Here is a 56,278-nt window from a genome sequence, read left to right on the forward strand (position 1 = left end):
CGGCCTGGGCGGCGGGCGGCACGGCCGCCGCCGGGATGCTCGAAGCAGTCGCTGAAGCGAACATGATCAGGTACTCCATCCGCGGGGTAGCTGGGCCACCCCGCCGGCTTATTGTTGTGATGGAACGGGCGAGCTTTTTTGAACCCGTTTTTTAAAGCGGGCCTATTTGAACTGGGCGACGTTTTCCGGGGTGATCAGGCGATAAGGCACCCACACCGCCTGTTCCACCGGCTCGTGCCTGGCCATCTTCACCGCGGTGTCGATCGAGCCGTCGGCCTGGCCCTTGGCATCCTGGAACACCGAGACCGCCAGGTCGCCCTTCTGCACCGCGCGCAGGCCATCGGGCGTGCCGTCGACCCCGGCGATCAGCACACTGCCCTTCTCCACCCCGGCCTGTTTCAGCGCCATGGCGGCGCCGATGGCCATTTCATCGTTGTTGGCCACCACCGCGTCGAACTTGCGGCCCTGGGTCAGCCAGTCGTTGACCAGGGTCATGGCCTTGTCCCGCAGCCAGATCCCGGTCTGTTCCTGCTCGACCTTGATCCCCGGATATTTAGCCAGCACTTCCTTGACGCCCTTGGTGCGGTTGGTGGTGGAGTTGTTCGCCAGGTCGCCCAGCAGGATCACCACCTCGCCCTTGCCGCCCATCTTGTCGGCCAGGTACTGCATCTGCATCTGTCCGGCCTCCAGGTCGTTGGAGGCCACGGTGACCACGCCCTTGGGCAGGTTCAGGTCGTCCGGACGGCGGTTGACGTAGACCAGGGGAATCCCGGCCTTGACCGCCGCCTCGGTGATCTTGCGGGTCGCCGCGGTGTCCACCGGGTTGACCACGATGGCGTCGACCTTCTGGCTGATAAAGCTTTCCACCTGGCTCAGCTGCTTGACCACGTCGGCCCGGGCGTCCTCGAACTGCAGGGTGACGCCGTCCGGCAGGGACTTGGCTTTCTGGTCCATGGATTCGCGCAGGTAGGTCAGCCAGGTGTCGTCGAACTGCGACATGCTCACGCCGATCTTCAGGTCGGCGAACGCCGAGCCGCTACCCAGCAACAGGGACAGGGCGAGCGTGGCAAAACGGGTCTTGGTCTTCATGAAAGGTCTTTCTCCACATTCTTGTAGGTTTTATGGATAAGGCGCAGAAACCACTCAGTGAGGCAGACGCACGATCGGCGCGCCGGGCATGCAGCACACCAGCGCGCCCTTGCGTTCGACGCAAAGCAGGCGGACCAGGGACTGGACGATGGCGGCAGGCCGGGATGTTTGGCGAGACAGCGGACGGCGGCGCAAGAATGCGCGACGAAGCAGATGCAAAGCGGAACTGAAGGTTTTCATCGACGGTACCTGTTGTTTTTGTTGGCGGGTTCCACTCGGCTCAAGGCGGGCTTGAGGTCGGTGCGAGAACCCTGCTAGTCGGCAACCTGGAAACGACTTTATTGGAAAATAATTTCTATATCAACTCATTTTAGAATTTTATTCCAAATTCATTCTGCAGCCGGAAATCGGCCATTTCCACCACCTGGCGCTGGCGCCAGCTCAGGCGCGCGGCGTCCAGTACGCGGGTGGTGGCCAGGGCCTCGGCCGGCGTCACCGGCAGCGGCCCCTGCCCTTGCAGCGCCGCCTGCCAGCGTTTATAGAACTGCAACCAGTCGCCCCGCTCGGAGGCTATCCGCTCGCGAATCTCGCCCTGCTCGAACCAGCCCCAGCGCCGGTGTTCCTCGACGCCCCAGCGCTCGCCCTCGGTCTGCGGCGACAGACCGGCGACCAGCGCCTGCTCCTGGCCGTCCAGGCCCTCGACCGTATAACTGCCGGCCGAACCGCTGACCCGGAACCGCGGCCCCTGGCAGTTCTGCAGACAACTACCGGACAAATGGGAAACCACGCCATTGGCATGGCTCAGGGCGAGGAAAAAACCGTAGTCGCAGGTCGGCGCCTGGGCGGCGTACTGCAACTCGGCGTAGACCCGGGTCACCGGGCCGAACAGCTGCAAGGCCTGGTCCACCAGATGGCTGCCGAGGTCGCGCAGGAACCCGCCGCCGCTGGCATTGCCCACGGCCTGCGGCACATAGCGCTCGACCCGCGACTCGAAGCGGCTGACGCTGCCCAGGGTGCCGCTGTCGATCAGCTTGCGCAGGGTGAGAAAGTCCGAGTCCCAGCGCCGGTTCATGTACAGGCTCAGCGGCACCCGGCGGGTTGCAGCGGCGTCGATCAGCGCCCGCGCCTGTTCCACGTCGCTGGCGAAGGGCTTGTCGCTGACCACCGGGACACCGCGCTCGATGGTTTCCAGCACCAGCGCCGCGCGGCCCTCCAACGGGGTGGAAATCACCAGCCCGTCGACCCCGGCCGCGACCAGTTGCTCGATGCTGTCGAAGGCCCGCACCCCGGGATGCTCCGCCGCCAGCAGTTGCCGGCGCTCGGCCGAGCGGGTGACCACCCCGACAAAAGTCGCGCCGGGCAGGCTGGCAATCAGCGGTGCGTGAAAATGTCGGCCGCCATGGCCGTAACCCACCAAACCAATGCGCATCGCAAAGCCCTCCTTATATAGAACCGTTGTACTGCTGTAGCCGCTGGCGCAGCCTGCGATCGACCACGCGGTAACGGTAATCAACTCGCCCTTGTAGGAGCGAAGCTTGCTCGCGATGGAGGTCAACGATGACGCGTATTTCCTGACGAAACGCAGCATCTTCAGGTTCATCGCGAGCAATCGAGCGTCGACCGGCTGCTCCTACAAACGGCGGTACGTAGAAATGCCGGCCGCTCCCCATTCGATCCGCATGATCCGACCACAGGGGTCGCTTCAGCGGCACAGTTCGCCGCTGACCCGCTCCAGCATCATCCGGTTGGACTCGTCCGGGCGGTCTTCCCAGGCGAACACCGAGACCGTGGCGATGCCGTCGAACTGGATCTCGCGCAAGGTATCGAAGAACGCCGTCCAGTCCACTTCGCCCTGGCCGATGTCCAGGTGCTGGTGCACGGTGGCGGTGACGCCCGGCGGGTTGACGATATAGCGCAGGCTCGAAGACGCCTTGTGGTTGTAGGTGTCGGCGATGATCAGGTGGCTGAGCTTGCTGCCCGCATACTTGAGCATCGAGGCGATATCGCCCTTGCCGTCGTCGTAGAAGAAGGTATGCGGCGCCGCGTACAGGTAGTTGATCCAGTCCCGGTCCAAGCCGCGGATGATGTCCACCGACTCGTTGTTGCGCTCGCAGAAATCATAGGGATGGGCCTGGATATCCAGCTTGATGCCCTCGCGCTCGAACTCCGGAATCAACTCGTCCATGGAGCGCATGAACTGGTTCTCGCACACCAGCGGGTTGTCCGACTGGCCGGTGAATTCGGTGTTGACCAGCTCGCAGTCCAGTTCCACGGCGATCTGGATCGCCCGCTTCCAGTTGCGCACCGCCGCCACGCGCAAGCCTTCGTCGGCGGCGGCCCAGTGGTACATCGGCAGCAGCGACGAGAGCTGCACGCCGCTGTCGCCCAGGGCCTTGCGAAACGCCTTGATCCGCGCCCGGTCGACCCGGGGCGCCTTGTAGAACGGCAAAAAATCCTCGCGGGGCGACAGCTCGATGTACTCATAGCCCAGCTCGGCGGCCTTGTCGGTCATCTGGCCCAGCGGCAGGTGGCGGTACATGTAGGGGTCCAGTGCAATGCGCATTTTAGTGTCCTCCCCGAATCTCAAGTGGTGGCCTGTAGCCGCTGCCGCAGGCTGCGATAAGGCCGAAGGCCTTCAGCGATCTTCAGGCCTTGCGCGCCCTTCGGTCGCGATCGCAGCCTTCGGCAGCGGCTACAAAGTTGCTGCCTACCCTGTAGGAGCGAAGCTTGCTCGCGATGGACGTTAACGATGACGCGTATTTTCTGGATAAACGCGGCGCTCTCAGGTTCATCGCGGGCAATCGAGCGTCGACCGGCTGCTCCTACAAAATCAGCATTCAGCCGTAGAACGCCGGGCGCGGCGGTTGCGCGACCTTGACGATCTGCCCGCTGTTCTGCGCCTCGATGCAGGCATCGGCGGCCACCGCCGCGGCATAACCGTCCCAGGCCGAAGGACCGCCCACCTGCCCGGCCCGCACGCCGTCGATAAAGGCCTGCAGCTCGACGTCATAAGCGGCGATAAAGCGGTCCTTCCAGTCCATCAGGATCGCGTTGGACAGCTTGGCCTCGCTGCGCAACTGCACCTGGGACGGCTCCGGCAATTTGGCGATGCCGGTCTCGCCCACCACTTCGCACTGGATGTCATAGCCGTACTGGCAGTTGACGAAGACCTCGACGTCGATGCGCGTGCCCTTGGCGGTTTCCAGCAGCACCACCTGCGGGTCGCGCAGGTGCGCCAACGCCTTGCTCGACTTGCGCGGGAACACCACCTGCACCGACACGTAGTCGTCGGCCAGCAGCCAGCGCAGCACGTCCAGCTCATGGATCAGGGTGTCGGTGATCGCCATGTCGGTCTTGTAGTTCTCGCCGACCCGCGGGTTGCGGTGGGCGCAATGCAGCATCAGCGGCTCGCCGATCTGGCCGCTGTCGATCACCGCCTTCAGCGCGCGGTAGCCGGTATCGTAGGGGCGCATGAAGCCCACCTGCACCAGGCGCTTGCCGTGGGCCATCTCGGCCTCGACGATCTTGCGGCAGCCGGCGGCGGTCACTGCCAGCGGCTTCTCGCAGAACACCGGCTTGCCGGCGGCGATGGCCGCCAGCACGAACTCTTCATGGCTCGGCCCCCAGGAGGTGACCAGCACCGCCTCGACCTCCGGCGCCTTGATCAGCGCGTGGCCATCGGGATACACCTCGGCGGCGATCTTCAGTTCGGCCACCACCTTCGCCGCCTGCTCCAGGTTGATATCGGTGACCGCCACCACCTGGCTGCCCAGCAGGGTCTGGCTGCAACGACGGATATGGTCCTGGCCGATGGCCCCGGTACCGATGACGCCCAGTTTCAAAGACATGGTGCTACTCCTGTTGTTGTTCGTTCGAGAGCAATCAGTACTGCCGGGCCTTGGCCAGGCGTTCGTTGAGTTGTCTGGCCACCGCGTCGGTACGGGCGCTGGTGGACACCTGCGCCACCCCGACCCGCCACCAGGACAGGTACTTGTGGATCATGGTCTTGGGCAGGACCTTGATATCGATCAGGGTCGACACGCTCTGGGTCCGCGCATCGGCCAGGGCCGCCTGCAGCTCTTGCACGGTCCTCACCTTGTAGGTCTTGCAGCCATAGGCCGCCGCGCTCATGGCGAAATCCACCGGCACGAAGGCGCCGTCGAGCTTGCCGGTTTCGGGGTTGCGGAAGCGGAACTCGGTGCCGAAGCTGTCCATGCCGTGTTCCATCTGCAGGTTGTTGATGCAGCCGAAGGTCATGTTGTCCAGCAGCACCACGTTGATCTTGCGCCGCTCCTGGATCGAGGTGGCCAGCTCCGAATGCAGCATCAGGTAGGAGCCGTCGCCCACCAGGGCGTAGACCTCGCGCTGGGGCTCGGCGAGCTTGACCCCCAGGGCCGCGTTGACCTCGTAGCCCATGCAGGAATAACCGTACTCGACGTGATAGGTGTTGACCCCCTTGCTGCGCCAGCTGCGTTGCAGGTCGCCGGGCAGGCTGCCGGCGGCGGCGACGATCACCGCGTCGTCGGCCAGGGTCTGGTTGAGCACCCCCAGCACCCGACTCTGGGTCAGGCAGGAGCCGGTCAGCTCGATGAATTCGCGCAGCACCGCCGGGTCCATATGGTCGTTAATCTCCGGGACAAAGCCGTCGGCGTGGTATTCGACCTGGTAGACCCGGTCCACCTCCGCGTCCAGCTGCGCCCGCGCCTGGCTGATCTGGTCGCCCCAGGCAGCCTGGTAATCGCTGCGCGCCAGGGCCGCGGCCAACCCGTCCAGGCCTTCCCGGGCATCCGCCAGCAGCTGCACGCCGTCGAGCTTCAAGGCATCGCAAGGGCTGATATTCAGGTTGAGAAACTGCGCATCAGCGCGGAACAGCGACTTCGAGGCGGTGGTGAAATCGCTGTAGCGGGTGCCGATGCCGATGATCAAGTCCGCCTCTTTCGCCAGCAGGTTGGCCGCCAGGCAACCGGTCTCGCCGATGCCGCCGAGGTTCAGCGGATGGCTGGAAACCACCGCGCTCTTGCCGGCCTGGGTCTCGGCGAAGGGAATGCCGAAGCTTTCGGCGAAGGCCAGCAGTGCCTCGTTGGCCCCGGAATACTTGACCCCGCCGCCGCAGATGATCAGCGGCTTGCGCTTGCCGGTAAAACCCGCCACGGCATCCTCGAGCATGGCCGCGGTGGCCGGCCGGCGTTCGATGCGGTGCACGCGTTTTTGCAGGAAGTAATCCGGGTAATCGTAGGCCTCGGCCTGCACATCCTGGGGCAAGGCCAGGGTCACCGCGCCGGTTTCCGCCGGGTCGGTGAGCACGCGCATGGCGTGGATCGCCGCGGTCATCAGTTGCTCGGGGCGGTTGATGCGGTCCCAGTATTTACTCACGGCCTTGAAGGCATCGTTGGTGCTGATGCTCAGGTCGTGGAACTGCTCGATTTGTTGCAGTACCGGGTCGGGCTGGCGGCTGGCGTAGACATCGCCGGGCAGCAGCAACAAGGGAATGCGGTTGGCGGTGGCGGTCGCCGCGGCGGTCAGCATGTTCGCCGCGCCCGGGCCCACCGACGAGGTGCAGGCGTAGATCTTGCGCCGCAGGTGCTGCTTGGCGAAGCCGATGGCCGCATGAGCCATGCCCTGCTCGTTGCGGCCCTGATGCACCAGCAGCTCGCCGCTGTCCTGCTCCAGGGCCTGGCCCAGGCCGAGCACGTTGCCGTGGCCGAAGATGGTGAAGATCCCGGCGACGAACTTGCTCTGCACCCCATCGATCTCGACGTACTGGTTGTCGAGGAATTTCACCAGGGCCTGGGCCATGGTCAGTCGTGTCGTAGTCATGTCTGCACCTTGTTGAAGACGGTGAAGGTTGCTGCCTGTAGCCGCTGCCGCAGGCTGCGATCGCGACCGAAGGGCGCGCAAGGCCTCGAGATCGCTGAAGGCCTTCGGCCTTATCGCAGCCTGCGGCAGCGGCTACAGGGAACGGTGTCAGGCCAGGGCGTGCTTGAGGTGGTCGATGCTCGCGCCGATCGCCCGCTGGATATCCGCCAGCCCATGCACGCTGTCGGCGAAGGGTTCGAACGACAGGTGGCCGCTGTAGCCACGCTCGAGCAGGGTCTCGATCTGCGCCGCGTTGCCGAGGATGTCGCCCTCGCCCACCAGCACCCGGTGGCCGTCGCGGATGCTCGCCAGCGGCGCCTCGCGGTCCTCGACCCCGGAGATATGCACCAGCCCGGTGAGCTCGGGGAAGAACTCCTGCTCCCCGGCCAGATGATGGTGAAAGGTGTCGTGCACCAGGCGGAACACATCCAGCCCGCCGATGGCGCGGATCGCCTCCACCGCCGTGCGCTTGCGCCGCAGGGAGCATTCCTCGAAGCCCAGGGGTTCGATAAAACCGAGAATCCCGTGCTCGCGCAGGATCGGCGCCAGCTCAGTCAAGGCAGTGCGCAAACCGGCGCTGCGCTCGGCCTCGTTGCGGGTATCGGCGCGGTCGTTCAGCGGGCACATCACCAGGCCGCGGGCGCCGCAGTCGCGGGCATAGGCGGCGAGCTTCAGGGCCTGGGCGCGACGCTCGTCGTTCCACACATCGAAGGGGTACAGCGCATTGATCGACAGCACCTGGATGCCGTGGGCCGCGCACAACTGGCGCACCTGTTGCGGCGGCGTGCCGTCTTCAATCTCCACGCCCGCAAGGTCATTGCGGATCTCGATGGCATCGGCTTTCAGGGTCACCGCCAGCTCGATGAACGCCGGCAGGCTCAAACGTGGGGCAACCATACGATTCAGGGCGAAACGCAGGGGCTGGCTCATTATTCTTGTTCTCCAGAGCAACGGGTTGAAGGGTTTTACTTGGCGGTCGGCATGCTGAACTCGGGGCCCTTGGCGATGCTGTCCGGCCAGCGCTGCATCACACTCTTGTAGCGGCTGTAGAAACGCAGGCCTTCCTCGCCGTAGGCGTGGTGATCACCGAACAGCGAGCGCTTCCAGCCACCGAAGGAATGCCAGGCCATGGGCACCGGAATCGGCACGTTGATGCCGACCATGCCAACCTTGATGTTGCGGGCGAAGGCCCGGGCCACGCCGCCGTCACTGGTGAAGCAGGACACGCCGTTGCCGAACTCATGGGCGTTGATCAGCGCCACCGCGCTGGCGAAATCCGCCACCCGGACGATGCCCAGCACCGGGCCGAAGATTTCTTCCTGGTAGATGCTCATCTCCGTGGTCACGCCATCGAACAGGGTGGCGCCGACAAAAAAGCCCTGCTCCGCGCCCGGCACCTTGAAGCCGCGGCCGTCCACCAGCAGTTGCGCGCCCTGGGCCACGCCCTGGTCGATGAAACCTTCGACCTTGGCCTTGTGCTCGGCGGTCACCAGCGGCCCCATGTCGCTGTCGCCCTGCATGCCGTTGCCGATCTTCAACTGGTCGATGCGCGGCCGCAGTTTCTCGATCAACCGATCGCCGACCTCGCCCACCGCCACGGCGATGGAGATCGCCATGCAGCGCTCGCCGGCCGAGCCGTAGGCCGCGCCGATCAGCGCGTCGGCGGCCTGGTCGAGGTCGGCATCGGGCATCACGATCATATGGTTCTTCGCCCCGCCCAGGGCTTGCACGCGCTTGCCGCGGGAGGTGGCCTGCTGGTGGATGTACTCGGCGATCGGTGTCGAGCCGACAAAGGAAATCGCTTCGATGTCCGGGTGCTGCAACAGCCCGTCCACCGCCGCCTTGTCACCCTGGACCACGTTGAACACGCCATCGGGCAGCCCGGCTTGCGTCAGCAGGCGGGCCATCAGCAGGCTGGCGGACGGGTCGCGCTCGGACGGCTTGAGGATGAAGCAGTTACCGCTGACCAGGGCCAGCGGGATCATCCACAGCGGCACCATCACCGGGAAATTGAACGGGGTGACCCCGGCGCACACGCCCAGGGGCTGGCGCAGGTTCCAGTTGTCGATGCCGCCGCCGATGTTGTCGCTGAAGTCGGTTTTCAGCAGGCTCGGCGCGCCACAGGCGAACTCGACGATCTCGATGCCGCGGGTCACTTCGCCGCGGGCGTCGGACAGCACCTTGCCGTGCTCGCGGGTGATGATCTCTGCCAGCTCGTTATGGTGCCGGTCCAGCAGTTCCTTGAACTTGAACATCACCCGCGAACGGCGCAGCGCCGACTGCTCGGACCAGGCCGGGAAGGCCTTCATCGCCGAAGCAACGGCGTCGTCCACCGTCTTCTGGCTGGCCAGGGCGACCCGGGCCTGCACGCGGCCGGTGGCCGGGTTAAACACATTGGCGAAACGCTCGCCGCTGCCTTGCACCTGACCGTCGATGTAATGGCCGATTACCGGGGCGTCACTCATTGTTCTTGTTCTCCATTCGAAGGTTGGAAATCAGAGATCCAGCAGCCAGCTGTGCTGCGGATCGTTATGGAACTGCCAGACCCGCTTGGGCCCGGCCATGACGTTCAGGTAATAGGACTCGTAGCCATAGGGCACGCTGACCGGGTGGTAACCCTTGGGCACCACCACCAAGTCGCCGTGTTCCACGGCCATGGCCTCGTCGATGCTGCGGTCGTCGGTGTAGACCCGCTGGAACACAAAGCCCTGGGGCGGATTGACCTGGTGGTAATAGGTCTCTTCGAGAAAGCTCTGGTGCGGCAGGTCGTCGGTGTCGTGCTTGTGCGGCGGGTAGCTGGAGGAATGCCCGGACGGCGTACGCACCTCCACCACCAGCAACGAATGGGCTGGCTCGCTGTCCGGCAGGATGTCGCACACATAGCGGGTGTTGGCGCCCTTGCCGCGCACGCTGCGCTTCATGCTTTCGGGACGGATCAGCCGGGGGCCGAGGCCGTTTGCGGCGGAGCTTTTTGCAGTGCAGCCGGGCGCGGCGCAGACGGCGATCTGCACATCGCTCAGGGCCGTGACCTGGGCCTGGCTGCCGGGTGGCAGGTAGACGGCGAAGGGCGATTTGTCCTCGAACACCGATTGCCGGTCGCCGAGGTTGTCCCAGCCGAACGCGCCCTGCCCCGGCGCTTCGCCTTGAATGCCGATGCGTCCACTGAGCAGCACCAGGCACAGCTCTTTATCACCGGCACTGAGGGGCAGGCTTTCACCGAGGCTCAGGCGGTAGGCGGCAAAACCGACGTACTGCAATCGGCCCTCAGTCAACTGGACCATGGTCCGGCCCTTGGCCGCGCTTTTTACCAGCAGGCTCATGGGGCAGTCCTCTCATCGAGCAACGCGCGCAGGGTGTCGTAGCCCTTCTTCGCGTAGATGTAACTCGGTGCCACCGCCGGGTCCTGCTCGGCCTCCACCACCAGCCAGCCCTGGTAATCGGCGGCCAACAGCTCGTCCAGCAGCGCGGCGAAATCGATGTCGCCATCCCCCGGCACGGTGAAGGTGCCGTTGATGATGCAGTCGGGGAAACTCCACAGGTTGTTGCGCGCCAGCTGCACCACCGGCTTGCGCACGTCCTTGAAGTGCACATGGCAGACACGACCGATGTGCTTGCGCAGCACTTCCAGCGGTTCGCCGCCGCCCATGTAGCAGTGGCCCGAATCGAACAGCAGGCCGACTTCGCTGCCGGTCAGGCTCATCAACTTATCGATGTCCGCCGGCGATTCGACGTAGGCGCCCATATGGTGGTGGTACGCCAGGCGCACGCCCTGGGACAGGGTGAAACGCGCAAGCTCAGTGAGTTTGTCGGCGTATTCCTGCCAGGCCTGCTCGCTGTGAAAACGCGGACGCTCCACCAGGGCAATGCGCTGGCCCTGGATCGAGTCGGCGACCTCGCCGTAGACCAGCACCCTGGCACCGTTCTGCGCCAGCAGCTGGACATGGCTGGCGATGGCGTCGATCTCCTCGGCCACCGAGCGCCGCGCCAGGCGGCTGGAATACCAGCCCGAGACCAGCGCCAGGTCGTACGGGCGCAGCACATCGCCGACGCCCTTGGCATCCTTGGGGAACTTGCCGTTGAGCTCGAAACCTTCGTAGCCGATTGCCTTGCCCTCGCTCAGCGCCGTGCTCAAAGGCGTTTCGCCGCCGAGGGACGGCAGGTCGTCGTTGCTCCAGGAAATCGGGTTGATGCCAATTCGGATTGCGGGCATGGCTGCACCTTTTATTGTTTTCTAAAGCGTTCTGAAAAATTCCCGGCCTCGTACCCACTGCTGCAGCCGCTGTAGCCGCTGTAGCCCTGTAGCCGCTGCCGAGCTTTAGCGAGGCTGCGATCGGCTTGGGCGGCACTCCGACGCAGCAGACGCGCTCTTGAAATCGCTGGAAGGTCCTGCGGACCTTATCGCAGCCTCGCTAAAGCTCGGCAGCGGCTACAGGTGTTGCGTCAGGGCTCTTGCGGTCAGGCTCTATGTTCAGGCGCGGGCGGCGCGCCAGGCGTCGATCAGCTCGACGAAGGTCGCCTGCACCCGGCGGATCAGGGTCTCGTCGTCGATCTCGCTGGCCAGCCAGGCCCGGCTCGGCTCGTGGAAAATCGTGCGGCCCACGGCGAACCCGCGGCAGGTGCGGCTATTGCCGGCCTGGCGGAAGCCCTCGGCCAGGGCCGCCGCCGGGGCGTTGAGACCCAGCAGCACCACGCCACGGCAATAGGGGTCGCGCTCCTCGATCAGCTCATCGAGCTGCTTCCACTGCTCGGCGCTTTGCGCCTCGATCTTCCACCAGGCCGGAAAGATGCCCAGGTTGTACAGGCGCTTGAGGGCGCGGTAGAGCACATCCGGGTGGGTCGAGGGGTGGTCCTTGGGCGGAATGATTTCCAGCAGCAGCTCATGGCCGCTGACCTGGGACGCCTGGTACAGGCCCTTGATCTGCGCTTCCTGCTCCAGGCGCAGCAGCGGCTCGTCGTCCGGGTGGTACTGCACCAGGCACTTGATGATCTGCTCCTGGGGCCAGGCAATCAGGTTGCTGCCGATCGAACGCCCGTGTTCGAAGGCCAGCGGCCGCGAGCCCTGGACCTCCACCGGCCGCGCCACCCACCAGCCACGGCCGGTGGCGGCGTTCAGCGAATCCTGGCCGAAACGCTGGTCGGCCAGCAGGCCGACATCGGCCTCGACGCCCTGCGCGCGCAAGTCGGCCTCGACCCGCTCCACGGCCTGGATAAACAGCTGCTTGAGCTGACTGATGGACTTGAGCTCGCGCCCGCCCTTCTGCGCCAGTTCCACCAACTGCCCACGATGATCGAAGGCAAAGATGAACAGCTGCTTCCAGGCCTTGCGCGGCACGCTGACCTGATGCAGGCGCTGCAGGGTGCTGTCCTGGTCCGGCCGGGTGATGGGTACCGGGCTGCTGAACAGGTAATCCAGTTCGGCGCGGGTCGGCATCGCCGGCGCGCAGGCATGGCGCGACACGACTAAACCGCCGCAGGCATTGGCCAGCTGGCAGCAGCGCTCGTCGCTGGCGTCCTCCAGCCAGCCGCTGAGGAAGCCGGACATAAAGGCATCACCCGCCCCCAGCACGTTGAGCACTTCGACCCGCACCCCGGGGTAAATGGCGCCGTCTTCCAGGCGCGCGGGGATCGCCCCGTGGATCACCGTGCAGCCCTGGGGGCCGAGCTTGACCACCAGGGTCGCGGCGGTCAGCGAACGCACTGCGCGCAAGGCGCTGAGCAACTCGTCGCTGCCGCCGGCGATGAGGAATTCTTCTTCGGTGCCGACGATCAGGTCGAAGCGCGGCAGGATCTTCTGCACATGGGCGCTGACGTTCTGGTCGGCGACAAACCGGGTCTCGCCATCAGCCTTGCCCGCCAGGCCCCAGAGCACCGGGCGGTAGTCGATGTCGAGCACGCGCTGGACCTTGTGTCGCTCGGCGTACTCCAGGGCCTGGAGGCTGGCCTGGTACACGCCGTCGGTGGAGAAATGGGTGCCGGTGATCAGCAAGGCTTTGCTGGAGGCGATAAAGGCTTCATTGATGTCTTCGGCGCGCAGGGCCATGTCGGCGCAGTTCTCGCGGTAGAACACCAGGGGGAAGGTCTCGCGGTCCTTGAGACCGAGCAGGACCAGGGCGGTCAGGCGCTGCGGATCGACCTTGATCGCGCTGACGTCGCAGCCTTCGCGGGCCAGGGACTCCACCAGAAAACGCCCCATATGATCGTCGCCGACCCGGCTCAGCATCGCCGAGCGCAAGCCCAGGCGCGCGGTGCCGAAGGCGATGTTGGCGGACGAGCCGCCGAGGTATTTGGCGAAGCTTGAGACATCTTCCAGCCGGGCCCCGACCTGCTGCGCATAAAGGTCGACGCCCAGGCGTCCGAGGCAAATCAGATCCAATTGACGCCCATTGGCAAAACGAGTCTGGCCCATGCTGGCTCCTGTTATTTTTATCAGCCTGCGCGTGGCACCGAGGAAGGCGCCGAACGCTCTTGGTGGATGCAGACTAAAACGTTCATCGGCGCCAATCAATATTTTTTCTATAAAATTTTTACGTGGAATATTTTTTCCAATAAACTTTTTCAAGGCCGGTCCAGGCAGCGTGCATCGTTTCAGCAGACGGCCTGTGGGCCCGCGCCTCAAGATTTTCCCTGCGCCGACCCTGTAGACTGCGCACAGCCCACCTATTGTCAGGGAATGGATCAACCCGCCCGTTCCCATCAAGTACAAGCCAGTAAGCACAGAAGGATTGCCTATGTCCCGCACCGATCAGCCGGCCACGACCGAGAGCCCGCAAGACAGCGACCTCGCCAGCCCCCCGATCAATGCCGAACGCCTGTTGCAGCTGATCACCCAGGAATACGAAAGCCTGCCGCGCCAGCTCAAGCGCATCGCCAGCTACATGAGCCAGCAGAGCGACCGGATCATGGTCGACCGCATCAGCGACATCGCCCGCGAATGCGAGGTGCACCCTTCGGCCATCGTGCGCTTCTCCCAGCGCTTCGGCTTCAGCGGCTTCAGCGAGATGCAGGCGCTGTTTCGCGAGGCCTACACCCACAAGACCACCCCGGTACAGAACTACCAGCAGCGCATCCGCAGCATGATCGCCAACAAGTCGCAGAAGGCCAGCGGCGGCGACCTGGCGCGCGAGTGCATCAATGCCACCCTGTCGGGCATCGAGCGCCTGGGCCTGGAGCTGGATGACGCAGCCTTCGACAAGGCCGTGGACCTGGTGGTCAACGCCGACAACATCTACGTGGTCGGGGTGCGCCGCTCCTTCGCCGTGGCCGACTACCTGGTGTACAACCTGCAGCACACCAACAAGCGCATCCACCTGGTGTCGGGCCTGGGCGGCAGCTACCGCGAGCAGATGCGCAGCATCCGCCCCAACGACCTGGTGATCGCCATCAGCTTCACCCCGTATGCCAAGGAAACCCAGCACTGCCTGCGCATCGCCCAGCACCATCAGGCCAAGACCCTGATCATCACCGACAGCAACCTGTCGCCCCTGGCCAAGCGCGCCAATAGCGTGCTGCTGGTCAACGAAGGCAGCTCCTTCGCCTTCCGCTCCCTGAGCGCCACCCTGTGCCTGTGCCAGGCGCTGTTCATCGCCGTGGCCTACCGCCTGGAACTGAAGGTCGACGAGATTCACGAACAGGCGGGGTTCGAGGACTGAGCCTCACCCCGCCGAGTGCGTATGCGCCTGCAACGCCCCCGGCACGCCGGTGCGCAGCAGGCCGCCCTCCTCGACCCAGGCCAGGGTCTGCCGGTGGGCCCGTTGCAGCAGTTGTTCGGTCTGGCTGAAGTCGAACACCGAAATGCCCAGCGGACACAACGGCGCGACCACATGGATCGCCGCCTGTGGCGAATAGAGCTCAATGTCCCGCACCAGCTGGCGCATGCTCATCAGGTTCAGGGTGTGCAAGGCCAGGGCGATCAAGCCGCTCGGCGGTCGCGGGCAGGCGCAACCGAATCCGGTCGGCACCACGATGACCCGGGTCGCGCCCAGCGACACCGCCGCGGCGATCGGGGTGTTACTGGCGACGCCGCCGTCGACCAGCAGCTTGTCGCCGATCTGCACCCACGGAAACACCAGCGGAATCGCGGCACTGGCCAGCAGGGCCTGCTCGACGCTGCCACTGGATAGCAGCTCCTCGGCCCCGGTGAGCAGGTTGGTGGTGACGATATGCAGGGGCAGTTCGGTGTCTTCGATGCGGGTGACCGGCAGCACCCGGCGCACCAGGTTCGCCAGCGCCGACGAGGGCAACAGGCAGCCGCGACGCTTGAGCACGAATGACAGCGCGTCAATCACGGAAAACGGAAACACGTCGGCCTTGCGCAAGCCACGCCAGAAATCGGCCAGTTCGGCGACGCCGCGGGCATTGGGCCTGGCGGCAAAGTAGGCGCCGTTGAGGGCGCCGACCGACGCCCCGACCACCAGGTCGAACACCACGTGTTTTTCGATCAGCGCCCGCAGCATCCCCACCTGGACAGCCCCGAGGCTGCCACCACCGGCAAGGACAAGGGCGGTTCGGGTGGGATGCATAGCGCTTCTCCTGCCAACACTCAGCCTTCCTACACAATAGCGCTGCCACACTCCGCTACGAGGCCGTCTGGCGGCTCCCGTGCCATCGCATGCTTTTCATCTGAAAGACCGGCACCGGCTACATCGCTCACCTACGCTGGGTAACGGATGCTCCACAGCACACTCGTGCTTGCGCTGCTCAATCAAGTGCTGGTCATGGGCATCAGGACACGTCCCTCGTAGTGCCAGGGAAGTTTGAGGTTAAACGTTCAAACTCACGCAAGGAGCGCATCATGGTCGATAAAGCATACGCAATTCTTCTTCATTCCGAAGACGAGGATAATGGCTACCTCTACTTCCCCATTAAACGCGCCAATCTCGTGTATGGCGGCATGCCGCAGTTTTTCGGCGGAACCAAGAATGCGGGAGAAACCGATCACGACACTATCGCCCGAGAGATGAAAGAGGAAAGCGACGGTAAAATCACCTTGGGCAGCGGTGGGTTGACGTCAATCTACAAGTCCAGGGTTGGCAACAATAACTACAGCTTTTATGTAGCCGAGAACTACCAGGGCAAGAATTTCCTGGGCAGCCTGACCAACAGCGAGATGAGCAGTATCCAGCAGTTCTTCGTGCAAGTCGGGCTGCAGGACGATGTTGAGGACCTGCTGAAATCACTCAAGATTGTTCCGACTGCAGAGTTTACCGAGTCCGAAACCTATGAGGCCTTCAATCGGGCAATCGCCTGGAGCGAACAATAAACAAGCGGTTTGAAATGCACGGCGGTTTATTGAGCCGGCCAAACCGAAACAGTCGAACGGGCTCACTACTGTTTCGGGCACTTGAACCCGCAGTGCAATATCAGGCTGCGGGTTTTCAACCGTTATCAACGGTATATAGACAGAAGTACTTGGCGGGACTTGTACAACTCCGACGCTTATAACCGGCCTCATATTTTCAGATCGCTCGCGAACGTTGCGCCGACAGCCACCCGAGAACGTTCACCCTCGTCTTATTGCACCTGGAATAGCCGTCATCGGTGATTGACAGCAATCACCAGCCCCCGATAGCCAGCCCCGGACATTTGCCGCTAAATTAGCCGCTGCCCTCCCCCTGTCTCGTTGTTCCGCACAAGGAAATGCTCAATGAAACTGATCGGTATGCTCGATTCACCCTATGTTCGCCGTGTCGCCATTACCCTCAAGCGCCTGGATATCCCGTTCGAGCATGAGGCGTTGTCGGTGTTTCGCACCTTCGAGCAGTTCCAGCGCATCAACCCGGTGGTCAAGGCGCCGACCCTGATCTGCGACGACGGTACGGTGCTGATGGATTCGTGCCTGATCATCGACTACCTGGAAGCCCTGGCCGGCCGCAGCCTGTTGCCGGCGGCGCCCCAGGCGCGGGCCCATGACCTGCGGTTGATCGGCCTGGCGCTGGCGGCATGCGAGAAGTCGGTGCAGATCTACTACGAGTACCAGCTGCGCCCCGCGGAAAAACAGCACGAACCGTGGCTGGAGCGGGTTCGCGGGCAGCTGGCGGCGGCCTATGGCGAGCTGGAGAGAGAATTGGAGAAACGCCCGCTGGCCACCGACGGCAACATCGATCAGGCCGGCATCAGCCTGGCCGTGGCCTGGAGTTTTACCCAGCTGGTGGTGGCCGAGCACCTGGATGCTGCGCGGTTCCCAAGGGTCAAGGCGTTTGCGGAGTATGCGCAAGGGTTGGAGTTGTTTGTCAGTACACCGATGGTTTGAAGCCACGCGCGGTGTTTCAGCGACACCGCGTTATCGTTCACCTCCATCGCGGGCAAGCCTCGCTCCTACAGAAGAAGAACGTGTGCATCTGTAGGAGCGAGCGGGCGGCGATCCGACTTGCCCGCGAAAAGGCTCAAGGGCGACGCGGTGCCTCAGCAGCACCGCGTCAACCCCGCCTCAGGCCAGCGCCACCTGCAACGGCGCCACCGCCTGCAGACCGAAACGCTCGGCGAGGAACGGCGTGATATCCAGCGGCAACGCCTCCTCATTCACCAACCGATCCAGCAGCACCCCGGTGATCGCCGAGGTCAGGATGCCCGTGCGGAAGTGCCCGCAGGCATTGAGGTAACCCTCCACCCCGCACATCGGCCCGAGGATCGGCAGCTCATCCGGCGAGCCCGGGCGCAAGCCGGCCCAGCAACGCTTGAGGTTGACCTGTTCGAGCTGCGGCACACAGCGCACCGCGCCCTGCACCAGGCCCTGGATTTCCCGGTAGGTGGTGCTGATGTCGAAGCCTTTGTCCTCGGTGGTGCTGCCGATCAGGATCTCGCCGTTGTCCTTCTGCGCCATGTAGCAATCGCTGGTGGTCAGGCAACCGTTGAGCAGTTGCGGCATGCGCTCGGTGAGCAGGATCTGGCCCTTGACCGGCTTCACCGGAATGCTCGCGCCAGTAGCTTGCAGGCTCAGTTCGGCGGCCCAGGCGCCGGCGGCGTTGATCAGGGTGTCGCAATGGAACAGCCCCGCCTCCGCCGTCTGCACCCCGCTGATCCGGCTGCCCTGGTGCAGCACGCCGGTGACGTTGGTGTTGAAGTACATGTCCACGCCGTTCTGCCGCGCGCCTTCGGTGTAGGCGTCGGCCAGGCGGAACGGGTTGACCTGGTGGTCGCAGAGAAATTCCAGGGCCCCCTGGGCGTCATGGCTGACGTTCGGCTCCGCCTCGCGCAGCGCCGCCTGGTCGAGCCAGCGCACCTGATGGGCCAGGTGCGGGATGCAGGCCACGATGTGCTCGGCGTAGAGCCGGTCCTCGTCGTCGTAGATCACGAACTTCAGCCCGGTACGCTCGAACTTGAAGTCCATGCCATGGCGCTCGCGCAGCTCCTGGTGCAGCTGCGGGTACAGGCCGTTGGATTGCAGGGCGAAGTCGAAGAACGACTGCGGCAGGATATGCGGCGTGCTGGAGTCCACCAGCACCGCCGAACCCTGGGCCTGGCGCTTGTTACGGGCCGACATCATGCGAAAGAAGATCACCCCGCAGCCCAGCCCCACCGACTCGCCGATGGCCCACAGGCCGCCGGCCGAGGCACGGGTGGCATTGCCCGGGCGCTTGGCGTCGATCAACGCCACCCGCAGGTTCTTGCGCTTGGACAACTGGTACGCGCAGGAAGCGCCGATCACACCGCCGCCGGCGATGACCACGTCGTAGAACTTACTCATGATTCAAAGCGTCCTTGCTCGGTTGAGGGAAAGCGGAAAAGGGAATCGGGTCCAGGGGGAAACGCGGGCGCAGCCAGCCCACATCCTGGCGCCCGGTGGCCTGGCGCAAACGGTCGCTGCAATAACCCACGCACATGCGGCCCTGGCAGTCGCCCATGCTCACCCGGGTGCGCATCTTCAGGCTGGCCATGTCCTGCACGCCCTGCTCGAGGGCGCGGTCGATATCGCCACGGGTCGCGTGTTCGCAGCGGCAGATCAGGGTGTCGGCGGCCGGCAGTTCGATCTGCCCGGTGCCGCGTTCGGTGTAGCGGTCCACCGCCGCGCGGAAACGCGTGATGGAAGCCAGTTTGTTCTGGTACTTCTGGCGCCGCTCCAGGGCCGCCTCGTTGCTCAGCACATCGCGCTGCATCAGGATCGACAGCGCGGCGATGCGCCCGGTGAGCATCGCCGCCTCACCGCCGCGGATCCCGCCCATGTCGCCGGCCAAGTGAATGTGCGGCTCGCTGCTTTGCTGCCAGACATTGGCCGTGGCCCGCAGGTAGCCGTCGTGGCTGAAACCATGGTTGAGGCCCATCTGCTGGCTGAGCTGGGTACGCGGGATAAAACCGTAGCCCACCGCCAGGGTCTGCGCGGCGACCTGTTGCTGGCGGCTCAGGTCCGGTTCCCAGCGCGCCGAGTACGGCGCCACGCTGACGCTTTCCAGGCCGTCCGAGCCCTGGGCCTCGACCACGCCCCAGCCGTAATGCACAGGAATGCGGTGCAGCTTGAGGTAGGCGAGCATGCTCAGGCCATCGAGGAACAGTTGCGGCTTGTTCAGCAGCGCCAGGCTTTCCTTGGCGATCCGGCCAAAGGCGCAGGCCTCGTAGACCGCCGCCACCTTCGCGCCACTGGCGTGCAGCTGGCAGGCCACCAGCGGCAGCAGCGGCCCGGTGCCGGCGATCACCACCGGCCCGCGCGGTTTGACCACGCCACTCTTGATCTGCAACTGCAAGCCGCCCAGCAGCATCACCCCGGGCAAGGTCCAGCCGGGAAACGGCACGCTGCGCTCATGACAACCGGCGGCCAGCAGTAGCTGCGGATAGGCCACTTCCTGCAACTGCTCGTCGGCATCCAGCAGGATCAGGCTGCCCTTGCCTTCGGCCCCCACCACCCGGTGGTTGAGGCGCACGTCGATCATCTGTTCGCAATCGGAGAAAGCGCCGTGCAGTTTCGCCAGGGCTTCGCAATAACGCGGCCCCAGGTAGTCCAGCTGCACGCCGTCGCGCAGCGGCCCGCGGTAGACCACACCGCCCAGGCGCGAAGCTTCATCGATCAGGGTACTGCGCACCCCGTGCTCGGCCAGTTCGATGGCCGCGGCCATACCCGCCGGGCCGCCGCCGACGATCAGTGGATTCAGGCTCATAGCACCTCCTCCGCCGCGACGATACGGTTGACCTCGGTCTGCACCTGCATGCCCGGCCGCACCTGGGTCTGGCAGGCCCGGCGCTTGTGTCGGCCGTCGATCTGCACCAGGCAGCAATGGCACACGCCCATGCCGCAATAGGCGCCGGCCAGCTGGCCGTGGTCGTTGCGCGCCACCTGACGCAGCCCGAGGGACTGGATGACGCTGAGTACGGTTTCACCAATCGCCGCCGTCACCGGCTGGCCATTGAGGCTGATGGTCATATCCGCCTGTTGCAGCGGCTGGATATCGAAAGTTCGTTCGGTATGGCGCATCAGTAAATTCGTCCTTGAGTGAAGAGGAATGCCAGCGTCCTGCTGTGCATCACCCTGAACCTGGACTTCGACCCGGCTCAGGGTTGCGCGACGCCAGCTCCTCGGAGCTGAACACCAGGCCAATCTAGTAGGTTTGTCGAACAAGAACATTGATCTGGGCCAAGCAAAGCACAAGGCCCTGGAATGCGCCTCCCGCCGCCCTGCCCTAACTGGAAAACACGTAGCGACCCTTGACCTTGCGCGGCCCGATGAAAGCGAAATCCGGAAAGATCAGGCTGCGCACGTACATCGCGAAAAACACCACCCCCAAGGTCATGGCCGCGCCGATCAGGGTACCCAACGGGTCCTCGGCATAACCTTCGAACAATCGGGGGAATTGTGACAGGGTCAGAAGGGCATAGAGGCTGTAGGCGTTCACCGAAGGTTTATGGAAGCCCCAGGCGAACAGCAGCGGCACCACCCCGCCCAACAGTCCGAATACCCATGCAGCCTTCGGACCTATGACCGAGCCGAGGAAGAACCCGGCCACCGCGCCGACCACCGCCTGCAACAGCATCACCGCCAGCAGGATCTGGATCTTGCGCCGGTGCCGGGCATAGAGCTTGGGGTCGGAATAGCCGGCGATCCAGAACGCCAGCAGCCGCTCCTTGATACCGCTGCCGGCAAACGCGGCAAAGGTTTCGCCCCTGGAGCGCCCGGCCTCGAGGCTGGCGATGACCTGGCGTTTGGCTTGCTGTTTGTCCATCCGTGTTGCCCCCGATAGTGGCCCCCGGCGGCGCCGTGCCGGCAACGCTAGTAGAGGCGCCCGGGCCTGTCCAATAGGCATCTGCGGGCGTTATTTACGCTTGTAGCTCTTGTTGCCGCTCGGGGTCAGGCAATAGACCCCGCCCCGTGGCCCGGTGCAGAAACTGCCGCTGCCGCAGGGGCAACCGTCGCCGCCGCGCAACAGGGTTTGTGGACGCGCCGCCTGCCCCGAGTCGCCGTAGCGCGCGGCGCAGTTTTGCTTGGAACCGCTGATGGAGCCGTCGTTGCATAAAAACAACTCGCCGTCGCAACCGGCGATCCCGCCCTTCTTGCCCGAGCAGGGTTGATTGGCGGCGAACGCCGGGGCCGCCGCCAGCAGCAACAAGCCGACGCCCAGGGCTTTGAAGTCGAGGTAATGAGGTAGGTACATTGCGCAGCATCCATGCCAGCCGGTAATAGCTGGATGATATCAACGATTGCCGCACCCGGCCCGCCTGCTACCCTGCGTTCGCCAGGGCACTGGCGCGAAGATGAAAGATTTTTTAGAAAGCCCGCGGCGATTTCTTGGCAAAATGCAGGCCTGCGTCATGAAATCCCCAATCAGGTAAGCCCTTATGACCCGCATTCTGACCATCGAAGACGATGCCGTAACCGCCCGCGAAATCGTGGCGGAACTGAGCAGCCACGGGCTGGACGTGGATTGGGTCGACAACGGTCGCGAAGGCCTGGTGCGCGCCGTCAGCGGCGACTACGACCTGATCACCCTCGACCGCATGCTGCCCGAACTGGACGGCCTGGCGATCGTCACCACCCTGCGTACCATCGGCGTGTCGACGCCGATCCTGATGATCAGCGCCCTGTCCGACGTCGACGAGCGCGTGCGCGGCCTGCGTGCCGGTGGCGACGACTACCTGACCAAACCCTTCGCTTCCGACGAGATGGCGGCCCGGGTCGAGGTGCTGCTGCGGCGCAAGAGCACGGTGCAGGAATTCGAAACCAGCCTGCGGGTGGCCGACCTGGAGCTGAACCTGATCAGCCGCGAAGCGACCCGCGCCGACCAGCTGCTGAGCCTGTTGCCCACCGAATACAAGCTGCTGGAATTTTTGATGCGCAACACCGGCCAGATCCTCTCGCGGATGATGATTTTCGAGGAAGTCTGGGGTTATCACTTCGACCCGGGCACCAACCTGATCGACGTGCATATCGGCCGTCTGCGTAAAAAAATCGATCCGCCAGGCATGACCCCGCTGATCCGCACCGTGCGAGGCTCGGGTTATGTCATTGCTGAACCCCTCTAAGGGCTGGCGCTCCTCCAGCAGCCGCCTGCTGGCGCTCTACAGCTCGCTGTTCGTGGCCTGGAGCTGCATCCTCATGGGCGTCATGTACTACGAGGTGTCCGGCTACCTGGAAAGCCTCGCCAAGCACTCGCTGATGCAGCGCCAGCACCTGTTCGCGCGCTTCCAGGGCGAGCAGCTGGAAGAAGCCCTGACCACCAGCATGACCTTCGACATGCGCGCCATCGACGCCTACGGCCTGTTCGACGAGCGGCGTCACTACCTCAGCGGGCCGATCCGCGAGATCCCCGACGACCTGCCGCTGGACGGGCAGATCCACGAGCTCAAGAGCTGCATCGACTCCGACGACCCCAGCCTGCCCCGCGACAGTTGCGACGCGGTGGCCACCTACACCCGCGACGGCCGCTGGCTGATCCTGGTGCGCGACAACGGCTCGCTGTTCGCGGTGACGCGGATCATCCTCCACGCGCTGCTGTGGGGCGTGTCGCTGACCATCATCCCCGGCGCCGCCGGCTGGCATCTGCTCCGGCGCCGGCCGCTGCGGCGCATTCGCGGCATCCAGGCCAGCGCCGAGGCGATCGTCGCCGGCGACATGACCCACCGCCTGCCGCTGTCCAACCGCCGCGACGAGCTGGACATGCTGGCGGCCATCGTCAACGCCATGCTCGACCGCATCGAGCGGCTGATGAACGAGGTCAAGGGCGTGTGCGACAACATCGCCCACGACCTGCGCACCCCGCTGACCCGTCTGCGCGCGCAGCTGTACCGCATGCAGCAACAGGCGGTCGAGGGCACGCCGGAAGCCTTGCAGCTGGACCAGGTGCTGGCCGAGGCCGACCGGCTGATGGCGCGTTTTCGCGGCCTGCTGCGGATTTCCGAAATCGAGGATCACCAGCGCCGCTCGGGGTTTGTCGAGCTCGACCCGCTGCCGTTGCTGCGCGAGCTGTATGACTTTTACCTGCCGCTGGCCGAGGAAGGCCAGTTGACCCTGACCCTGGATGTGCCGGACAGGCTGCCGAGCCTGACCGGCGACCGCGCCCTGCTGTTCGAGGCCCTGGCCAATCTGTTGAGCAACTCGATCAAGTTCACCCCGCCGGGCGGCGAGGTGATTCTGCGTGGTATGGAGGATGGCGGCTGCACGCGCCTGGAAGTCCTCGACTCCGGCCCCGGCATTCCCGAGGCCGAACGCAAGGCGGTGTTCCAGCGCTTCTACCGGGTCGACGACAGCAACTCCCACGGCGGCTTTGGCCTGGGCCTGTCCATCGTCGCCGCCATCGTCAGCCTGCACGGCTTCAAGCTCGACGTCGGCAGCAGCGACAGCGGCGGCGCGCGCCTGAGCCTCGATTGCCGGCCGAGCTTGATCGCCAAGGACTGATACAGAGAAACACGTTCTTCTTCTGTAGGAGCGAGGCTTGCCCGCGAAAAATCCTCATGACAACGCGGTGTTTCAGACAACCCGCGTTATCGTTCACCACCATCGCGGGCAAGCCTCGCTCCTACAGAGGCGGCTCCCCGGTCAGGACAGGTGCACCAGGCTGATGGAGTTGCTGCGCAGCTCGTACAGCAGCTCCTCGATCATCGCCAGCACGTCCGCCTCTGTCGCGAGCGTGCGCGGGTCGATGCCGGTGACCACCAGGTCGACCCGGCCGCTTTCAGGCTCGAAGACCCGCAGGGTCAGTGTGGAATCGGAGCCGGTGCTGAAGGCACAGGCCAGGGGCGCGAACCCCTGTTCGATGTAGCGGCGCAACTGCGCCTGGGAAATCACCCAGGCCTCCTTCAGTGGCGACGCCACAACAGGCCGGCCAGCAGGCCGATCCCGGCGAGGATGGCGACACTGGCCAAGGGTTTGTTGCGGACAAAAGTGGAGACGCTATCCAGCGCATCGCCATAGGTTTCCTGCAACTGCCCGGCGGCCTGGCGGGCGGCGCCTTCCAGGCGCATCTGCTGGTCGTCCAGCAGTTCGCCTACTGCACCCTGGGCCTTGCCGGCCGCCGTGCCCATCGCACCTTTGATCTGTTCGCTACGCATCGTGCATTCCTTCAGCTGATGATTTTCGTGAGCGGCCCGTGTCCGCCACGGCACCGCACATCACCCAGCCTAAGAAACCCCGTGACGCCGCAGAAGCGTCATTTGTACTGGTGACACTGGTGCATTTGCACCGGTCAGCGCTGCACCTTTCAGCGCTGCGCCTTGCCGCGACGGTCGCCGCTGAACAGCCCGCGCTCGCGAGCCCAGACAATGGCCTCGGCGCGGCTGTGCACTGCCAGCTTGGAATACACCGTGGCCACGTGATTGCGCACCGTGCTGGGCGCCAGTTGCAGGCGCGCGGCGATCTCCTTGTCGGCCAGGCCCTCGCAGATCAGCCCCAGCACATCGCGCTCGCGGGCGGTCAGGTCGGTAAAGGACGCGCTGGGCTGCTCGGCCTGGTTGGCGCTGCGGACATTGGCCAGCTTTTCGATCAGGGTCTGGCTGAACCACGAGGCATCGCGCATCACCTCCTCGATCGCCGACACCAGCTCCAGCTCGGAGCGCTTGCGCTCGGTGATGTCCATCAGCACCAGCAGGTAGCTGGGCTTGTCCTGGATGTTCACGGTGTCGGCCGAGAGCACGCAGTCGAGCAGTTCGCCGCCCTTCTTCAGCACCCTGAGGTCGAGGTTGCGCACATCGGCGCTTTTCTCCAAGGCGCCGAACAGGCTGGCGCAGGCCTGCGGGCTGGCGATAAAACCGACTTCTTCCACGGTCTTGCCCAGCAGCTCTTCGGCGGCGTAACCGGTGCTGTCGAGAAAGGCCTCGTTGACGTCGACGATCTGCTGGCTGTCGGCGCCGCACACCAGGGTCGGCACCGGCGTCAGGCGGAACGCCTTGGCAAAACGCTCCTCGCTCTGGCGCAGGGCAACCTCGGCCTTGCGTCGTGGCTCCAGGTCCATGAAGGAAAACAGCATGCAGTCTTCTTCGTTGATATCCAGCGGCTGGCCGGCGACGATCACCAGCTTGCTGCCGCCTTCGGGCAAACGCAGCTCGGCCTGCATCTGCGGGATGGTCGCGCCCTGGTTCAGGCGCTCGATGGCCAGGTCCTTGCGCTCGGCGCCCTCCAGCACATCCACCTCGTACACCGAGCGGCCGATCACCTGGTCGCGGGCATAGCCGGTCATTTCCAGGAAGCCCTGGTTGACCTTGATGTAGCGCAGGTCGCTGAGGCGGCAGATCACCGCCGGCGCCGGGTTGGAATTGAAGGTCTTCTCGAAACGCTGCTCGGCGCTGGCCCACTCGGTGGCGTCGCTGAGGATCAGCACCAGGGACTCCACCTCGCCGGCACGGTCGGTGAGGATCATGCTGCGCACCCGATGCACCCAGGTGCGCGCCTCCTCGCCCTCGCCGCTGCGCACCTCCACCACCACATCGCTGAAGGTCTCCCCGGCGGCGACCCTATTGATGGGGTAGCTCTCCAGGGCCAGAGGGTGATTGTTGCGATAACGCAGAGCGAAACGCTCGGCGTACTGGCGGTCATCGGCGCCCAGCTCACTGATGTCTTCGACCCCGTGCATGGCCAGCGCCGCCTCGTTGGCCCAGACGATGCGCCGGTCCGCCTCGAGCAGGATGACCCCGTCGGACAGTCCGGAAATGATCTGCTGCAACTGGCGGCGATTGGTTTCGGTGGCGAGTAGATCCTGGCTCATGTCAGCTCCTGAAAGGCCCGGCGCTACGGGCAAGGCGGCGGATAAAGGGGGGCAGAAGCTACGACCACGGCGCATCGCCATCGTGCCCTGGAACCCATGCGCCAATGACAGCGGAGTACTGGAGCCTCAGCTGCGCAAAGGCTAAGCTGCCGCACCGGGTCCGATCCGCCAATGCCATCAAGGAGCGAAGCATGATCACCATCCGTGAAGCTGACAGCCGCGATATCGATGCCCTCCAAGCCATCGGATGCGCCACCTACCGCGAGCATTTCTCCTCGATCTGGAGCGCTGAAGGCATACAGCGGTTTCTCGACCAGGACTTCTCCCTCCGCAGCCTGCAAGACTCTCTTGCCGCCAAGAGCGAGCATCTGTGGCTGCTGGCCCTGGACGAGCAACAGCAACCCATAGGTTTCGCCAAACTCAACTGGGCACGGCCCACTCCGGGCAGCGGCATTCCCGGTGCCGAGTTGCAGAAGATCTATCTGCTCAAATCCCAGGCCGGCAAGGGGCACGGTCGCCGCTTGCTTGAGCATGTGCTGCAGCGCGCCACCGATGCGGGTGAACCCTGCCTGTGGCTGGACGTGCTCAAGAGCAACATTGGCGCCCAGCGCTTTTATGCCAGCGCCGGCCTGCGCCAGATAGGCGAGGTCCCCTTCAACACCGACCTGGAGCAAATAGGGATGTGGGTGATGGCCTGCGACCTGCCCGGCCACAACAGCCGATTGTCACCCCGCTCGCCCCTGTAGCCGCTGGCGCAGCCTGCGATAGACCCGAAGGGTCTCCGGCGCCAGCAAGATCGCCGCGAGCGTGCCGCTCGATCGCAGCCTGCGGCAGCGGCTACACAAGCATTGAGCAGGGCCGGAATATCGAGGGTGTCCCCGTTCCCTGTAGCCGCTGCCGAGCCCCGCGAGGCTGCGATAGACCCGCAGGGTCTCCAGCGCCCGCAAGATCCCCACGAGCGTGCCGCTCGATCGCAGCCTGCGGCAGCGGCTACATGCATTTGGCGGGACCGGAATATCGAGGGTGTCCCCGTTCCCTGTAGCCGCTGCCGAGCCCCGCGAGGCTGCGATAGACCCGAAGGGTCTCCGGCGTCGGCAAGATCGCCGCGAGCGTACCGCTCGATCGCAGCCTGCGGCAGCGGCTACACGCATGAGCGGGGCCGGAATATCGAGGGGATCACAGCATCCCTGTAGCCGCTGGCGAAGCCTGCGATAGACCCGAAGGGGCTCCGACGCCAGCAAGATCGCCGCGAGCGTGCCGCTCGATCGCAGCCTGCGGCAGCGGCTACACAAGCATTGAGCGGGGACGGGATATCAAGGGGTGAACAGGTTCAGGAAATGCCCAGGGCTTTCAGGCGTCGGTACAGGGTGCGTTCGCTCAGGCCCAGGGCCTTGGCCAGTTCGCTGCGCGAGCCTTCGAACACTTCCAGGGCGTGGGCCAGTTGCTCCAGGTCCTTGCCCGCGCGGCGCCGGCTCGGCTGGGTCGTGGCGGCGGCGCTGCCGGCGCGCAATTCCTCGGGCAGGTCCTCGACGCGGATCACCCCGTCGTCGCTGAACAAGCGCGCCCGTTCGAGGATATTGCGCAGCTCGCGGATATTGCCCGGGTAGGCATACAGGCCCAGGCGCTCCAGGGCCTGTGGCGCGACCCGCGGCACCGCGCCCGGCGCCAGGCGTTGCAGCAGGCTGTCGATCAGCAGCGGCAGGTCGTCGCTGCGCTCGCGCAGGGCCGGCAGGCGGATCGGGAAGGCGCTGATGCGGTAGTACAGGTCCTGGCGGAAGGTGCCGGCGGCGACCATTTCCTTGAGCGGCTTGTGGGTCGCCGAGACCAGGCGGAAGTCCGAATGCACGGTGCGCAGGCTGCCCACCGGACGAAAACTGCCGGACTCGATCAGCCGCAGCAGCTTGACCTGCATCGCCAGCGGCACTTCACCGATCTCGTCGAGAAACAGGGTGCCGCCATGGGCTGCTTCGGCCAGGCCGATCTTGCGTTGCAGGGCGCCGGTGAAGGCGCCCTTCTCATAGCCGAACAGTTCGCTCTCCAGCAGGGTCTCGGTCAGGCCGGTGCAATCGACCACCACCAGCGGCCCACCGGCGCGCGGACTGCCATCGTGCAGGGCGCGGGCGAACAGCTCCTTGCCGGTACCGGACTCGCCCTGCAACAGCACCGGGATCTGCGACGGCGCCGCCCGCTGCAGGGCGCTCAAGGCCTCGTTGAAGGCCGGCGAACGCCCCACCAGGCCCTTCTGCTGCGGTTGCACCGAAGCCACCGCCACCGAACTCAGGCGCTCGACATAGGCCACCACCTGCCCCGTATCGCCGAGGATCGGCCGCAGCTCGACGTCCACATGCTCCGGCCCGCGTGGGGTGTGATGGACATGCAGCAGGCGCTCCGGCAGGCGGGTCTCGAAGGCTTTGCGCATCGGGCAATGTTCGCCGGCCTGGTCGCACGGCACCGCGAACTGATGGGACACCCGGTAGCACTTGGCGCCGACATGGGGTTTGCCCTCGACGCCGAACTGGCGCTGGTAGGCGGTGTTGGCCGCGAGGATGTTGTAGTCGGTGTCTAACAGGATCGTCGGCTGAGCGTCATGTTCCAGATAGGACATCAGGGCTAACATTTCAGCACTGGCAAGGGCATGGGTGGACTGGGGCATGGCAACTCCTGGGCGTTGCGCGGCAGCTTAAACCATGGACCCGGCTTCTGCCATTTTCTGCCAGAAACTGCCAATCGACTGCCACCTACAATTGACAGTGACAGCCAGAACGCCCGCCCCAGGCCTTTGAATTCAATGAATGGGCGGTAAAAGCAGTGCACGCCGGTTGGCACGCTTATTGACAGTCCAAGGGACGACTGCCCGCCTTGGCCGGCGTCACCCTATTGTTCGGAGAGCCCAATGATCATCGGCGCATCGCTGTGCGTAGAAGCCTTTTTCGACCACCAGACATGGACCATCAGCTATCTGGTGATGGACCTCGACACCCGGCGCTGCGCGCTGATCGACAGCGTGCTGGACTACGACCCCAAGTCCGGCCGCACCCGCACCGAGTCCGCCGACAAACTGATTGCCCGGGTGCGCGAACTGGACGCCCAGGTCGACTGGATCCTCGAGACCCACGTGCACGCCGATCACCTGTCCGCCGCGGCCTACCTCAAGGCGCAGCTCGGCGCGCGGGTGGCGATCGGCAACCAGATCACCGTGGTGCAACAGGTGTTCGGCAAGTTGTTCAATGAAGGCCAGGGTTTTGCCCGCGACGGCAGCCAGTTCGACGTGCTGCTCGAAGACGACAGCCGCTTTGCCATCGGCAACCTCCAGGCCCGCGCCCTGCATACCCCCGGCCATACCCCGGCGTGCATGACCTACCTGGTACAGGTCGGAGAAGAGACCGTGGCCTTTGTCGGCGACACCCTGTTCATGCCCGACTACGGCACCGCCCGCTGCGACTTCCCCGGCGCCGACGCGCGCACCCTGTACCGCTCCATCGGCAAGATCCTCGCCCTGCCACCGCAGACCCGGCTGTTCATGTGCCACGACTACCTGCCCAACGGCCGCGAGCTGCAATACATGACCACGGTCGCCGAACAGCGCGCCAACAATATCCATATCCATGAAGGGATCGATGAGGACGCCTTTGTGCGCATGCGCGAAGCCCGCGACGCCACCCTGGAAATGCCGGTGCTGATCCTGCCCTCGGTGCAGGTCAACATGCGCAGCGGCCAGTTCCCCGAGCCCGACGACAACGGCGTGAGCTACCTGAAGATCCCGCTGAACGCCCTTTAAAACCTATAACGCCACTCCACCAGGAGACGCTGCCATGCGCCCGATTTCCCCCATCCAACGAGCCGTCAACGGCAGCCACCAGGTGCTGATCGTCGGCGGCGGCGCGGCTGGCATTGCCACCGCGTCCAGCCTGATCAGCCGCGAACCGCACCTGGACGTCGCCATTATCGACCCGGCCGACACCCACTATTACCAGCCCGGCTGGACCCTGGTCGGCGCCGGGGTGTTCCGCGCCGAAGACACCGCCCGCAGCATGGCCTCGCTGATCCCCAAGGGAGTGACCTGGATTCAGGCCGCGGTGAGCAGCTTCGAGCCGGAGCACAATGCCCTGGTACTCAACGACGGTCGCGTGCTGGGTTATGACCAGTTGGTGGTCTGCCCGGGCCTCAAGCTCGACTGGAACGCCATCGACGGCCTGAGCGAAACCCTGGGCAAGAATGGCGTGACCTCCAACTACCGCTACGACCTCGCGCCCTACACCTGGCAACTGGCGCAGAACCTCAAGCAGGGCCAGGCGCTGTTCAGCCAGCCGCCGATGCCGATCAAATGCGCCGGCGCGCCACAGAAGGCCATGTACCTGTCCTGCGATCACTGGCTGCGCAGCGGCCGGCTGGGGCAGATCAACACCCGTTTCCTGAATGCCGGCGGCGTGCTGTTCGGCGTGCCGGACTACGTACCGGCGCTGATGGAGTACGTGAAGAAATACGACATCGCCCTGGATTTCGGCCACAACCTGGTGGCGGTGGACGGCCCCGGCAAACGGGCAACCTTCGTGCGCAACAACGCCGAGGGCCAGCAAGAACGCATCGAGCTGCCTTTCGACATGCTGCACGTGGTACCGCCGCAGACCGCCCCGGACTTTATCCGCAACAGCCCGCTGGCCGACGCCGCCGGCTGGATCGACGTCGACCCGCACAGCCTGCGGCACAAGCGCTACAGCAACATCCATGGCCTCGGCGACGGGACCAATACCAGCAACGCGAAAACCGCCGCGGCGGCGCGCAAGCAGGCGCCGGTGGTGGCCACCAACGTGCTGGTGAACCTCAAGCGCCTGCCGACCCGGGCGCAGTACGACGGTTACGGCTCCTGCCCGCTGACCGTGGAGCGCGGCAAGATCGTCCTCGCCGAATTCACCTACGGCGGCAAGGTCGCGCCGAGCTTTCCGGCCTGGCTGCTGGACGGGCGTCAGCCGACCCGCCGCGCCTGGTGGTTGAAGGAGCGCATCCTGCCGCCGCTGTACTGGCGCGGCATGCTCAAGGGCCATGAGTGGCTGGCGCGGCCCAGCCTGGTGACGGACCTGCCGGAATCATGAGTGAGTACAGCTTGTTGGGCGCCGGGCTCGGCGCGCTGATCGGGGCGATCCTGGCATTGACCGGGGCCGGCGGTGGGATTCTCGCGGTGCCACTGCTGGTGTTCGGCCTCGGCCTGAGCATGGTTGAGGCCGCGCCCATCGGCCTGCTCGCGGTGGGCCTGGCGGCCGCCGTGGGCGCGGTGCTGGGGCTGCGCGAAGGCATCGTGCGTTACCGCGCCGCCGGCTTCGTCGCCGCCATCGGCATCCTTATGGCGCCCCTGGGTTTGTGGCTGGCCCACCGCCTGCCGAACCTGCCGCTGGCCCTGCTGTTTTCCGCGGTGCTGCTGTACGCCTGCGGACGCATCCTGCTCAAGGCCACCCGCGAACTGCGCCACGGCCAACCCGCGCCCCGCGCCGAGTTCCGCCCCTGCGTGCTCAACCCGCTGCAAGGCCGGCTACGCTGGACCCTGCCCTGCGCTCGCGCCCTGACCTTCACCGGCATGCTCTCCGGGCTGCTCTCAGGGTTGCTCGGGGTCGGCGGCGGCTTCGTGATCATCCCGGCGCTGACCCGCTACACCAACCTGGACAGCAAAAGCATCGTCGCCACCTCCCTGGCGGTGATCGCCCTGGTGTCCACCGGCAGCGTGATCACCGCCAGCCTCAGCGGCGTGATGCACTGGGCGGTGGGCGCGCCCTTCGCCGGCGGCGCGGTGCTGGGGCTGATTGCCGGCCGTCAGGTCGCCCGTTACCTGGCGGGGCCGCGGCTGCAGCAGTTGTTTGCCTTGGTGGGGATGCTGGCGGCGGTGATGCTCAGCCTCGGAGCACTCGGCGCCTGGCGTTGAACCCGCAATCGCGAGCAAACGCTCTTCTGTAGGAGCGAAGCTTGCTCGCGATAGCGCCCGCCCAGGCAACAAAAACATCCCGGCAATCAATCGCCCCTACAACCAAATCAGCACCTGCCCAGCCTCTTGCAGATTCCTCCTAAATCCTTGCCCCGCCATTCCCGGTACGGTTTCCAGCGCCCTTTTCGCCTGAACCAGGACCACCCATGGCCAGCAACGGACCCGGGCCAATGCCCAACCTTCTACGGCCCGCCAACCCCAACCAGCGCCCCGCGGAACGCGCCGCCGAGACCGAACAGCCCAGCTACGGCGAACAGCTCTGGGCCCAATATGAGAAATACGCCAAGGAACCTGCGCCACCGCCTGAAAAGGTCCAGGTGGCGCTGCGCATCGGTGTGTTCTTCGACGGTACCGGAAACAACGCCAGCAACTCGGCCATGGGCCAGATTTGCGGGGCGCAGCACGCCATTGAAGCCAAGGGTATCGATGGCAGTTGCAAGCCGTATATGAGGGATCCGGAGAGCAGTTATGGGAATGATGTGAGCAATGTTAAGCGGTTGAGTGATTTGTACTTCTCCAACCAGAAAGCTGAGGGAGAGGACCTGAAAAAGTACGCCTTTCTCTCAATTTATATCGAAGGTATAGGAACGCGGACTGGCGAGAAGGACAGCCTTATTACCTCGGGTACAGGACGTGGCGATACGGGAATATCAGGGTGTGTGCAGAAGGCCTTCCGCGCAATCAAGGAACGTATCGATGACATTCACAAGGAGAACCCCGAGGGTGAGATCACTTCGTTGATCTTCGATACTTTCGGCTTCAGCCGAGGCGCCGCAGCAGCCCGGCACTTTGCCAATGAAGTCGTACGCTGGCTGGGGCCGCTTGAACTGATTCTGCACGACCACTCCAAAGCCTTTAGTCGCCACTTCAACCGACAGTACGGCAACGACGTAGACATGGGTTTTATCGGCCTGTTTGACACAGTGCCGTCGGTTGCTGGCGTGAGTAATCTGGGTAACGTACGCAGCGCTATTGCCCCGGGTATCAAGCTGCACCTCGACCGTCGCTACTTTCGCTCGGTGGTCCAATTGGTCGCCCGCGACGAGTACCGCGCCAACTTTGCCCTGAGCCGGGTCAAACCCGACCATGTGGAAATCACCCTGCCCGGCGCGCATTCGGATATCGGCGGCGGTTATCTGGATGAGGTGCAGGAGTGTGTGTTGGTCAGTCCGATGCAGGCGCTGGAGGTGCCATTCAATACTGATGTGACCCAAACCTCGATTTACCGAGACGCGGTACAGGCAAAATCGCGCTGGCTGGCCAAGGGCTGGCCTGCACAATGGCTGGAGATCGTCACACCGGAGCCAATGGTTCTACCGCAAGATCCACAGGACCGTCTCGGCTTACGACAAAAACGAGTGTATGTGGGCTTGCAGCTCAAGCGCCCGATGAGCAACAGACTATCGAGGGTGTATCTCCGTGTGATGTATGAGTTGGCCAAGGAGAACGACGTACGCTTCAACACCATCGACAAACAAGACCCGGACTACGCCATCCCGCAAGAGCTGCAAGCCCTTTGTGACAGATTTGTCGCCGGTGACTACAGTACGACTCCAGCCGAGGAGACCATGCTCAAGCTGCGTTATATCCATCTCTCGGCCCACTGGAACCACCCGCTTGGCAAACAGGATGGCGGCAGCCTTAAAGTCGTCTACATCAACGCCCCCACGGCAGATGCCGTGCGTGTGCAACACCCTCACGTACCTGACTGGACGCTTTGGTAATGAGAGTATTCATCGCCCTGCTGGGCGCACTGCTGTTGACTGGCTGTCAGGCCAGCGACCCCCTATCCGGAAAAAACGACCCTAAAGATCCCTGGTGGGAGATGGGATTCACCCAGCCGTACTACATGAAAGTCTGGGTCGAGGACACTGCCGTTGAAGACATCAACGGGCAACTCTTCAAGCATACCGGGCGCGGTTCTGCTGCAGATGGTGATCCCGGCTTAAAGAAGGAATGGGCCCGGGGCTGGAGCGGAGTTGGAGGCAATGGCAAGTCGGTAGTGGGGGCCGACCTTCCTAAACGCATCTTCGTACGCTGGCAATCGGTCGTAGAACCACAGACTTATCGGGCCTGGGTGGATATTCCAGAAGAAGCCCGAAAAATCATGTTTACCTCGACTCACAGACGCTGCCCGGAAACTCCACACCAGACCGCTCGCTACATGGCATCGGTCTATTTAGGTCTGGCTCCAGGCGGTATCGTGCAAATTTGGGTGCGTGATGAATGCCGCAACACGATCAAGGTCGCTCGTGCGCAAGCTGAAATTGAACCGCTGGGACCGCACCTCGGTAAATCAAACGGGCACTATTACCCCCTGTCCGAGAACTCCAAACGCTACATAGAGAAATATGGCATTCCCTATGGCAGTTGGTAGACAGAACTCTTCTGATATCGAAGCGCGTTGCTAAATGACTACGTCCCCTCACGTACCTGACTGGACGCTTTGGTAATGAGAGTATTCATCGCCTGCTAGGCGCACTGCTGTTGACTGGCTGTCTGGCTAGCGACCCGCTATCTGGGAAAAACGACCCCAAGGCACCTTGGTGGCAGCTTGGCTTCAGCGAGCCGTTCTATATGAAAGTTTGGGTCGAAGACAGCGCTGTTGAAGATATCAACGGCAAACTATTTCTTCACACTGGTGGCGGCTCCGCTGCGGGTGGTGATATGGGGTACGACAAAGAGTGGGCCAGAGGATGGGGAGGGAGGGGAGTTGGAGGTAGCGGTAAGTCGGTGGTTGGCGCTGACCTACCAAAGCGCATTTTCGTACGCTGGCAATCCATAGTAGAGCCACAGACTTATCGCACCTGGGTCGATATCCCGGAAGAAGCCCGAAAAATCATGTGGACCTCGACTAACCGGCGCTGCCCGGAGACACCGCATCAGGCCGCCCGCTATATGGCATCGGTCTATTTAGGTCTGGCCCCCGGCGGCATCGTACAAGTCTGGGTCAGAGATGAATGCCGTCATCCGGTCAAAGTCGCCCGGACCCAGGCCGAAGTTGAGCCATTAGGGCCGGACCAAGGAAAAAACAATGGGCGTTACGCCTACAAGGTCAGCGAGAAGTCCAAACGCTATATAGAGAAATACGGCATCCCCTATGGCAGTTGGTAGGCAGAGCTCTCCTTTATTACGTGAACACCCTATATCTACTCGGCTGAACACGTTGGTAATGGGAGCATTCATCACCCTGCTGGGCGCACTGCTGTTGACTGGCTGCCAGGTCAGTGACCCGTTATCCGGAAAAAACGACCCCAAAGATCCTTGGTGGCAGCTTGGCTTCAGCGAGCCGTTCTATATGAAAGTTTGGGTTGAAGACAGCGCTGTTGAAGATATCAACGGCAAGCTATTCCTTCGCACTGGCGGCGGCTCCGCTGCGGGTGGTGATATGGGTTACGACAAAGAGTGGGCCAGAGGATGGGGCGGGAAGGGAGTTGGAGGTAGCGGTAAATCAGTGGTTGGCGCTGACCTGCCCAAGCGCATTTTCGTACGCTGGCAATCGGTCGTAGAGCCACAGGCTTATCGGGCATGGGTGGATATTCCAGAAGAGGCCCGGAAAATCATGACTACCTCGACCAACCGACGCTGCCCGGAAACTCCGCATCAGACTGCTCGCTATATGGCATCGCTCTATTTAGGCCTGGCCCCCGGTGGCATCGTACAAGTCTGGGTCAGAGATGAATGCCGCAACACAGTCAAAGTCGCCCGTGCGCAAGCTGAGATTGAACCGCTGGGGCCGCACCTGGGTAAATCAAACGGGCACTACTACCCGCTACCCGAGAACTCCAAGCGGTACATAGAGAAATATGGCATTCCCTATGGCAGTTGGTAGGCTCCCCTTCTGGTAGAGGGACGCCTTGGTAATGAGAGTACTCATCGCCTTACTGGGTACGCTGATGCTCTGCAACATACCGCTGCTCTCGCAGACAACTCTCCAACTGACAGCACCACTCCCCCTCCAGCCACCTCAGACATATCACACCACCCCCCCAAAGACTAAACTCCACTCACCCGTCCCTCACATGAGCCCCATATCCCCATGAACATCGACTGGCTGCACTTCACGCCCTGGAGCGCCCTCGCCGGTGGCGCGCTGATTGGCCTGGCCGCCGGCCTGTTTGTCATGGCCAACGGGCGCATCGCCGGGATCAGTGGCCTGTTGGGCAGCCTGCTGCAACCGGGTAGCGAAGGCTGGAGCGAAAAGGCCCTGTTCCTGTCGGGCCTGCTGCTGGCGCCGTTGTTCTGGGGGCTGTTCCAGGTGTTGCCGACGATCGAGTTCCAAAGCGGCATCGCCGGCCTGATCGGCGCCGGGCTGTTGGTGGGCCTGGGTACGCGCTACGGCGCGGGCTGCACCAGTGGTCATGGGGTCTGCGGCATCTCCCGATGGTCGCCGCGCTCATTGGTCGCCACCCTGAGTTTTATGCTGACCGGCTTTATCACCGTCTGGCTGCTGCGCCACGGGATGGGGCTATGAACATGCGCAAAGTCACGGCCTTTATCGCCGGCCTGTTGTTTGGCCTCGGCCTGCTGCTGTCGGGCATGACCAACCCGACCAAGGTCCTGAACTTTCTGGACCTGGCGGGCCAGTGGGACCCGTCCCTGGCGCTGGTGATGTTCGGCGCCATCGGCGCTGCCTGGTGGCCGTTCCACTGGGCCATCAAACAGCCCAATGCCCTGCTCGGCGCGACCATGCAATTGCCCACCCGCCGCGATATCGACCGCCGCCTGATCGGTGGCAGCCTGCTGTTCGGCATCGGCTGGGGCATCGCCGGCATCTGCCCGGGGCCGGGGCTGACCCTGCTGTTCACGTTCCATTGGCAGGCTTGGGTATTTGTCCTGGCCATGCTGGCGGGCATGCTGCTGTTTCAGTGGCTGGAAGCGCGTCGCACGCACTGAGCCCTTGGCGAACCAGACCCGCCAAGGTTAGTGTCCGGGTCTACCTCTCAAAGGATGCCCCCACATGGACTGTGAAATCCGCCCCGCCCACGAGCAGGACGCCGACGCCATCAGCCGCCTGATCATCGCCGCCCTGCAGACTAGCAACGCCCAGGACTACCCAGCCGCCGTGATCGCCCAGGTGCGACAAAACTTCAGCCCGCACGCCGTGCGCCAGCTGTTAAGCAAACGCCAGGTATGGGTGGCACAGGCCGCCGGCGAAATTGTCGGCACCGCCAGCCTCGACGGCCAGGTGGTGCGCTCGGTCTTCGTCGCCCCGGAAAAACAAGGCCAGGGCGTCGGCCGCCAGCTGATGGCCGAACTCGAACGCCAGGCCCTGGGCGCCGGCATCACCCAGCTGACCGTGCCCTCCTCGATCACCGCCGAAGGCTTCTACGCCAACCTGGGCTTTCGTACCTTGCGCGAGCAATACCATGGCGAAGAACGCACCCTGATCATGCAGCGCGAACTGACACCGCCCCTGTAGCCGCTGACGAGCAACGCGAGGCTGCGCCCGACTGCGCAGCAGTCGCCAAACCTGCAAGCACAGCCTGCCTGACTAAACACCAAGCCAACCTACAAAACCAAAACCGACTCAAGGCAAAGCCTCAAACCGCCCACTCCCCTCATTCCACTGAAACCCCGGCAACTTGCAGTCGCTCAAACTGATCCGCAGGCTCTCCCCCTCCGCCTGCACCTGCAACATATCCACCCCTTGATACAGACAACCCGGCGCCGCCAGCGTCAGGGTCTGCAGCGGTTTGCCGCTGGCCTTGTCCACCACCTCGATCGCCGTTATCCGCTGGTCATTGCCCTGCATCGGCACCTGGAAATACCAGCGTTTGGTAGACGCGCTCTGCAACAGCGAGGTGTTCGGCTGCGGCCACGAGTAGTCCGAGTTCACCAGGGCCACCAGCTTCAAGGCGATGGGCAAGGTCTTGCCGGTGCGATAGCTGGTCCAGCTGCCGCGCACCTGCTCGCTCTGGCGGCTGACCATCAGGTCGTTGAACTGCAGCCGAGCCACCGGCAGGCCCTGCTCGTCCAGCTCGTCCATGGCCAGCACCTTGTTGCTGAAGCTGAAGGTCGGCTTGAGGCGGATCGGCGTGCGATAGCGCTGGTAGGCATAGGTCCCCTGGTACAGCGCGTTCTGGCTGCCCAGCGTCAGCACGATGGCCTGCTTGCCCAAGGTGCCCTGGTACACCCCATGGGCCGCTTGCGCCGGCACTAGCCACGACACCAGCAACAACGCCGCCAACCCGCGAAAAAGATCAACCACTCGCATCAGAAACGCTCCTCGCCAGACTGAATGAATTCCAGCCGGTCAGGGCTGATCACACGGTAATAATCCCAACGCCGGGTGCCCGCACTGAAGTTGATAAAGTCCTGCTTGCTGAACTCCATCTGCCCGCCCGCGGCAAAGCGCAGCGTGCCCTGTGCGGCGAACTGCTCCAACTGCGGATGGCGCAGATACGCCTGGGTCTGTGGGTGGTACAGGTAATACTGGGTCGGCGCGCACAGCACACTGCCGTACGGGCCGTTCAAGCTGTAGCTCTGCACCTGAAAATCGAGGGTGGAGTCGGCATCGAAATGCTCGAAGGTCAGGGTGCGGGTCCCGGTCGGAGCCAGGCACCACTGCCCGCCCACCTCCTGCACCACCTCGCCGGTGGCCCGGCTCAGCACCCGGATGTTGTCCACCCGCCCCGTGTCCTCTCCGGCATTGCGCACGGCATGCACACTGAAATAGAACTGCTTGTCGGCCGCCGGCTGCAACAACTCACCGTCAAAGGCCTCGCGCTGACTCCCGCCAAAACGCATCACCCGCTGCAACTGCAACGGCTGCTGCACGCCTGTGCGCAAATCGACCAAGGCCCCCTGCAACGCCTCGGCCCCCTCGGCAAAGGGCTGCAACGACACAGCCGCCGCCGGCAAGGTCGGGTTATCCATGATATTGATCAACAGCCCCCCGCCCTGACGAAACGGCGTGAGCTCCAAAGGCATCGGCAACCGCTCGGCCCCGCTAAACCAATAGCCGGACATCCCGCCGCCATATTGCGAGTCATAGGTAAGCGCCAGCTCCACCGGCGTATCGCCGAGCGTGCCGCGATAGGTGGTGATGGGATTGGCATTGGCCGTGGGCACACTCAGCGCCATACCCACAAACAGCGCTGGAGCCAACCGGAATAGAAAATGCCTCAGGCGAGACACACCACCCCGCGTCCCTGCCCCTACTCGCCTCCCGCCACCAACGGACTGGGTCATGCCTGCGCTCCTTGCAATGGGTAAAAAGCGCGCAGAATAGCAAAGTTGGTTGGGGATCAGAGGGTGTTGCTGCGGCCCTGTAGCCGCTGCCGAGCCCGCGAGGCTGCGATGGGGCGCGCAGCGGCCCTAAATCGGCAAACCACGATTGTTCAGATGCACCTCAGCGGCTGAATGGCGGATGCTCCCCCTCGGCCAAGACCTGCGGTAACGGAGTCCATGGTGACCATCTCGTTTGCAGCAGGATCAACGACTCAGCCTCGCCCTACCCTCAATCGAGACCTTTCCTACAGCCCCGCCGTTGTCCCTAATCCACCCCACACCTATAGTTTTCACGTCTGCTGATTTCGATCAGCACAGGGGTTCGCAGCCTTATCGAGAGGACATTCAATCAATATATTTATTCGACAAGGTACAGCGATGAACACCCAAACCCCATCCGAACGTTTTATTCCCCTGACCCCAATCGCCAGCGAAACCCCAGTGCTTTTTATTGACAGCCACGCACCTCTATCAGATCTGCATGCCTGCGCTAGCGAGCGTTTGCATACCACTCTCGACTATCTGAATCTGATGGTTTGCACTAACTTGCGTGACTCCAGCGACAAGGACATTGATACCGTGGCTAATACCGCCAGACTGTTGCTGCAGGATGTGCGGGATGTGTTGAGGGTGATTGAGACAAGGGCGTTTAGCGAATGATTTAGACTCCAAGGAAGCCGGCCAAAAGCCGGCTTTTTAATACCTCAAGACTTTTTAAAATAACGCCTTTATTGCAAGACATGCTTCAGCCCATACCCAAACCATCAATGTTCAAATCAGCACTTTGCAGCAGGAATGTCGTTGCTGGCGACACCACTCGTGTACAGCCTGACTTTCCTTGAGTGTTGGGAATGGAGCGTAAAGCGGCCGCTGGCTCCTTTCTACCCATGGTCTGCATTTCTACATTGGCTGTTACAGGTAGGCAGCTCGACGGGTTAGACTTGCCCTTTTTTGTCTATCCCCAAGGAATTACTGCGTGAACATGGAAAATCATTCCCAGACGGCCGCCTTTCTCTGGTCGATTGCCGACCTGCTGCGTGGTGATTTCAAGCAATCCCAGTACGGCCGCATCATCCTGCCATTCACCCTGCTGCGGCGTATGGAGTGCGTGCTGGCACCGACCAGAGATGCCGTGGTTCGCGAGTTCTACGCCCAGGAAGGCCGCCCAGACACCGTACGTGACATGTATATGCAGCGTGCAGCCGGTGGCCTGCAATTCTTCAACTCCTCCACGCTGACCCTCGAGACGCTGTCCGATACTCAAACCTCAGCCGACTTGATGAGTTATGTACAAGCCTTCAGCAAAGACGCATACGAGATCTTCGAACACTTCCACTTCGAGGACTTCGTTCAGCAGTTGGCCAGCGCCAACCTGCTCTATCAGGTAGTGCAACGGTTTGCGGCCACCGACCTGAGTCCCGAGCGCATCAGCAACTTCGGCATGGGCATCATCTTCGAAGAGTTGATCCGTAAATTTGCCGAGAGCTCAAACGAAACAGCGGGGGAACACTTTACCCCGCGGGATATTGTGCACCTCACCACTTCTCTGGTGATCACCGATCAAGACCATAAACTCGCGCCCAACAACATCGTTACCATCTATGACCCAACCGCCGGTACGGGTGGCTTTCTGTCCGAGGGCGATGAGTACATTCAGTCCATCAGCGAGAAGGTCAGCGTTTCTCTGCACGGCCAGGAGTTGAACCCCGAGTCCTATGCAATCTGCAAGGCAGACATGCTGATCAAGGGCCAGAAGGTAGAGAACATCAAACTCGGCAATACCCTGTCCAATGACCAATTGGTCGGCCCCGAGCATCACTTCGACTTCATGCTCAGCAACCCGCCGTTTGGCGTGGAATGGAAGAAGGTACAAAAACAGATTACCGATGAGCACACCCACAAAGGCTTCGATGGCCGTTTTGGCCCGGGTCTGCCACGGGTATCCGATGGCTCGTTGCTGTTCCTCCTGCATCTGGTCAGCAAAATGCGTGACCCGCGCGACGGCGGCTCGCGCATCGGCATCATTCTCAATGGCTCGCCGCTGTTTACCGGTGGCGCGGGTTCGGGGGAGTCGGAGATTCGCCGCTACCTGCTGCAGAACGATCTGGTCGAAGCCATCGTCGCGTTGCCGACCGACATGTTCTACAACACCGGTATCGCCACCTATGTGTGGATACTCAGCAACCACAAGGCTGCTGCGCGCCAGGGCAAAGTGCAACTGATCGACGGCAGCCAGCACTACGCCAAAATGCGTAAGTCGCTGGGCAGCAAGCGTCAGTACATCACCGAAGACCAAATCAGCGAGCTGGTACGCCTGTATGGCAGCTTCGAGCAAACCGCACAGAGCAAGATCTTCCCCATCGACGCCTTTGGCTATCGACGCATTACCGTTGAACGTCCGCTGCGCCTGAACTTCCAAACCAGTGCCGAGCGCATCGCCAAAGTGCTGGAAGAAAAGGCCCTGCAGAAACTCGACAGCGCTACTCAGCAACAACTGTTGGCCGCCCTGCAAGCGATGGACACCAGCCAACTGCACCGCAACCGCGAGCAGTTCAGCAAGCTGCTGAAAAAAGCCCTTACCGCCCACAGCGTCAGCCTCAGCGCACCGGAGCTGAAAGCCCTGCTGAATGCCTTGAGCGAGCGCGACCCCGAGGCGGATATCTGCATGACCAAGGGCCAGTCGGAAGCAGACGCCGGCTTGCGCGACAACGAGAACGTGCCGCTGGGCGAGTCGGTGTACGACTATTTCCAGCGTGAAGTCATCCCCCATGTGCCGGATGCCTGGATCGACGTGAGTAAGACCGATGCGCTGGACGGCGAGGTCGGCATTGTTGGCTTCGAGATTCCGTTTAACCGCCACTTCTACGTGTTCCAGCCACCGCGTCCGCTGGCCGATATTGACCGCGACCTGAAAGCTTGCACTGACCGCATCAAGCAGATGATCGAGGGGCTGTCGGCATGAGCTTCCCTGCGTATCCGGCGTATAAAGATTCGGGGGTCGAGTGGCTAGGGGTTGTTCCTGATCATTGGGCCGTTACATTGTTGAAGCGGGGTTATGAGGTTGTATTAGGCAAGATGCTTCAACCCGAAGCTCGGCGCGACGGTGACGAATTTTTGCCTTACCTAAGAGCAGCAAACATCCAGTTATCAGGCGTTGATACTGTGGATGTGAAGCGTATGTGGTTTGGCGCAGAAGAAAAGAAATCACTGCTGTTACGCCGAGGTGACTTGTTAGTCAGTGAAGGTGGCGATGTTGGTAGGTCAGCCATCTGGGAATTTGATGAGGAGGAGTGCTACTTCCAGAACTCAATCAATCGAATCAGATCAATTGACGGAAATAACACGCGGTTCCTATATTTTTGGATGATAGCCATCAAGAAAAATGGCTATGTCGATATGCTTTGCAATAAATCGACTATTGCGCATTTTACGGCTGAAAAAGTTGCTGCCGTTCCTTTGCCAATACCGACGAAATCTGAACAAGCCCAAATCGCCCGATTCCTCGACCACGAAACCACCCGCATCGACGCGCTGATCGAAGAGCAGCAGCGCCTGATCGAACTGCTCAAGGAAAAGCGCCAGGCTGTCATCTCCCATGCAGTCACAAAAGGTCTCGATCCCACAGCTCCGATGAAAGACTCCGGCGTGGAGTGGCTGGGCGAAGTGCCGACACATTGGGATGTGGCCAGGGTGAAAAATATAGCCAAACTTGAAAGCGGTCATACACCAAGCAAGGAATATCCCGAGTATTGGGAGGGTGGTGATATACCTTGGGTTTCACTCAACGACAGCAAGCAGTTAAAGGTTGTCGATTACATAAATGAAACTCAGTACATGATTACTGCTTTGGGCATGAACAACTCGTCAGCAAGGCTGCTTCCTGCACGTGCTGTAGTGTTTACTCGGGATGCAACAATTGGCTTGGCGGCTATTACTACGCGAAAAATGTGTGTTTCACAGCATCTCATTGCTTGGATATGCATTGAAACTTTAATGCTTCCCGAATATCTGCTGCTTGTTTTCTACGCAATGGAAGAAGAACTTGGTCGATTTACGTTTGGCGCCACCTTAAAAACCATAGGTATGCCGGATGTCAGGAAGCTTACAACAACAGTTCCTCCGTTGACCGAGCAGGCTGAAATTGTCGCAGAAGTGAACTCTAAGCGTGACCTTATTAGTCGCTTGATTAGCGAGGGTGAAAACGGTATCGCTCTGCTCCAAGAACGCCGCTCCGCCCTAATCTCCGCCGCCGTCACCGGCAAAATCGATGTACGCGGCTGGCAGCCTCCAGTCAGCGTGCCATCCCCTGAACTAACACAAGAGGCCGTGTAATGGCGGACAGCAAGGAAGCACAGTTTCAGCAGGACATTATCGATGCCCTAGCCGCCCAAGGCTGGCTAGTTGGCACGGGCAGTGGCTATGACCGCCGCACGGCGTTGTACACCGAAGATGTGCTGGGCTACTTCAAGGATGCCTGGCCAGAACGCTGGGACAAGTTCGCCAAGGCCAACCCGAATGACCCAGACGGCGTGCTGGTGCAAAAACTGGTACGCGAGCTGGAGCAAAGCGGTACCTTGGATGTGTTGCGTCATGGTTTCAAGCTGCCTGCGGTAAAAGTGGAGCTGTGCAGCTTCCAGCCCGACCACGGCATGAACCCAGACACTCTCAAGCGCTACCAGCGCAACCGCCTGCGAGTTGTGCCGGAGATGTCTTACTCGCCACACGCCCGCGAAGCGGGTGGCAGTGGGCAGAGCTACAACCCACGGCTGGACTTGGTGCTGTTCGTCAACGGTATCCCCACCGCCACGCTGGAGCTGAAAAGCGAGTTCAAGCAGTCAGTGGAAAACGCCAAGCGCCAGTACCGTTACGACCGCCCGGTGAAAGATCCGCTAACACGCAAGCCCGAGCCACTGCTGACCTTCAAACGTGGTGCTCTGGTGCACTTTGCCGTGGGCCAGAATGAAGTGGCGATGACCACGAAACTAACGGGTAAGGACACCTTCTTCCTGCCCTTTAACCTCGGTAGCGAGGAAGGTGGCGCGGGTAACCCAATGCCCGCCGATGACAACCAATACGCCACCAGCTACCTGTGGCAGCGTCTCCTGCAGCCAGATGCCTGGCTCAAGGTGCTGGGGCGCTTTCTGCACCTGGACAGAAAAACCAGCGAAGGCTTCGACGGCACGCTGGTAACCAAAGAAACGATGATCTTCCCGCGTTACCACCAGTGGGAAGTGGTCAACAAGCTGATCAACACCACCCGCACTGAAGGGCCGGGCAAGCGCTATTTGATCCAGCACAGCGCTGGCTCGGGCAAGTCCAATTCCATCGCCTGGACGGCCCATCAACTGGCCTCGCTATACGATGATGCCGGCCAGCGCCTGTTCAACTCGGTGATTGTGGTCACCGACCGCACGGTGTTGGATAGCCAACTGCAAAACACCATCTACCAGTTCGAGCACGCCCAGGGTGTGGTCAAACCCATCAGCCGTGACGTCGGCAACCAAAGCAAATCCGAGCAACTGGCCGAGGCGCTGGCCGAGCAAACGCGCATCATCATCGTCACCATCCAGACCTTCCCAGCTCTGTTTGATGCCCTAGACAAATACCCCAAGCTTGCCAGCGGGCGCTATGCGGTGATTGCCGATGAGGCGCACTCCTCGCAGACCGGTTCGTCGGCCAGCAAGCTGAAACAGATTCTCGGCAGCGATGCGCTGGAGGCTGAGGAAGTCAGCGCCGAAGAGCTGCTGGACGCCGCGGTGCAGGCGCGCCAACCGAATGAGCGCATCAGCTACTACGCCTTCACCGCTACGCCCAAGGCCAAGACCCTGGAGCTGTTCGGGCGCCCGGCCGATCCGACTCTACCGGCCAGTTCCAGCAACAAGCCGGAGGCGTTTCATCTGTACTCCATGCGCCAGGCCATTGAGGAGGGTTTTATCCTCGACGTGCTGCGCAACTACACCACCTATAGCACTGCCTGGAAAATCGCCCACCCGGATGGCGAAGACGAAGAGGTGGACAGTAAGAAAGCACGTATCAAGCTGGCGCGCTGGGTGCGTTTGCACCCGTACAACATCAGCCAGAAAGTAGAAGTGATCGTCGAGCACTTCCGCGCCAATATCCGCAAATTGCTCAATGGTCAGGCCAAGGCCATGGTGGTCACCGGTAGCCGCCAGGAAGCAGTGCGTTACCAGTTGGCGGTGAGAGCCTACGTACAGCAGATGGGGTACAACGATGTGCACCCGCTGGTGGCGTTCTCCGGCAGCGTGCTAGCGGATGAGGTGATCCCTGAAGAGGTGACGGAAAGCAGCAACCTGCTTAACCCGGGCCTGAATGGCCGCGACCTGGCCGAAGCCTTCGACACCCAAGACTTCAACGTGATGATCGCGGCTAACAAGTACCAAACCGGTTTCGATCAGCCCAAGCTGTGCGCCATGTACGTAGACAAGAAGCTACAAGGCGTGGACTGCGTGCAGACCCTGTCGCGGCTGAACCGCACTTTCGGTGACAGCAAGGAAACCTTCATCCTCGACTTCTTCAACGAGCCGCAGGATATTCTCGACGCCTTCTTGCCGTACTACACCAAGGCCGAGCTGACCGATGTCACCGACCCGCAGATCATTTATGACCTGCAGAAGAAACTGGATGCCGAGGGGATCTATCACTGGCAAGAGGTCGAGGCATTCGCCATGGCCTTCTTCGACCCCAAAGCGGCCGCCAGCAAACTCAGCTATTACTGCACGCCGGCCAAGGAACGCTTTGCCAAGCGGTACACCTTCTCACTGGAATCGCACCAGCAGGCGCTTGATTACAAACGCACAGCTGAAGCCAATGGCGACAGTGCTGGCTTGAAAAAAGCCGAACATGCGCTGAAAGAAGCCGGCGAGCAGATCGATCAGCTCGACTTGTTCCGCAAAAACCTGCAGAGCTTTGTGCGCCTGTATGAGTTCCTCTCGCAGATCATCCCCTATGAGGATCGCGAACTGGAGCAGCTTTGCGTATACGCCAAACATCTGCACCCGTTGCTGCGCTTGGACCGCCTGCAACAAGACGACGTAGACGTGGGCGAGCTGCAACTGAGCCACTACCGCCTGAGCAAGCGCGCGGAGCATCAACTGCGTCTGAATGAAGAAAAAGGCGAATACACCCTCAAACCCGGCAGTGATGTGGGCAGCGGCAAGCCCCATGACCCGGAGAAGAAGCGCTTGTCGGAAATCATCGAGGCGTTGAACGATATCTTCGGGGCCGAGGTAAGCGATGACGACCAACTGCAGTTCCTCACCGGTATCGCCCAGCGCATTAGCCGCCAGGAAGATGTGATGGCTCAGGTGAACAACCACTCCGTGGATCAAGTGATGCATGGCCTGTTTCCCAAGCGCGTTCTGGATACCGTACTGGATGCCATGACCGACCACGAGAAACTGTCGCTTGAAGTCTTGGATAACGAAACCAAGAGCCGAGCGTTTGCGCTGGTGATCTTGAAGATGCTGAAGTCGGCAGCAGGCCTCGCTGAAAACGATCAACTGGGTTAAGGAGTGACCATGCCAATTCCGGATTTTCAAAGCGTTATGCGGCCGGTGCTGACCACCGTGCAGAACGGTGCACCGTTGCCACTCAGTGAACTGCGCGAGCGCATTGCTGATCAGTTCCAACTGACCGAGGAAGAGCGCAAAGAACACCTGCCTTCAGGGCATCAGACGGTGATCAATAACCGCGTAGGCTGGGCTCGGACTTATCTAAACAAGGCAGGACTACTGACCATTCCCGCCAAAGGCATGGTGCAGATCACCGCACGTGGCCTCGATGCCTTGTCCAATGGGCCAGAGCGCATCACCGTGAGCTGGTTGAAACAATTCCCTGAGTTCGCTGACTTCCATACCGCCAAGCCACAAACGGCAGACATACCCGCTGCGTTGGATATCGCCGCATCGGAAACCACTCCAGACGAACAGCTGGCCGAAGCCCATCAAGCGCTTGTGCAATCACTGGCGGATGAACTGCTTGCTCAAGTGCGAGCAGCAACGCCGAGCTTCTTCGAGCAAGTGGTGGTCGATTTGATGCTAGCCATGGGCTACGGCGGCTCACGTAAGGAAGCCGGCAAAGCCACTCAACTCACTAATGACGGTGGTATCGACGGCATCATCAAGGAAGACAAGCTCGGTCTGGACGTGATCTACCTACAGGCCAAGCGTTGGAGCAACACCGTACATCGCCCTGAGATCGACAAATTCATAGGCGCACTGACCCGCCAGCGGGCACGCAAGGGTGTGTTCATCACCACCTCGGATTTTTCCATGGGTGCAAGGGACGCCGCGCTTGGCCTGGATATCAAGGTAGTACTGATCGATGGTGTCGAGCTGGCTCGGCTGATGGTCGAGCACAACCTAGGGGTGAGCGTTAAGCAGGTGTACGAGGTAAAACAGCTCGACAGCGATTACTTTGCTGAGGAGTAATGAGCTGCCCTCAAAACCGTCCTCCTCCAGAGAACATTATTCGTACATGGCATGATTTCCAAACGCTATCCGGCGAAAATATTCTTATTGAATATTACGTTTCTTCCTACAAAGAAACGGGAAACCTACGGATAGCCCCCATGCCCTCCTCACCCACCATGACCACTAAGGCTAAGGGCTCGACTTTCAACGAGCCCCCAATAATGCTTCAAATTCTGATGCCTGAATCTCCGAAGCCCCACTCAACATGTCCCGAGCCAATGCCCTCCTCTTGCTCAACAACTCATCCAACGTAGCCTCAAACGTTGGCATCGCCTCATCTCGAATAGTCGGGTAGTACACATATACATCCTTCTCCTGCCCAATCCGATAAGCCCGATCCGTCGCTTGATCTTCCTTAGCTGGGTTCCAGCAACGGGTAAAGTGGATCACATGGTTGGCCGCCTGCACGTTCACCCCAAAACCGACAGCAATGGTCGACAGGATGATCACCCCAAACCCTGGAAGCTCCTGGAATTGGTCAATGAGCTTCTGTCGACTGTTGGCACTCTGGCTGCTGGTGCTGGTCTCGCCATTAATCACGGTGGCGCGGAAACCAAAGTGCTCCTGAATCGCGTACTGTAATTCCCGCTGAATATCCCGCAACTCAGTGAAGACAATCACTTTATCCCCCTTGCCGGCTCTTTTGATGGACTCGAGGGTTTGCATCAACCATTGAAGCTTCGGTGAGTTATCGCGCAGCCTTTTATCAGGCTGGACGCTGTAAGGATGGGCGCAAATGAGCTTGAGCTTGTGCAGCAAGCCAAGCATATGGGAGGCCTTTTGATCGAGCTGCTCGTTGATCTGTTGCTTCTGGCTGTAGGCGGATACCTCAGACAGGTACAGATTCCTCTGTAAGGTATGCATGAACAGTGCACGGCAGGCCGAGTCTTCAATTTTTGCAGGTAGGTCCTTGGCAATATCCTGTTTGGTACGACGTAGTGTCTGTGGCTCGATAAGCCCGCGAAGCCGCTCCAAGGCAACAGTATCGCGCTCCAAGCCAGCTTCGATTGGGCGCTGATACTCGCGACCAAACTGGTTCAAGCCACCCAGAAAGCCCGGCTGGATGAAGTCGAAAAGGCACCATAGATCGATAAGCGTGTTCTCGACAGGTGTCCCGGTGCAGGCCACTCGAAATCTCGCAGGAATAGCTTTGACTGCCTGTGTCACCAATGCAGCCGGATTCTTTAGCTTTTGCGCTTCGTCACAGACAACGATCGACCACTGCTGGCGTGCCAGAGAAAACTCTTGGTCGCGAAGCGTTTCGTAAGTTGTCAGGACAATTTTGGCATCGCCCATCCACCCTGGACGAAGAAGATTTTTGATGCCTTTGCCTTTCAAATCGGCAGGAATTTCCTCCTTTTTGAACTTCACAGCACTCAAGGCTGAACCATACAACTTCAGTACTGGTAGAGCGTCAGCAAAGAAGAATCTTCGAAGCTCACGCTCCCAGTTATCCAGTAACGAGACCGGGGCGACGATTAGCGTTGGCTTATCTTCGGGATACTTTTCGAGATACCAGACCAGAAAGGTAAGTAGCTGGATTGTTTTTCCAAGTCCCATATCATCGGCAAGCAAGCAACCCGATACATCCGTGGGGGACAGACGGAAAAGATGCTGCAACCAAGCGACACCTTGCAATTGATGGTCCCGCAGCACGACTTCAGGCTTTAGGAGATTAGGCAGCTCTGGCGTTGCGTCCAAAGCGCTTCGCAAGGCCGCCTGACGAACCTGTACGTAGGTGGGTTCGTCGATATTGTGACCAATCTGCAGAACAGCACGACCGACCTTATCGACAGGCTTAACCAACGCAGTCTCGACAGGAGCAATCTTTTTTGACCATGCATCAAAGAGCTGCTCCGCTACAGCAATAGGAAGAGGTGTCTCAGACTCAGGTAAATAAACCAATTCGTCACCCGCGGCACGAGCCTCGTCCAGTCGCTGCTCAAAAACCTCGAATTGAGCACGGTCGGAGGGATCCCACCGCCCCAAAATCTCCGCATCAATGCCAAGCATTGCAACATCCGGTGGCAACCAGTTTTCAGTTGCCTCTTTGACCAGGAATGGTGATGTGATGCGCTCGGCTTCACCGATACCCGTTACTCGGTCGCCATAGAGTGAAAGGTCCAGTACTGAGTCAAACTCAATACCAGCTGCTTCATTTTGCCAACGCTTAAGCAGCTCTCCAATTCCCGCGAGCTGGCGTAAATCAAAATCGCTGAGTTCAAGCTCGTATCCTTGCCAGAAGCCCGCTGGCATACCGGCGGCCAGTTTCACATGCAATTCATGTACGAAAGGCGCAAGCTCATGCGCCGCATTGAACGTGATTTCGATGGAGGCTTGCGGTACTGGCGAAATTGGTTCGAGAGTCAGGTTTACCCTCTCAATTCGATGACCAGCATCATCCAACTTCGGCTCCAGGTTAAAACGATGAAAGAAGATCCCAGCCTCAATCAGATCCTCTTCATAAGTGTCTGCGTCCAACACCTGTGCAGCACTATCCCCTAGCGCGCTGTAGGGATTACGAACAAATGAAAGCGCATCGTCACCAGCAACTCGTCGACCGGGCAACGAGCGAACGTAATCCAGTACTGATTTAACCTCAGGCTCTATCAGAACGTGGGTCAACGACCCGTCATCATCCGTAACTCGATATCGATCCTGAACCTGCTTGGCGCCATCGAAACTCTCGAGCCAGTTTGCCGGTTGACCTTCGAAGCTGGGCTCCAGCTCAATCACCGGCGTATTACCCACCGTCGATTTTCGTGGATTGAGCCGCAGGCTTTCAGGTTTGATGACGACCGTTTTATCCAAGAAGCCGTCCATACCCGCACTCGCGTTGCGTGCCAACTTTCTGATGCTGGCCCAACCGATCTGGTTAGTCACTTCACCTGGCTCACTTTGTTGAGCCAAATAAAGTTGTCGTACAGCACCAGTCAACCTCCAAGATGACTCAGGCAAAACCTCAATTGTTCCGTTGTATTGGATAGTGCCGCCAATACGCTGTATCTGAATGCTGGCGTTTGACTGAGGGTCGCGCCAACCACTGATAGTGACCTTAAAGTCGTTAGAGGCAAGGCTGCCTTGGCTGCTCAGTTGAGGAACGAGCTTCGTCTGCGCAGGCAGGCCCAACAACGGCACACTCGTCGCATGGTCCGGATCATCAATAAGCCGATAAAGCTCATCCCAGGTCAGCAACCAGCGATCACTGAGCTGGGAGACAAACTCCTCCTCTTCCAGCTGGTCCAGATAGCTTGCCAATGGCCAGGACTCAGCATCCTCAGCCAAACTCAAGGGGTAGCAAAGACCCTGCTCCTCAATGGAAAAAACTGGTGCAGTAGTTACCAATGCGTCCTGTTGCAGGCCTATGCCTTTAAGGAAACGCTTGAGCATTATTGCCTCCAGAACCTGAGGGGCTGGTGATTGACGGGCTTAAAGCCTAATCGTAGAAGTGCTGCGATTGCCGTCTGGTCTGCAACACTCAGCTGAACTTGAAAGGCGCCACCTCGTGCACGTTGGTCGTAGACTTTGTATTGGACCGACTTCAGGGCATCACGAACCTGATCCTCAAGCGCCACAGGTTTGGGGGAACCAGATGAACTGATCTGACTTTGCACGCGAATCCCCCATTTCCCTAACGAGTCATCGAACTTGCTGAGCCAACCTTCTATGCGATTTGGACGACTTGGTGCAGGTGAATGCCGCATACGATCCAGCGCACGATAAGGCTGTTTTAGATCGGTCAAATCGAGTTGTGTCTTGTCTGGATTGAACGGCGACTTATCTGCTTGGTACACGTAGCAGGCATTGCCCGTTCCGGAAAACTCGACAAAGAAATAGTTCCCGATCTGCATGACAACAGCATTGTTGTGACCTGGAGCCCCTATCAGCCGGCTAAGCCGCCCTTTATTTTTCTCACGGAAATGAACAAAGTCTCGTCCGCCAGCGTTCCAAGCATCCGCCCCCATAACGATTCGGGTATAGCTCATCTGATTGGCGAACCGCAGCCAATAATGCAGACGCGACTGATCGACTTCTGCCTCCCCCTTCAGCAAATTGAAAAAGTGCTCAAGGTCTTCCTTAGCGAACCACGCAACCACCATTGCGCAGACATTTTCGTCAACGTACTGCAGCCAGCTGTTTTGCTTGGAGCGAATCTGCGGACTTCCCCAGTTATCGAGGGCGACCTGTTTCAAGAGTGACGACGGTTTTTCCCGATAATCAGCCAAGTGATAGCGGGAAAGACAGGCACTGAGAACATCGTTCATGTAACGCGGGTGCTGGCGGCCTATATCCACCAGATCCGGTAGACGCTGGGCAAACTCGGTATCGTCCAACATGAAAATGCGGGAGATGAGGACATTAAAGATTCGACGCCACAGCCAACTGCTATCTGGGATCTGCGCAATCGTCTGCAGTGCAGAAAGATCGCTAATCTCACCATTAAACATCTGGTCACCCAATCGTGCACCCGCCTGCTCAGAAAAGAGTTCCTGATGCTGTTGGACGATCTGAATCCATTCTTTCTCGCGCCTTTGCTGAGCACTAACACAATCAAAACCAAGCTGGATATCCGCCCTTAACAGACACCAATTAGCATTCTGATCAGGAGTGGAAGCCTCATACCCAAAGTAGCTGAAGCACAGCGCCAACCAGTCTCGACGACTTAGTTTTCTCTTTTCGATACGGTCATGAACCTCTTTATGAACACGAACAAAAAGCTGTTCATCTTCCAAGATCGGCCCCACACGCTCGGTCTTATCTGAAAGACCGGCGAAAACCAACCGCCACTCTGAAGCACTGAGTGGGAGAACATTTCGGAATTTGTTTATTGCCTCACGGCGTTTTTCCTGGGGCGGAGGTAGGGCCTTTTCAGCACGCTCGAATCTCTCGTAAAGATCAACTCTCGCAGCTCCCAGGCGGGGGAACCGCGCCAGTGGCTCAGACGCGTGTCCTGTGCGATATACAGACAGCCCCAAATCGATAGCGGCGGAAAGCCTTACAATTGGGCTAGTCATCGGTTCATCGCCAACTGACATTTTTCCATATCGGTGTTATTGAACACTGGCACCTCAGGTTTGAGGTTTTCTTCCTTTTCCTTGAGGCCAAAGAACTGCATGCGCAGTTCTACTCGTCGACTTTCTTCCTTGGTGTCCTTTGCATTGTTGAACGAGACACCACCCGCAAGGAATATCGACCGAATTTGTTGTTGGTGCTCAGGCGACAATCCAACTTGAAGTGGGCTGCGACTATCCAACAAGCTGCACATCACCCACTCTGAACGCTGCAAAGAAAGATGCAGGTTATATAGGTAAGAACCATCGGTATCAGTCGATCCCTCAATCACAACCTGCTTAAACCACTTCCGCCCTTCGTCACTGTTTGCCGCATCCAAAATCATAGGAACAACATCCTGTAGCGCTGTTTGCCCCTCGCTGCTCAGCGCATATTGGTTATGCCCAAAGCGGCCGGCATCGCCGAAGCTGATTCTGTTGTCTTTGCAATCCACAACGATTGTTCTATTAGCAGCTTTAGCCTTGAGACTGAGATGTTCGCAGATCTGGCTAATGTCTTGACTACGTTGTTTCTCACCCTGCTCTGCCTGGTTAATACGCTGAGTTACGGAGCTCAAGGCTGCAACCATTACCACCAAAAAAAGAATCATCATCGCCGTCATCAAATCAGCGAAGGAGATCCAGAAAGGCTTTTCTCCTTCGTCTCTTGGACGGGTTGCCGAAGGCATTTGCTTACCAAACATCGACTAGCCTCCGTTACTGCCTGATGCGTTCCATGATGTCGCCGAAATCTTCGAGACTTTCCTTGACCCCCTCTACCCCGCCGGCCAAGCTTTTGACCGCTTTATCAAGCTCGGCATCCAGACTACCGAGTGTTTGTCTCAAGGCCCGATCCATGCCTTCACCAAACTCTTTGAAGCCGTTACCCAGCACACCACTGATATTTTCCAGGTACTCATACACTTCACGATTAAGCGCCTGCATCCGCTCACTTTGAACCTTCAGGTCCTGAAGGTATTGGCTACGGCCGCTAGCTTCCCCTTGTGCGCTTGCAACAACGCCTTCGATCACTGCCAAGGTTTTCGCCAGTGCTTCACGATTGTTCCGGTAGTCTGCAACTACAGTGTTTAACTCACGGGATGCTTGAGCGAGTTCAGTTCCTGCACCCTGGACTGTCCCCATCAAACCCGCGGTCGACTCACTGGCGCGAGCAACGCTCTGTCCAGCCGTTTCGAACCGCTCTGCCGCCATCCGCATCTTGTCAGCACCTTGCTGCATGCTCTGTAAGTGCTGTTCTGTTTGAGCACTCAATGCTTTAACGGTGTCCTGCGCAGATTTTTGTTGCTCTGTAACTGTTTGCAGCAATGCCTTTACTTGTTCATCTAATCCACCCACCAAATCGCGGGTACCTTGATGCAGATCAGCCTGTGCAGCACGGGTCGACTGATCCATCTGCTGCTGACCATGTTCCAGTTGCTTGAACACCGCCGAAAGTTGCTCACCCAGCACCTCAACAGAGCCGGCAATTTTCGCCATGGTTTCCTGTTGCCCTTGGCCAATGTTCTGCTTGATCGACTCAACAAAGGCCTGAAGGTTCTCAGCCATCGCCTGTTGGCGAGCCTCACTTTCAGCGAACAGTTTTTCTAACTGTTGTGCCATCCGAGCCCCTGCGTCCTCGCCTTCATTACCGATACGGGCAATCGAAGTCTGGAGATTGACAAGCATCTCGTTCATCCCGGCCTGCATGGCGCTTTGTCCGGTCTGCATATCAGAGAGCAACTTTGCAATCATGGTTGAGCTGTTTTGGGTAGAGGACTCGCTCGCCGAACGCATATCTTGAATAAGCGTGGAAAAGCCTTGCTGCATCGATTGCATTGCAGCGACAGACTGCCCCATCAATTCGTGCAGCCCATTGAATTGCTGACCGAATGTACCTTCCAACTTATTCATGAAGGCAACCAGAACATCCTGAAGAAGATTCTGCACTTGCCCTGACTGTTCGCCACTAGCGGCCTGAACCGCGCCCGCGATGGCTTCAAGGGGGGATTTGAGACTGTTTTCAATTGCACCGCTCACCTGATCGGCCAGCAGCTGACCAGAGTCACGGTAAGTGGCCGATAAGGTATCGGCTAATTTGAGGCTTTCCCGAACTTGGGTATCAACCAGGTTCTGCAGCATCTCACGCAAGTCAGTGACCAGACTGTCCTTAAGCTGACGCGTCTGCACCGAGCTTTCTGCACTCGAACGTACAAGCTCTGCCAGGTACTCCTCGCCAACGCCACTGTCGAACAGGCCATCGATGGTTTCGTTGAATGTCTCAAGGTGCTTGTAACAACGGCCGAGGCGCCACTTCTCAGTGATCGTCACAGCGATAGAAGCCATAATCGAAATGAAAGAGCCTATGAAAGCAAACAATACATCCTTTAAAAGCTTGTCGACGCTACTGTTGACCAGCTCAGGTGTACTGGGGTCAAAATGCTGCAGCCCTAGCATCAGACCAAAAAAAGTCCCGACAATACCGATGCCCGTCAAAATGCCCGGCAGATGTTTATAAAACTCTGTTCCGAGTGGGGTATCAATGACGCTTTGAGGTGAAAAAAAGTGTGCTGCGCCGGCGGTAGCACGTGAGCGGACGAGTACTTGCTCACCTTCCGAAAGCTCAAACTGGTCATGCAATGTTTCGGCGTACTCCCGCCAGGAGTGCTCAAGATTGGTACCCTTGAACAGGCTCTCCAATTCAGTCCGACGCTGAGGAGCCGCTAGAGACCGCGCTTTCAGCAAATGTGCGGTCAGTTTCTTTAACCTGCTGCTCAGGCGAAATGACCGGTAGAAATATCGAACTAGGTACCAAGTACATAAAACGGTGACAAACCCAACGACCATCGTTGGAGCGATGAGCTGTTCAAAGCGCGCAGCGCTCCACAAATGCACCAGTGTCGAAAAATCCATGTTTCCAGCCTTCGATTAGCAATATCTTGACGTTCAGGATGCCCAGCTCAACCCACTGGAGCATCCATCACCATATCTATTGGCAATCGATGACAGCACTTTGCTTGGCAATTCGAAGGAACGGTGGGAGAACGACAAAACGTTCTATCCCATGGGGAACCTTCCTTGGACAACTGCTAGAAAATCATGTCCTTGTGCCAGCACCTTAGCCTGAGCCATAACCGCCGTAAAGCTGGACACGATCAAAGGATCTTGGGCGAAGAGAAGCTACAAAGCTCTGTGATGGCGCTCTGAAAGGTGATGCAGCAAAAGGCAGGAGTACCACTCCGCACCTTTAGTACTTGCGCCAATACTGTTTGCATGTGGAATGCAGAGTATGGAAACGATAAATAGACCACCGTGAACCTGTAGAGGTGTTCGGACGGTGCTCCATCAGCAATGGTGACCTTATCCCCTTCGCCGGCAAGCGCCTCAGAGAGAAGCGCTCAATGCCGTATTCAATCTTTAGAAGGGACTCGTCACAGCAAATCAGTCTCAAGCGCCCCCAACCCCACCAACTTA

General features: G+C 60.9%; 47 protein-coding genes and 1 pseudogene. 21 read left to right on the top strand and 27 right to left on the bottom strand.

The window, feature by feature from the left end:
• Positions 1 to 162: 162 nt before the first annotated feature.
• From J4D28_RS25210 to iolC, 11 genes are all read right to left on the bottom strand, one after another.
• Complete coding sequence (locus tag J4D28_RS25210; protein ID WP_009048473.1) at positions 163 to 1,089, bottom strand: sugar ABC transporter substrate-binding protein; 927 nt, start codon at positions 1,087 to 1,089, stop codon at positions 163 to 165.
• 54 nt (positions 1,090 to 1,143) lie between these two features.
• Positions 1,144 to 1,329 carry a hypothetical protein gene (locus tag J4D28_RS25215; protein ID WP_009048472.1) on the bottom strand — a complete coding sequence of 62 codons (186 nt, stop codon included), beginning with the start codon at positions 1,327 to 1,329 and terminating at the stop codon, positions 1,144 to 1,146.
• A 130-nt stretch (positions 1,330 to 1,459) separates the two neighbouring features.
• Positions 1,460 to 2,518, bottom strand: coding sequence for a Gfo/Idh/MocA family oxidoreductase (locus tag J4D28_RS25220; RefSeq protein ID WP_103331702.1), 1,059 nt, complete (start codon positions 2,516 to 2,518; stop codon positions 1,460 to 1,462).
• A 273-nt stretch (positions 2,519 to 2,791) separates the two neighbouring features.
• Positions 2,792 to 3,652: a sugar phosphate isomerase/epimerase family protein gene (locus J4D28_RS25225; protein WP_041986638.1), complete on the bottom strand. Its 861-nt coding sequence runs from the start codon at positions 3,650 to 3,652 to the stop codon at positions 2,792 to 2,794.
• 274 nt (positions 3,653 to 3,926) lie between these two features.
• Positions 3,927 to 4,937, bottom strand: coding sequence for a Gfo/Idh/MocA family protein (locus J4D28_RS25230; RefSeq protein ID WP_028682671.1), 1,011 nt, complete (start codon positions 4,935 to 4,937; stop codon positions 3,927 to 3,929).
• Positions 4,938 to 4,971: 34 nt separating this feature from the next.
• Positions 4,972 to 6,906 (bottom strand): 3D-(3,5/4)-trihydroxycyclohexane-1,2-dione acylhydrolase (decyclizing), encoded by a 1,935-nt coding sequence (gene iolD, locus J4D28_RS25235; RefSeq protein WP_103331703.1) that lies wholly within the window; start codon positions 6,904 to 6,906, stop codon positions 4,972 to 4,974.
• 147 nt (positions 6,907 to 7,053) lie between these two features.
• On the bottom strand, positions 7,054 to 7,875 hold the full coding sequence (locus J4D28_RS25240; RefSeq protein WP_016701783.1) for a TIM barrel protein: 822 nt from the start codon (positions 7,873 to 7,875) through the stop codon (positions 7,054 to 7,056).
• A 35-nt stretch (positions 7,876 to 7,910) separates the two neighbouring features.
• Positions 7,911 to 9,410 carry a CoA-acylating methylmalonate-semialdehyde dehydrogenase gene (locus J4D28_RS25245; RefSeq protein ID WP_009048466.1) on the bottom strand — a complete coding sequence of 500 codons (1,500 nt, stop codon included), beginning with the start codon at positions 9,408 to 9,410 and terminating at the stop codon, positions 7,911 to 7,913.
• Positions 9,411 to 9,440: 30 nt separating this feature from the next.
• Positions 9,441 to 10,265 carry a 5-deoxy-glucuronate isomerase gene (gene iolB, locus J4D28_RS25250; RefSeq protein ID WP_038631761.1) on the bottom strand — a complete coding sequence of 275 codons (825 nt, stop codon included), beginning with the start codon at positions 10,263 to 10,265 and terminating at the stop codon, positions 9,441 to 9,443.
• Positions 10,262 to 11,155 (bottom strand): myo-inosose-2 dehydratase, encoded by an 894-nt coding sequence (iolE, locus tag J4D28_RS25255; RefSeq protein WP_038631758.1) that lies wholly within the window; start codon positions 11,153 to 11,155, stop codon positions 10,262 to 10,264. The genes iolB and iolE overlap by 4 nt, the downstream gene beginning before the upstream one ends.
• Before the next feature lie 258 nt (positions 11,156 to 11,413).
• A complete protein-coding gene (gene iolC, locus J4D28_RS25260) occupies positions 11,414 to 13,351 on the bottom strand; it encodes a 5-dehydro-2-deoxygluconokinase (protein ID WP_028682666.1) in 1,938 nt (645 codons plus the stop codon).
• Positions 13,352 to 13,673: 322 nt separating this feature from the next.
• Between iolC and J4D28_RS25265 the strand changes: the two genes are divergently transcribed.
• Complete coding sequence (locus J4D28_RS25265; protein ID WP_009048462.1) at positions 13,674 to 14,594, top strand: MurR/RpiR family transcriptional regulator; 921 nt, start codon at positions 13,674 to 13,676, stop codon at positions 14,592 to 14,594.
• A gap of 3 nt (positions 14,595 to 14,597) precedes the next feature.
• On the opposite strand, the gene J4D28_RS25270 is transcribed toward J4D28_RS25265, so the two are convergent.
• On the bottom strand, positions 14,598 to 15,464 hold the full coding sequence (locus J4D28_RS25270) for a patatin-like phospholipase family protein (protein ID WP_103331705.1): 867 nt from the start codon (positions 15,462 to 15,464) through the stop codon (positions 14,598 to 14,600).
• A gap of 272 nt (positions 15,465 to 15,736) precedes the next feature.
• Between J4D28_RS25270 and J4D28_RS25275 the strand changes: the two genes are divergently transcribed.
• Both J4D28_RS25275 and J4D28_RS25280 read left to right on the top strand, forming a co-directional pair.
• Positions 15,737 to 16,204, top strand: a complete 468-nt coding sequence (locus J4D28_RS25275) for an NUDIX hydrolase (protein ID WP_009048460.1) — start codon at positions 15,737 to 15,739, stop codon at positions 16,202 to 16,204.
• Between the two features lie 384 nt (positions 16,205 to 16,588).
• The gene (locus tag J4D28_RS25280; protein ID WP_103331706.1) at positions 16,589 to 17,194 is read left to right on the top strand and encodes a glutathione S-transferase; all 606 of its coding nucleotides are present in this window, start codon (positions 16,589 to 16,591) and stop codon (positions 17,192 to 17,194) included.
• A gap of 177 nt (positions 17,195 to 17,371) precedes the next feature.
• Here the strand turns inward: J4D28_RS25280 and hcnC are convergent, their stop codons facing one another.
• From hcnC to J4D28_RS25305, 5 genes are all read right to left on the bottom strand, one after another.
• Positions 17,372 to 18,628: a cyanide-forming glycine dehydrogenase subunit HcnC gene (hcnC, locus tag J4D28_RS25285; protein ID WP_038579841.1), complete on the bottom strand. Its 1,257-nt coding sequence runs from the start codon at positions 18,626 to 18,628 to the stop codon at positions 17,372 to 17,374.
• Entirely contained in the window at positions 18,621 to 20,030 is a 1,410-nt protein-coding gene (hcnB, locus tag J4D28_RS25290) for a cyanide-forming glycine dehydrogenase subunit HcnB (protein WP_103331707.1), read from the bottom strand. The genes hcnC and hcnB overlap by 8 nt, the downstream gene beginning before the upstream one ends.
• Complete coding sequence (gene hcnA / locus J4D28_RS25295; RefSeq protein ID WP_009048456.1) at positions 20,027 to 20,344, bottom strand: cyanide-forming glycine dehydrogenase subunit HcnA; 318 nt, start codon at positions 20,342 to 20,344, stop codon at positions 20,027 to 20,029. Before hcnA ends, hcnB begins: the two co-directional genes overlap by 4 nt.
• Positions 20,345 to 20,549: 205 nt before the next feature.
• Positions 20,550 to 21,089, bottom strand: a complete 540-nt coding sequence (locus J4D28_RS25300) for a hypothetical protein (protein ID WP_038631749.1) — start codon at positions 21,087 to 21,089, stop codon at positions 20,550 to 20,552.
• A 90-nt stretch (positions 21,090 to 21,179) separates the two neighbouring features.
• Positions 21,180 to 21,518, bottom strand: a complete 339-nt coding sequence (locus J4D28_RS25305) for a hypothetical protein (protein ID WP_103331708.1) — start codon at positions 21,516 to 21,518, stop codon at positions 21,180 to 21,182.
• Between the two features lie 184 nt (positions 21,519 to 21,702).
• Here J4D28_RS25305 and J4D28_RS25310 point away from each other — a divergent pair, with 184 nt between their 5' ends.
• Entirely contained in the window at positions 21,703 to 22,386 is a 684-nt protein-coding gene (locus J4D28_RS25310) for a response regulator transcription factor (RefSeq protein ID WP_007930717.1), read from the top strand.
• Positions 22,364 to 23,758, top strand: coding sequence for a HAMP domain-containing sensor histidine kinase (locus tag J4D28_RS25315; protein ID WP_009048453.1), 1,395 nt, complete (start codon positions 22,364 to 22,366; stop codon positions 23,756 to 23,758). Before J4D28_RS25310 ends, J4D28_RS25315 begins: the two co-directional genes overlap by 23 nt.
• A 141-nt stretch (positions 23,759 to 23,899) precedes the next feature.
• Here the strand turns inward: J4D28_RS25315 and J4D28_RS25320 are convergent, their stop codons facing one another.
• The 3 genes from J4D28_RS25320 to J4D28_RS25330 all read right to left on the bottom strand — a co-directional run bounded on the left by J4D28_RS25320 (position 23,900) and on the right by J4D28_RS25330 (position 26,060).
• Positions 23,900 to 24,148: a DUF1652 domain-containing protein gene (locus J4D28_RS25320; RefSeq protein WP_009048452.1), complete on the bottom strand. Its 249-nt coding sequence runs from the start codon at positions 24,146 to 24,148 to the stop codon at positions 23,900 to 23,902.
• 11 nt (positions 24,149 to 24,159) lie between these two features.
• Complete coding sequence (locus tag J4D28_RS25325; protein WP_103331709.1) at positions 24,160 to 24,411, bottom strand: CsbD family protein; 252 nt, start codon at positions 24,409 to 24,411, stop codon at positions 24,160 to 24,162.
• Positions 24,412 to 24,560: 149 nt separating this feature from the next.
• Positions 24,561 to 26,060 (bottom strand): PAS domain S-box protein, encoded by a 1,500-nt coding sequence (locus J4D28_RS25330; protein ID WP_103331710.1) that lies wholly within the window; start codon positions 26,058 to 26,060, stop codon positions 24,561 to 24,563.
• Positions 26,061 to 26,251: 191 nt separating this feature from the next.
• On the opposite strand from J4D28_RS25330, the gene J4D28_RS25335 reads away from it, so the two are divergent.
• Entirely contained in the window at positions 26,252 to 26,806 is a 555-nt protein-coding gene (locus J4D28_RS25335; protein WP_103331711.1) for a GNAT family N-acetyltransferase, read from the top strand.
• A gap of 584 nt (positions 26,807 to 27,390) precedes the next feature.
• On the opposite strand, the gene J4D28_RS25340 is transcribed toward J4D28_RS25335, so the two are convergent.
• Positions 27,391 to 28,713, bottom strand: a complete 1,323-nt coding sequence (locus J4D28_RS25340) for a sigma-54-dependent Fis family transcriptional regulator (RefSeq protein WP_103331712.1) — start codon at positions 28,711 to 28,713, stop codon at positions 27,391 to 27,393.
• Between the two features lie 240 nt (positions 28,714 to 28,953).
• Between J4D28_RS25340 and J4D28_RS25345 the strand changes: the two genes are divergently transcribed.
• The 10 genes and pseudogenes from J4D28_RS25345 to J4D28_RS25390 all read left to right on the top strand — a co-directional run bounded on the left by J4D28_RS25345 (position 28,954) and on the right by J4D28_RS25390 (position 37,453).
• Positions 28,954 to 29,838, top strand: coding sequence for an MBL fold metallo-hydrolase (locus tag J4D28_RS25345; protein WP_016701766.1), 885 nt, complete (start codon positions 28,954 to 28,956; stop codon positions 29,836 to 29,838).
• Positions 29,839 to 29,872: 34 nt separating this feature from the next.
• Positions 29,873 to 31,150: an FAD/NAD(P)-binding oxidoreductase gene (locus tag J4D28_RS25350; protein WP_103331713.1), complete on the top strand. Its 1,278-nt coding sequence runs from the start codon at positions 29,873 to 29,875 to the stop codon at positions 31,148 to 31,150.
• A complete protein-coding gene (locus J4D28_RS25355; RefSeq protein WP_103331714.1) occupies positions 31,147 to 31,971 on the top strand; it encodes a sulfite exporter TauE/SafE family protein in 825 nt (274 codons plus the stop codon). Before J4D28_RS25350 ends, J4D28_RS25355 begins: the two co-directional genes overlap by 4 nt.
• Before the next feature lie 206 nt (positions 31,972 to 32,177).
• Complete coding sequence (locus J4D28_RS25360; RefSeq protein ID WP_103331715.1) at positions 32,178 to 33,755, top strand: DUF2235 domain-containing protein; 1,578 nt, start codon at positions 32,178 to 32,180, stop codon at positions 33,753 to 33,755.
• Positions 33,755 to 34,408 carry a DUF2931 family protein gene (locus J4D28_RS25365; protein ID WP_110177088.1) on the top strand — a complete coding sequence of 218 codons (654 nt, stop codon included), beginning with the start codon at positions 33,755 to 33,757 and terminating at the stop codon, positions 34,406 to 34,408. The genes J4D28_RS25360 and J4D28_RS25365 overlap by 1 nt, the downstream gene beginning before the upstream one ends.
• Before the next feature lie 75 nt (positions 34,409 to 34,483).
• A pseudogene (locus tag J4D28_RS25370) lies at positions 34,484 to 35,145 on the top strand (DUF2931 family protein).
• A gap of 58 nt (positions 35,146 to 35,203) precedes the next feature.
• Complete coding sequence (locus J4D28_RS25375; protein ID WP_101282236.1) at positions 35,204 to 35,863, top strand: DUF2931 family protein; 660 nt, start codon at positions 35,204 to 35,206, stop codon at positions 35,861 to 35,863.
• A 207-nt stretch (positions 35,864 to 36,070) separates the two neighbouring features.
• Positions 36,071 to 36,505, top strand: a complete 435-nt coding sequence (locus tag J4D28_RS25380) for a YeeE/YedE family protein (RefSeq protein WP_103331718.1) — start codon at positions 36,071 to 36,073, stop codon at positions 36,503 to 36,505.
• A gap of 2 nt (positions 36,506 to 36,507) precedes the next feature.
• Positions 36,508 to 36,927, top strand: coding sequence for a DUF6691 family protein (locus J4D28_RS25385; RefSeq protein WP_029526518.1), 420 nt, complete (start codon positions 36,508 to 36,510; stop codon positions 36,925 to 36,927).
• Between the two features lie 64 nt (positions 36,928 to 36,991).
• Complete coding sequence (locus J4D28_RS25390; protein WP_103331719.1) at positions 36,992 to 37,453, top strand: GNAT family N-acetyltransferase; 462 nt, start codon at positions 36,992 to 36,994, stop codon at positions 37,451 to 37,453.
• Between the two features lie 108 nt (positions 37,454 to 37,561).
• Here the strand turns inward: J4D28_RS25390 and J4D28_RS25395 are convergent, their stop codons facing one another.
• Positions 37,562 to 38,248, bottom strand: coding sequence for a hypothetical protein (locus J4D28_RS25395; protein ID WP_103331720.1), 687 nt, complete (start codon positions 38,246 to 38,248; stop codon positions 37,562 to 37,564).
• Positions 38,248 to 39,225, bottom strand: coding sequence for a hypothetical protein (locus J4D28_RS25400; protein ID WP_103331721.1), 978 nt, complete (start codon positions 39,223 to 39,225; stop codon positions 38,248 to 38,250). The genes J4D28_RS25395 and J4D28_RS25400 overlap by 1 nt, the downstream gene beginning before the upstream one ends.
• A 417-nt stretch (positions 39,226 to 39,642) precedes the next feature.
• Between J4D28_RS25400 and J4D28_RS25405 the strand changes: the two genes are divergently transcribed.
• The 5 genes from J4D28_RS25405 (at position 39,643) to J4D28_RS25425 (ending at position 47,714) form a co-directional block, all read left to right on the top strand.
• A complete protein-coding gene (locus tag J4D28_RS25405; protein WP_103331722.1) occupies positions 39,643 to 39,924 on the top strand; it encodes a fructose-bisphosphate aldolase in 282 nt (93 codons plus the stop codon).
• A gap of 316 nt (positions 39,925 to 40,240) precedes the next feature.
• Positions 40,241 to 42,226: a class I SAM-dependent DNA methyltransferase gene (locus tag J4D28_RS25410; RefSeq protein WP_207246469.1), complete on the top strand. Its 1,986-nt coding sequence runs from the start codon at positions 40,241 to 40,243 to the stop codon at positions 42,224 to 42,226.
• Positions 42,223 to 43,596, top strand: a complete 1,374-nt coding sequence (locus J4D28_RS25415) for a restriction endonuclease subunit S (RefSeq protein WP_103331918.1) — start codon at positions 42,223 to 42,225, stop codon at positions 43,594 to 43,596. The genes J4D28_RS25410 and J4D28_RS25415 overlap by 4 nt, the downstream gene beginning before the upstream one ends.
• Complete coding sequence (locus J4D28_RS25420) at positions 43,596 to 46,793, top strand: type I restriction endonuclease subunit R (RefSeq protein ID WP_103331919.1); 3,198 nt, start codon at positions 43,596 to 43,598, stop codon at positions 46,791 to 46,793. Before J4D28_RS25415 ends, J4D28_RS25420 begins: the two co-directional genes overlap by 1 nt.
• A gap of 9 nt (positions 46,794 to 46,802) precedes the next feature.
• Positions 46,803 to 47,714, top strand: coding sequence for a restriction endonuclease (locus J4D28_RS25425; RefSeq protein WP_103331920.1), 912 nt, complete (start codon positions 46,803 to 46,805; stop codon positions 47,712 to 47,714).
• Between the two features lie 186 nt (positions 47,715 to 47,900).
• On the opposite strand, the gene zorD is transcribed toward J4D28_RS25425, so the two are convergent.
• Genes zorD through zorA1 form a run of 4 tightly spaced genes read right to left on the bottom strand, consistent with a single transcriptional unit; the run spans position 47,901 to position 55,717 of the window.
• Complete coding sequence (zorD, locus tag J4D28_RS25430) at positions 47,901 to 51,146, bottom strand: type I Zorya anti-phage system protein ZorD (RefSeq protein WP_103331921.1); 3,246 nt, start codon at positions 51,144 to 51,146, stop codon at positions 47,901 to 47,903.
• Positions 51,146 to 52,771 (bottom strand): type I Zorya anti-phage system protein ZorC, encoded by a 1,626-nt coding sequence (zorC, locus tag J4D28_RS25435; RefSeq protein ID WP_103331922.1) that lies wholly within the window; start codon positions 52,769 to 52,771, stop codon positions 51,146 to 51,148. Before zorC ends, zorD begins: the two co-directional genes overlap by 1 nt.
• A complete protein-coding gene (gene zorB1 / locus J4D28_RS25440) occupies positions 52,768 to 53,511 on the bottom strand; it encodes a type I Zorya anti-phage system protein ZorB1 (protein ID WP_103331923.1) in 744 nt (247 codons plus the stop codon). Before zorB1 ends, zorC begins: the two co-directional genes overlap by 4 nt.
• Before the next feature lie 13 nt (positions 53,512 to 53,524).
• On the bottom strand, positions 53,525 to 55,717 hold the full coding sequence (gene zorA1, locus J4D28_RS25445) for a type I Zorya anti-phage system protein ZorA1 (protein WP_096373844.1): 2,193 nt from the start codon (positions 55,715 to 55,717) through the stop codon (positions 53,525 to 53,527).
• Positions 55,718 to 56,278 lie beyond the last annotated feature (561 nt).

Origin of the sequence: Pseudomonas sp. GW531-T4 (genome assembly GCF_017349615.1) — a bacterium.
In the GTDB taxonomy this organism is placed as follows: Bacteria; Pseudomonadota; Gammaproteobacteria; order Pseudomonadales; family Pseudomonadaceae; genus Aquipseudomonas; species Aquipseudomonas chlororaphis_I.

Coding starts and splice junctions, on each gene's coding strand:
- J4D28_RS25405 (WP_103331722.1), top strand. CDS start 39,643: ATGAACACCCAAACCCCATCCGAACGTTTTATTCCCCTGACCCCAATC.
- J4D28_RS25420 (WP_103331919.1), top strand. CDS start 43,596: ATGGCGGACAGCAAGGAAGCACAGTTTCAGCAGGACATTATCGATGCC.
- J4D28_RS25240 (WP_016701783.1), bottom strand. CDS start 7,875: ATGAGCCAGCCCCTGCGTTTCGCCCTGAATCGTATGGTTGCCCCACGT.
- J4D28_RS25305 (WP_103331708.1), bottom strand. CDS start 21,518: ATGTACCTACCTCATTACCTCGACTTCAAAGCCCTGGGCGTCGGCTTG.
- J4D28_RS25350 (WP_103331713.1), top strand. CDS start 29,873: ATGCGCCCGATTTCCCCCATCCAACGAGCCGTCAACGGCAGCCACCAG.
- J4D28_RS25395 (WP_103331720.1), bottom strand. CDS start 38,248: ATGCGAGTGGTTGATCTTTTTCGCGGGTTGGCGGCGTTGTTGCTGGTG.
- J4D28_RS25275 (WP_009048460.1), top strand. CDS start 15,737: ATGGTCGATAAAGCATACGCAATTCTTCTTCATTCCGAAGACGAGGAT.
- J4D28_RS25220 (WP_103331702.1), bottom strand. CDS start 2,518: ATGCGCATTGGTTTGGTGGGTTACGGCCATGGCGGCCGACATTTTCAC.
- J4D28_RS25300 (WP_038631749.1), bottom strand. CDS start 21,089: ATGGACAAACAGCAAGCCAAACGCCAGGTCATCGCCAGCCTCGAGGCC.
- J4D28_RS25225 (WP_041986638.1), bottom strand. CDS start 3,652: ATGCGCATTGCACTGGACCCCTACATGTACCGCCACCTGCCGCTGGGC.
- hcnA (WP_009048456.1), bottom strand. CDS start 20,344: ATGCGCCATACCGAACGAACTTTCGATATCCAGCCGCTGCAACAGGCG.
- J4D28_RS25310 (WP_007930717.1), top strand. CDS start 21,703: ATGACCCGCATTCTGACCATCGAAGACGATGCCGTAACCGCCCGCGAA.
- J4D28_RS25385 (WP_029526518.1), top strand. CDS start 36,508: ATGCGCAAAGTCACGGCCTTTATCGCCGGCCTGTTGTTTGGCCTCGGC.
- J4D28_RS25345 (WP_016701766.1), top strand. CDS start 28,954: ATGATCATCGGCGCATCGCTGTGCGTAGAAGCCTTTTTCGACCACCAG.
- J4D28_RS25335 (WP_103331711.1), top strand. CDS start 26,252: ATGATCACCATCCGTGAAGCTGACAGCCGCGATATCGATGCCCTCCAA.
- iolD (WP_103331703.1), bottom strand. CDS start 6,906: ATGACTACGACACGACTGACCATGGCCCAGGCCCTGGTGAAATTCCTC.
- J4D28_RS25330 (WP_103331710.1), bottom strand. CDS start 26,060: ATGAGCCAGGATCTACTCGCCACCGAAACCAATCGCCGCCAGTTGCAG.
- J4D28_RS25210 (WP_009048473.1), bottom strand. CDS start 1,089: ATGAAGACCAAGACCCGTTTTGCCACGCTCGCCCTGTCCCTGTTGCTG.
- hcnB (WP_103331707.1), bottom strand. CDS start 20,030: ATGAGCCTGAATCCACTGATCGTCGGCGGCGGCCCGGCGGGTATGGCC.
- zorB1 (WP_103331923.1), bottom strand. CDS start 53,511: ATGTTTGGTAAGCAAATGCCTTCGGCAACCCGTCCAAGAGACGAAGGA.
- J4D28_RS25415 (WP_103331918.1), top strand. CDS start 42,223: ATGAGCTTCCCTGCGTATCCGGCGTATAAAGATTCGGGGGTCGAGTGG.
- iolC (WP_028682666.1), bottom strand. CDS start 13,351: ATGGGCCAGACTCGTTTTGCCAATGGGCGTCAATTGGATCTGATTTGC.
- hcnC (WP_038579841.1), bottom strand. CDS start 18,628: ATGAGTAAGTTCTACGACGTGGTCATCGCCGGCGGCGGTGTGATCGGC.
- J4D28_RS25375 (WP_101282236.1), top strand. CDS start 35,204: ATGGGAGCATTCATCACCCTGCTGGGCGCACTGCTGTTGACTGGCTGC.
- J4D28_RS25315 (WP_009048453.1), top strand. CDS start 22,364: ATGTCATTGCTGAACCCCTCTAAGGGCTGGCGCTCCTCCAGCAGCCGC.
- J4D28_RS25390 (WP_103331719.1), top strand. CDS start 36,992: ATGGACTGTGAAATCCGCCCCGCCCACGAGCAGGACGCCGACGCCATC.
- J4D28_RS25270 (WP_103331705.1), bottom strand. CDS start 15,464: ATGCATCCCACCCGAACCGCCCTTGTCCTTGCCGGTGGTGGCAGCCTC.
- zorD (WP_103331921.1), bottom strand. CDS start 51,146: ATGCTCAAGCGTTTCCTTAAAGGCATAGGCCTGCAACAGGACGCATTG.
- J4D28_RS25265 (WP_009048462.1), top strand. CDS start 13,674: ATGTCCCGCACCGATCAGCCGGCCACGACCGAGAGCCCGCAAGACAGC.
- J4D28_RS25340 (WP_103331712.1), bottom strand. CDS start 28,713: ATGCCCCAGTCCACCCATGCCCTTGCCAGTGCTGAAATGTTAGCCCTG.
- iolB (WP_038631761.1), bottom strand. CDS start 10,265: ATGAGCCTGCTGGTAAAAAGCGCGGCCAAGGGCCGGACCATGGTCCAG.
- J4D28_RS25400 (WP_103331721.1), bottom strand. CDS start 39,225: ATGACCCAGTCCGTTGGTGGCGGGAGGCGAGTAGGGGCAGGGACGCGG.
- iolE (WP_038631758.1), bottom strand. CDS start 11,155: ATGCCCGCAATCCGAATTGGCATCAACCCGATTTCCTGGAGCAACGAC.
- J4D28_RS25360 (WP_103331715.1), top strand. CDS start 32,178: ATGGCCAGCAACGGACCCGGGCCAATGCCCAACCTTCTACGGCCCGCC.
- J4D28_RS25365 (WP_110177088.1), top strand. CDS start 33,755: ATGAGAGTATTCATCGCCCTGCTGGGCGCACTGCTGTTGACTGGCTGT.
- J4D28_RS25245 (WP_009048466.1), bottom strand. CDS start 9,410: ATGAGTGACGCCCCGGTAATCGGCCATTACATCGACGGTCAGGTGCAA.
- zorA1 (WP_096373844.1), bottom strand. CDS start 55,717: ATGGATTTTTCGACACTGGTGCATTTGTGGAGCGCTGCGCGCTTTGAA.
- J4D28_RS25380 (WP_103331718.1), top strand. CDS start 36,071: ATGAACATCGACTGGCTGCACTTCACGCCCTGGAGCGCCCTCGCCGGT.
- J4D28_RS25425 (WP_103331920.1), top strand. CDS start 46,803: ATGCCAATTCCGGATTTTCAAAGCGTTATGCGGCCGGTGCTGACCACC.
- J4D28_RS25355 (WP_103331714.1), top strand. CDS start 31,147: ATGAGTGAGTACAGCTTGTTGGGCGCCGGGCTCGGCGCGCTGATCGGG.
- zorC (WP_103331922.1), bottom strand. CDS start 52,771: ATGACTAGCCCAATTGTAAGGCTTTCCGCCGCTATCGATTTGGGGCTG.
- J4D28_RS25215 (WP_009048472.1), bottom strand. CDS start 1,329: ATGAAAACCTTCAGTTCCGCTTTGCATCTGCTTCGTCGCGCATTCTTG.
- J4D28_RS25230 (WP_028682671.1), bottom strand. CDS start 4,937: ATGTCTTTGAAACTGGGCGTCATCGGTACCGGGGCCATCGGCCAGGAC.
- J4D28_RS25280 (WP_103331706.1), top strand. CDS start 16,589: ATGAAACTGATCGGTATGCTCGATTCACCCTATGTTCGCCGTGTCGCC.
- J4D28_RS25325 (WP_103331709.1), bottom strand. CDS start 24,411: ATGCGTAGCGAACAGATCAAAGGTGCGATGGGCACGGCGGCCGGCAAG.